The organism is Paenibacillus taihuensis (assembly GCF_003386535.1).
In the GTDB taxonomy this organism is placed as follows: Bacteria; Bacillota; Bacilli; order Paenibacillales; family Paenibacillaceae; genus Paenibacillus_Z; species Paenibacillus_Z taihuensis.
This window is the reverse complement of the sequence record NZ_QTTN01000006.1, coordinates 1-57,671: the sequence shown is the minus strand read 5'-3', so window position 1 is coordinate 57,671 and position 57,671 is coordinate 1. Positions and strand designations below refer to the sequence as shown.

Genomic DNA, 57,671 nt, shown 5'->3' with positions numbered 1-57,671 from the left:
ACCGATATTGGGTATTCTCCGTCCATGCATAGGAATCCTGATAATCCCAGTAGCGGTGACGGCTTGGAACCGTATTGGCATTCACTAGCGGCATGCCCGCCGCATCGAAGGCGGTCACGACCGTGCTGTGCTGATAGCGGTTATCGCCGCTCCAATCATAAATAATGACATCGCCAAGCGCGAGCTGGTCTGCGGAATCAACGACCGTAGCCCGGAAGCCCGATTTATGCGGAGTCGATAAATAATTTTTAAGCGCATTAGCCACTGCCCAGCTATAACTCCAATTTTCCCGGCCTCCGCTATAGCCGCGGTACCACCAGCCGGTATCCCTCCTACCAGTATAGTTCATCGGTGCGTTGCCTGCAAAGACGCACTGGGAGATGTAATTGGTACAATTTACCTCGAAATTCTCATAGGCCGGATTCGGTTCGTTCCACCAGCGGTCGGCATAAGCCGCAACCAAATCTCTCCGGTATCGGATACCAGCCCGGCTATGTTTGAAATTCGGCAAAACATCATAATTTATATAAGGTATGGATTGCGGCTTCGCAGGAGCGATCGGTTCGAGGTCCTCGTGGATATCGGACGAGCTGTACCTCGGGCGGCGCTCGAGCACAATCGGCTCGACGCGGGAGATCATATAGGCATCGCCGTCTGCCGTCAGCCACAGCCGTTCTCGGTCGCATCGCTCTTCGACATAGGTGCGGCCGTGATGATCGATCGTCCGTCTCGTGCGCAGCTCAATGAGGACGGCGACCTCGCCGAGCGAGCCTGTCGATTCGCTGACCCGGATAAGCTCGGCATTCGTTTCGCTGCGCGAAGGAAGAATGCCGCGAAGCAGCTCTTGCTCCTTAAGCCGTTCGAGCCGGCCGGTGAAGCGGACGAGATGGTCCGTGTCGCTGATGATCTCTTCGAAAGGCGGCGCATAGCGGTCGATTTCGGCTTGGTTGTACAGCTTCACATACTTGTGGACGATCGCTTTCCAGCCTTGCAAAGGCTCTTGTGTAGCGCTCCGCTTCTTGCCGCTGCCTGTGCTGCTGCTGCTTATGGGAGACCCAGCCGAGACAGCCGCTCGGCCTGGCGGCGCATGTTCAGTTATTTTTCGCATGCCTGCTTTACTTGTTCCGACTCGTACTCGCGATCGCGGCACTTGCAATCCCTCCCCGTAGAACAATGTTTTATGGCAAATGGGCGGCCTAGCGCCGCTACATCGTGTAAGGTGCTGGGCGAACGAAAATTGGTTCATTATATGAGCAAATGGTTAATTTCATGCGGAAAAGGCGGCTGGTGCATGGTTAAGATGGGCAATAATTTCTTGTCTTTAGGTGATATTTGCACTTTCTAATTGAGCAAAAAGACGCTATACTTAGGGTATCAAATGTTTTTGAAATTGTGTTTCACTCTATGAAACACGCAACAGCAACACAACACACTACTTTAACTCTCAACAAGATTGCCAAGGAGGCGCGAACGACCAATGACTAAACAAAACGAATACTCCGTCCGCGAATCGCTAGCAGTCGGCAGTAAGCAATTCGCTTACTACCGTCTCGGCGGATTGGAAGAGCAAGGCCTGGGTAAAATTTCGAAGCTGCCTTTCTCCATTAAGGTGCTGCTCGAAGCTGCAGTCCGTCAATTCGACGGCCGCGCAATTACGAAAGAACATGTGAAGCAGCTCGCAACTTGGGCTGACGGCCGCGAGGACAAAGAAATTCCTTTCATCCCGGCTCGTATCGTTCTTCAAGACTTCACAGGCGTACCGGTTGTCGTTGACCTTGCCGCAATGCGCGACACGGTTAAGAAATCCGGCGGCGACCCGAAACAAATCAACCCGCTCGTACCGGTTGACCTTGTAATCGACCACTCTGTAATGGTTGATACGTTCGGTACACCAGACGCACTCGAAACAAACACAGCGATCGAGTTCAAACGTAACGAAGAGCGCTACCGTTTTCTTCGCTGGGCACAAACAGCGTTCGAGAACTTCCGTGCTGTACCACCGGGCACAGGTATCGTTCACCAAGTTAACCTCGAGTATCTCGCTTCCGTAGCAGCTACGAAGACAACTGACGGCGAAACGGTTGTATATCCGGATTCCCTCGTTGGTACGGACTCCCATACAACAATGATCAACGGTCTTGGCGTAGTCGGCTGGGGCGTTGGCGGTATCGAGGCAGAAGCAGGTATGCTTGGCCAACCGCTTTACTTCGTTACACCTGAGGTTATCGGCTTCCGCCTGACTGGCAGCCTGTCCGAAGGCGCAACTGCAACTGACCTTGCGCTGACAGTCACGCAATTGCTTCGCAAGAAAGGCGTTGTCGGCAAGTTCGTCGAGTTCTTCGGCCCTGGCCTGTCCAACATCAGCCTTGCTGACCGTGCTACTGTTGCCAACATGGCTCCTGAGTACGGCGCGACTGTCGGCTTCTTCCCGGTCGACAGCGAAACAATCAACTTCCTTCGCCAAACAGGCCGCGAGGAAGACCAAATCGCGCTTGTTGAAGCGTACTATAAAGCACAAGGCATGTTCCGCACAGACGATACGCCAGAGCCTGTATTCTCCGACATCGTCGAGCTGGATCTGTCGACGATCGTTCCATCCCTTGCAGGTCCGAAGCGTCCGCAAGACCGCGTTGAGCTGACGAACATGAAAGAAGCGTTCAACAGCATCACTCGCACGCCGATCGACAAAGGCGGCTACGGCTTGTCCGACGAGAAAATCGCTGAGTCCGTTGAAGTGAAGCACGCGAACGGCGAAGTAACGAAGATGGGTACCGGCGCAGTTGTTATCGCGGCAATCACATCTTGTACGAACACTTCGAACCCAAGCGTTATGATCGGCGCAGCGCTTGTAGCGAAGAAAGCAGTAGAGCGCGGCCTTACGAAGCCAGCTTACGTGAAGAGCTCCCTGACACCAGGTTCCCTGGTCGTTACAGAGTACTTGAAGCGTGCGAACCTGCTTGAATCCCTTGAAGCAATCGGCTTCCACGTTGCAGGCTACGGCTGCGCAACTTGTATCGGTAACTCCGGCCCGCTTCCGGACGAAGTAAGCCAAGCGATCGCTGACAACGATATGACGGTTGCAGCCGTTCTTTCCGGTAACCGTAACTTCGAAGGCCGCGTTCACGCGCAAGTAAAAGCTAACTACCTGGCATCGCCGCCGCTCGTAGTCGCATACGCTCTTGCAGGAACAGTGAACATCGACCTGTCCTCCGAGCCAATCGGCAACGACAGCAACGGCCAGCCGGTTTACCTGAAAGACATCTGGCCAACGTCCAAGGAAATCGCAGACACAATTGCAGCAGCAATGGGTCCTGAGATGTTCCGCGACAAGTACCAGAACGTATTCACGCAGAACGAGCGTTGGAATGCAATCGACGTACCGACTGGCGAAAGCTACGAGTGGGACGACAAATCGACTTACATTCAGAACCCGCCGTTCTTCGAAGGCCTTGGTGCTGAAATCGGCGACATCGCTGATATCAAAGGTTCCAACGTACTGGCGCTTCTCGGCGATTCGGTTACAACGGACCACATCTCGCCTGCAGGCAACATCAAGACTGATTCCCCAGCGGGTAAATACTTGATCGAGCATGGCGTAGACAAAGTGGACTTCAACTCCTACGGCTCCCGTCGCGGTAACCACGAAGTCATGATGCGCGGTACATTCGCGAACATCCGTATCCGGAACCAAGTGGCTCCAGGTACGGAGGGCGGCGTAACGACTTACCTGCCGACCGGCGAAGTAGAATCGATCTACGACGCATCGATGAAATACCAAGAGAACGGCACGAACCTTGTCGTTATCGCAGGCAAAGAGTACGGTACAGGCAGCTCCCGTGACTGGGCAGCTAAGGGAACGTTCCTCCTCGGCGTGAAAGCCGTAATCGCTGAGAGCTTCGAGCGTATCCACCGTTCCAACCTCGTGGGCATGGGCGTTCTGCCGCTGCAATTCGCAGCAGGCGAAAGCTGGAAGTCGCTTGACATCACTGGCCGCGAGAAGTTCGATATCCTGGGTCTCAGCAACGATGTACAGCCTGGCCAATCCGTGAAGGTTGTTGCAACTCGCGAAGACGGCACAACATTCGAATTCTCCGCAATCGTACGTCTTGACTCGATGGTGGACGTGGACTACTACCGTAACAGCGGTATCCTCCAAACCGTTCTCCGTCAAATGATCGCAGCGAACGCAAGCAAGTAAGATTCTCATGAAACGCATCAAGCGGGTCTCCACTAGGAGGCCCGCTTTTTTTCTCCGCGAAAACGTTAGCCTTAATACCGCCGCCGTTTGCACGTTATATGTTCAAATATGCTGCTCAGGCTTCGGCTTTCGGCTTCACCTTCGCCAAGCTTCCCAGCATCCTCATAAAATTCGTGGTGTATTTATCAGCGGAGAAGTGCAGCTTCATGTGCCGCTCTGCATTCTTGCGAATCGATTTGCGCAGCGGCGCATCTCGCATGAGCGACTCCGCTTCCTTGACGGCCTGATCCAGATTACCGCGCGCGTACAGCTTGCCGGTCACATTATGGATCAGGAATCTGCGAATACCGTCAGAATCCGTGGTCAGGACAGGGCAGCGGCAGAGCATCGCTTCCGCGACGGCATAACCGAACCCTTCCAGAATAGAGGTGGAGCACAGCAGCCCTCCCGAGTCGCCGATAACGGAGAAGTAGTCTGCAATTTGCTCATGAGGGATGTTGGAGTAGGCAATGAGTCTATCTTGCAGCTGCAGCCCGTGCACCCATCTGTCGAAGTGCTCCTTCTCGGCCGGGTCGTTCAGTGTGGCATCCCCGAAAATCCACAAGTAGAGGTCCGGGAATTTGTTCAGCAGTCTCGAGCCGATGAGCAGAAACTCGCGCCAGTTCTTGTTCGCCTCGATTCGTCCCACCCACCCGATGATCGGGAATGGCTTCGGCGGATAGGCGCTGTAGCCGAATCCTTCCGTATCCAGCGGATCGTCGAAGGAGAAGTGAGGGATTTCGTTCATATACTTGGTCAGCAGTTCCTGCAGATGATTCGTCTTCGGATAGAGCAAAGCATCCGCGTTCTGTACGACCCGCTCCGAAATATCCTTCAGCACAGCGTTCGCCGTCTGTATCGTGCCGAGACCTTGAATTTCGAATACGATATGCCCTTTATAACCCGCCTTTCGAATGTTAAGCAGCATCAGTACATCGGTACAGACGATGATCGCATCATACCCTTGTCGCGTCACATGCCGCCCGATTTCCGCTTCATCATTCGATACGAAGGTCGGAATATCTTTAATGTTCTTGCGCCCTTCGCCATCGTAGTTGTAGAGCAGATGACACTCTACCCCGACTTGCGCCAGCGCCTTGCACCGAATCCGATTGAGTGTCTCCATACCGCCGCTTGGATTGTAGAATGTGAACAGTATCTTCATCCCAGACCTCTCGCCGCTTCATAATGGATTTTCAAATAATCAACAAGACTTGGTGTGCGGAAGAGCTCGTCATGAAGCCCCTCCTTAGGAGAGTACGTGCTGACGAACCGATAGCCGATATCCGTATGATCGTGCGTGTAATAATTAGACATCACCTTTGGATCCGCCTTCTCCAGCTGTTCATGCATAATGGTCAGATCCATCACGTCTTTGAACAAGAGGTCGCCAGGCACGAAGCAGTACTTCGTCTGTACCATCTGGACGGCATGGAATAAGGCAGTCACTTCGTCCACATGCGGGAACCATTTGAAGCCCGTTGATGGATGCGAAATGGTCGACAGATCTGCTGTTACCCGCATATCCGCCGATAGGTCGATAATGAAGCATGTATAGTTACTGAAGGTCTGCTCATACAGGTTCTCGATACGCTCGATCGCCTTTACGCCAGATTCCTTCAGAGGCAACAGCACGGTAATCGATGGAGAGATACCTCTGCGCATCCGGGCTTGATGTCTCGCCAGATGATACGCATACCGCCACTTGCGGTGCCTCGCGGTGTCTTGCAGCGCAGCGGATACACTGAACGTGGAATTGACGCGATAATCCATTAGCTCCACCGGAATGTACTTCATCTCACAGTGCTCGGTTAGTCGGAGCCAATAATCATAATCTTCTACAGATTCATTCCCGTAGCCGTCAATTTTCTTCGCGCAAGCTGCCTTGTACATGAAGGAAACCCCGACAATGGATGTGTCAAGCAGCTTTTCCTTCCGCTGCGATTGATATTGACGCTGGATAGCCAGCTGCTGTTCACTGTTCAGCGGCCTGCCCTCGTTATCGATCGATTGAAAGGAGCTGTACACGAGCCCAAGCTCGGATGGTCCCTTTGCCAGCGCATTCCGCAGCGTCTCCAAAAACCTTGGGTAGTACACGTTGTCGCTGGATACCCAAGTGAGATATTGAATGCCTGACATGCCGTACAGCTGCGCAAAGCCTGTATTCAGCGCCGTTGCGACGCCTTGATTGAAGGTATGCGAAACGACTCGGACGCGGTTGTCGCCTTGTATGAGCCGTCTGATTAACGGCTCCATCTCTGGCGCCCCGTCGATGACAATAATCAGCTTGAATTTCTGGAACGTCTGCCCCAGCACGGATTCCATCGCTGCCTTCAGGAAAGCCGGCTTCTGTTTATATACAGGCATAACAACTCCTAAATCGACCATACTGTCACTCCTTCCGCTGCTCCACCCTAGTACTATTGTATTGGCATGACAGGAGTTTGCCTGTGCGACTATCCCCCGAGGCGGACGCCTTTTCACTGGAAATCAATGTATGTATATGGAAAAAGAGAGCTTGGGCAGCATTATCGCTGCCTAAGCCCCCTTCTTGGGTTGGCGAACTATTCGCTAAAGCGCGGTACTTAGCGTTGTAATCGGCGTGAGTTCTTCATGCAGGACGCGATGTCCGTCAACTACGTTACCGGACTCGTCCAATCCGAACACGCTGAGTACCGTCTCGTAAAGCAAGCCGACGACATTCAGTTGAACCTCGTAGGCGATATCGCCGCCGATAAAGAACTCCCGCGTGTCGCTGCTGAGCCCCCTAGCATAAAGCCGGAGATGTAAGCAAGCGTCAGCGTCATTGTCGACTCAGGTACGACGTAGACCTCAATGAGAACAAGCGATTCCACATTTGATGTCGAGGCGTCCTCCTGGCACGAATAGCTGGACGACGCCAGTCAGCATTACGGGCGCTCCCGCAGGAACGCAGAACTTCTTCCCCGCCATCGACGTCGATCCGCTGACAGGCGTCGTCAACATCATCTACTACAGCAACCAAGTCACCGAAACCCTCCTCGACGTGTATGTAGCCAGGTCGATTAACGGCGGCGCAACGTTCACGAATACTCGGATCACGAACAACTCCTTCAACCCGAATGCGAGCAGCCCTACTCCCGTGCCTCTCATCGGAGACTACATCGACATTATGAGCCTACCTCCAGGCGGTTACATCGGTGTATGGATGGATACTTCGCCGGGTACGTTCTGTATCTTCGCCGGCTAATCCGATCAGATCATCACGTAAAAAAGTCGCCGGGCAGAACCTGCCCGGCGACTTCTTTTATAGGTAATATCTATTTCAGCATGACGCCCAGGCGGCGCGCAGCTTCAATGACAGCCGGCGCTTGCGAGCGCATAATCTCTTGCGTGAACCGGTTTGCGGGTCCGGACACGGACAGTGCTGCAACAAGCTTGCCCGTGCGCGAGAAGACCGGCGCGGCAACTGCCGCAGCTCCCTGCTCGCGTTCTTCGACGCTCGTCGCGTAGCCGAGGCTGCGCCATTCCTCCAGCTGCTCACGGTACTGCAGCCGGTCGAAGTTCGCCGGCCAGGACGGATCCTCGAGCAGCTCCTCGCGCTTCGCCGGCTCTTCGAACGCGATCAGCACCTTGCTGGAGGCGCCGACATAGAGCGGCAGCCTTACGCCAATCGGCGCGACGCGGCGGATCGCCTGCACACTCTGCACCGCTTGGATGCGAATACGCTCGTTCCCGTCGCGCAGATACAGACTGATCGTCTCGCCAAGCATGTCGCGCAGACGTTCCATCTCCGGCAGCCCGATTACAGCCGGATCGTCAGCGCCGGACATATTCGCCGACAGCTCCCAAATCCGAAGGCCAAGCCGATAACGCTCCGACGCCGGGTCGCGCGTGACGAAGCCGCGCTCCTCCAGCGTGCTCAGCATCCGGTGAACGGTGCTCTTATGCAGTCCGACATTCTCCGCCAGCTCCGTCATCGCCCATTCCTTCTTCACCGTAAAACAAAGCAATATATCAAGCGCCCGTTCGACGGCGCGCACGGTCGATTTTCCATCCTCCGCCATAGGCTCGATCCCTCTTTCCGAAAGTTTCACTCAGTGAAACTAGGTTACAGCTAGTATAGCCTAATTGAGGCCAGCGGGTAAAGGGATTGGTTATTTTTAGACTTATTTTACAGGCAGATTACAGGAACTTAACAAGTCATCGACACGCATTGACAGGCTGCGCCGCTGCGCCATAGGATAGGTATAGAGGACTAAATGAAGCGCTTACATCTGACATGACCTTTATGCTATTCCATCATACGAGGGGGTTCTATCATGAGCACATCACTATCACCATCGTTGCCTGCTGCCGGAGGCTTCACGCCCGGCTTACTCCCCCCGCTGCTTCCCGCACCGCAACCGACCGAACAGGTCGCTGCCGGTGCTCGCCGCAAGCATGCCGCGCTTGCTGTCATATCGGCGCTTGCTGCCATGCTGCTGCTGTCTGTCGTTGCTTTTCACGGGTACGTCGCTTGGGTCATTGCCCATCCGTACGTGCCCGCGCTATACTCCAATCCGCAAACGGCCAAAGGGCTCGCCTACAGCGATGTCTCCTTCCCGAGCAAGAGCGGACGCACTACCGTGCACGGCTGGTATATTCCTTCTGGCGTAACGTCAGACCGGACGGTCGTCTTCAGTCACGGCTACGGCGCGAACCGCGAAGAAACATGGGTTCCGATGTATGAGCTCGCTTCGCTGCTGCATGGCCTTCACTACAATGTGTTCATGTTCGATTACGGCTACGCTTCGTCTGGCGTTCGGACGCCTGCTACAGGCGGGCGCGAAGAGTCGAAGCAGCTGCTCTCCGCTGTCCAATATGCACGCTCCCAAGGCGCGGACGAGGTTGTCGTCTGGGGCTTCTCGATGGGCGCTGGAACGGCGCTGCAGGCCGCTCTTCAGACTGACGCGACCGACAGCATTGACGCGATGATTCTCGACAGCTTGTTCCTGCCAAGCTCGGACTCGCTCTACAATAATATTAAGCAGTACATGGACTTGCCGCGCTACCCTTCCGTGCCGCTCATTGAATGGATGCTGCCGTTCTTCACCGGTTCAACCTTCAACCAGCTGCCGGTCAAGCAGGTGCTTAGCACGCATTACACGATGCCGATCTTCATCATGCACGGCACCAAGGATGCCATCGCGCCGATTGAAACGGCCGAGAAGGTCGCTGCGAGCCAGTATAATTCACTCTCCCGCGAATGGTACGTCGAAGGCGGCATTCACGAGCTGCTGTTCCGTACGAAGCCGAAAGAGTATATCCAGCGGGCTGCTTTGTTCTTAAGCCAGGTTGACGCTGCCCGTAAGTCGTCAGAAGCTGCTTAAGCAGCTAACCAAGCATGTCTCACGGTGGCACTGTGGCAATGCTGCAATGCTGCAACGAAGGCTCTCCGCGAGGGGAGCTTTTTGCTGTCGAATACAAGCATGTTTTCTTTGGGGCCAGATAGACGCTGTGGCAACCGCTACATTTTACAGACAATCCCACAGCTACTATAGTCAGAAGAACGTAAAGAAAAGAGCTCTCCGCATGGAGAGCCCTTCCTGTTTCTTTCCCTTATTCCAGTTCAGCTATTGCTTCAGCAGCGACAGAAATTCCGAACGGAGCGCTGGGCTTGTACGGAACTCGCCGCGTACAGCCGACGTCACCGTCTTGCTGCCTGGCTTCTTCACGCCGCGTGCGCACATGCACAGATGCTCGCCTTCCACGACGACCATGACGCCGTGCGGATCCAGCACCTCATCCATAATGTCCGCAATCTGCGTTGTAATGCGCTCTTGTACCTGCAAGCGTCGCGACACCGCCTCTACGAGGCGTGCCAGCTTGCTGAGTCCCGCGATCTTGCCGCTTGGGATGTAGCCGATATGCGCCTTGCCGAAGAATGGCGCCATATGATGCTCGCACTGGCTGTAATAAACAATGTCACGTACGATAACGAGCTCCTCATGCTGCTCATCGAACGTAACGCCTAGCACATCGCGAGGGTCTACCTCGTAGCCTGCGAAGATTTCCTCGTACATCCGCGTTACGCGCGCTGGAGTTTCCAGCAGCCCCTCGCGGTCGACATCTTCACCGATCAAGCGTAGAATCTCCCGAATGTGATGCTCCACTTTTTCCCGATTATCCGAAACGAGAGAATTGACGTAATCCTTCTTACCCGCCATTGTTCACATCGTCTCCTTTCTATGAACCAGCTTGCCTGCTACCGATAGGGATAGGGAAACTATCTCCGCTTCCCAGGTCGCTGCTGCTGATTCTTCATCATTTGCTGTGCTTTCTGCATTTGAGAATTATTCAAATTGTAGCCCATTTGCTTCGCCATCTTCTTCAGCATTTCTGGATCGTTCTGCATCTTCTCGAACTGCTTGCGCAAGTAGTATACGCCGACGAAAAAGCCGCCAACAGCGCCAACTATAAGCGTAATGATCGAAATTATAGCCGTCCACATCGTTCTCTCACCTGGCCTTGTCTGAAAATGTTCATATTGCAACCTATCATATCATGTAGGACCACATGTTCGCAAACAACCTTTGAATGGTCCAACCCGTCCATCACTGACCTTAATAGAACAGTCATGAAACAGTCCTGATTCTGGTGAGCCACAGGCTGTGAAGAAAATATCAGCGGTAATTTTCAATAACTGGATATATCCAGTTATTCAAGGGCGATTGCAGTGTTCTGACCGAAATAACTGGAAATGTCCCTCTATTTCGGCCGTTTCTTCCATCATGGCTTCGATCACCCCGAAATAGATGGATATTTCCAGATATTCGCGGGCTATGCGGTGAAATCGCCGCAAATACATGGATTTCTCCATCTATTCCTAACGCGATGCCAAGGCAGACCAGACATTACCTATTCTAATTCGAGCAATCGATCCTCATAAAAAAAACAGCACAACGGACTGACTCGCCCCCCATTGTGCTGCCATACATTCAATGCTCGCTAGACTTCCAGCTTGAATCGCTGGATCTGCTCCTCATACCCCTCGCGGCGCAAAATCTCGACCTGCTTGCGGCCGATGAGATCGTAGTGCGGGAACGGCTGTCTCCGGTGGATATAAGCCGGATCCAGCCCTTGGCTGCGGCACCAGGCTTCGAGCTTCGCGACATCGCTGCAGCCGACCTTCGTGACGGTTGTGATGCCGTCCCATCGCGGTTCGTGCCAGTAATGCGTGATGAACGCGATCTCCCCGCCAGCAACCCGCTTCTTCCATATGTTCAGCTCTTCGCGTTTAATTCCGAATGCGATGGCGGTTCACTCCTCTGTGCCGGACAAGTCCTCACCGAACGGACAGCCTAGCCCAGCACCTGTTCAATAAACACCGTTGTATGCTTCGCGAGATCGATCTCGCGGCTTGCGACATTATCATTCTCCCGCGTGCTCTCGCGCTCGAGGAGACGGACGATCGGTCTGCCCGGCAAGCCGCGGTGCTGACCGACAACGATGCCGGTCTCCTTCGTCGACAGCTTCACCGATACGCCGTTCGGATAGATCGATACCGCGCGCAGGAACTGCGTCAGTATCTCATGGTCCAGAATCGTGCCGGACATCGCCATCATCCGCTCGCACGCCTCGTGCGGCAGCAGCGGACCGCCCGACTCGCCGCCGGTCTGCAGCAAGTTGTCGTACATGTTCGTCACCGCCACGATGCGGGAATACAGATGGATTTGTTCGCGATTCAAGCCGCGCGGCACGCCAGTGCCGTCTACGTGCTCATGATGCTGGAACGCTACATGCGCGATGAGCAGGCTGAACTCGCGTTTCGACTTCAGCAGCTCGAACCCCCGCCATGTATGGCGTTTCGGCTCAATATCGCCATCAGGAGGCACAAGATCAGGCTTGCCCACGTCATGCAGCAAAGCGCCGATCGCCAACTCCTTCAGCTGGATTTGATTCAGATGCATGCCGACGCCAAGCAGCGTCGACATCATGCATACGTTCATCGCATGCAGATACTCCATATTGTCGCGCGTCCGAATATCGTTCAAGTGGATGAGAACTTCCTTGTTGCGGATGACGTCATCCAGCAAGTCGTCGATAACCAGGCTGACTGAACGGGAATTGAAGTCTTTGCCCGAACGAATGGCATCCATCGTCTCGGACATCTGTTTAATAATTGCCCGTTTCGTCTCTTCCGACAGAATCTCTTCCTGCTCTTCGATATCCGGCATGCTCGCATCTTTAATATATATATTCGTGATGCCGATACGTTTGAGCGTGCTAATCATATAGACGGTCATCTGGACATTGGCTGACAGCAGCACCTGCCCGTTGACCGCGTAGATCGTCTTGCCGAGAACATCGCCAGACTCGACTGCTTCCATATCGACATATTTCATGTTGTTGACCTCTCCCCCAAGGTGGTTATATCGAAGCAGTATCGCCTGTCAGCGCGCGGTCAATCGCCTCGATGACCGCCTCATCCCGCTCGCGCCCGCGCGCCGCGCGCAGCTCGTCAAACGCCGCCGCGCCGCCGATGCGGCCTAGCGACCAAGCCGCCGTCGCCCGCAGCTCGAAGCGCGGGTCGCCGCGCAGCACGTCCGCCAGCGCAGGTACGGCGCTGGCGTCCTTGAAATTGCCCAGCGCGATGACCGCATTGCGCTGGATCGGCTTGCGGCCGCGCCATGCCGAGGAGCTGGCGCCATAGCGTTCCTTGAACTCGCGGTTCCCCATCGCGAGCAGCGGCACAAGCAGCGGTTTCACCTTCTCGTTGTCCGGCGCGAGCTCGGGCTGATGCGTTGCATGCTTGCCCTTGTTCTCCGGACAGACGACCTGGCACGTATCGCAGCCGTACAGCCGGTTGCCGATCTTGCGCATCAGCTCGTCGGTCACGACGCCCTTCGTCTGCGTCACGTAAGAGATGCACCGCTGCGAATTCAGCTGTCCCGGCCCGATGAGCGCGTCCGTCGGACACGCATCGATGCAGGCGGTGCAGCTGCCGCAGCTCTCCGTGACCGGCGCATCCGGCGGGATCGGCAGGTTCGTAATCATTTCGCCGAGGTAGACCCAGGAGCCCCACTCCGGCGTAATGATGGAACAGTTGCTGCCGATCCAGCCGATGCCGGCACGCTCCGCGACGGCGCGGTCCGACAGCGCTCCCGTATCGACCATGCTCAGGAAGCGCCCTTCCGGCACCCGCTCCAGCAGCCAAGCCTCCAGCCGCCGCAGCCGTTCCCGGAGCACCGAATGGTAGTCCTCGCCCCAAGCGGAGCGCGAAATAATGCCCCGTCTCGCGCCAGGCTCCGACTTCGGCGGGTCCTGCAGCTTCGACGGGTACGCGATCGCAATCGCAATGATCGATTGCGGATCCTCAAACAACAGCTCAGGCTCCGTCCGCTTCGCGAGGTCCGGCTCCTCGAAGCCGGATTCATAGCCTAGCTCCCGATGCCGCTCGAGCCGCTCTCGCAGCTCTGTGAACGGCGCTGCCGAAGCGACGCCGATCTTATCTATCCCAAGCTCCGCGGCAGCAGCCTTCATATCCGCTTTTAACTGATTCCAATCCATGCTGCTGTCCAAACGAGAAGCCTCCTGTTACAAATGTTCTAGATTGGCAATTGGCCAAATAATAAAATCCGCCCGTCCGAGAATACTGGAACGCGGCACCGCATGGAACGAACGGCTGTCTCTGCTCGCTTTCGCATGCCGGTTATCGCCCATTACGAAATAATGGTCCGCACTGATCGTATCCGGACCGTAATCCAGATCTTCAATCTCCGTGTCGGTGTACGGCTCGACGACAAGCTTGCCGTTGCGGTACAGCTGGCCTTGGCGGATTTCAATCGTATCCCCGGGCAAGCCGACAATCCGCTTCACCAGATATTCCTTGCGTCCTTCTGCCTCAGCCGGATCCTTCAGAATGACGACATCGCCGATCTTCGGCGGTCCGATCAGCAAAGCAAGCTTATTCACGAACAGCCATTCCGACTCATACAAGGTCGGCTCCATCGACTGTCCTTTTACCGTAGACAAGTTAAATACGAAGAGATGCATGCCAAAGACGATAAGTACGGCGATTGCTAGCGTTAGCAGCCAGCTCCGCAGCTCAGCCGCCCAAGGAGAACTAGCACGCCCGCCTTTCGCAGCACGTTCCGTACGCTCTGGCTTAACCTTCACGTTTGGTTCTTTTACGGGCGTCGTCCGTTTGGCGGGCGACGAACCTTTCCGTTTACGCGGCCCAATCGGCGCATCCTCTACAGGCTGAGGTGAATTCGTATCCAATCGCGGACCTTCCATCATCTAAATGCTACACCTCGCCTATTTGTTTGTTCCACGCTTCGAAATAGGCCAAAATTAGCTCGTCCTTAAATGGAGCATCTCCATTCTCAATTCGGCTAAGCAGCGCCTGAAGCCCCTCCATTACTTTTCGGTTAACTTCGTCCGAATAGTGATAGGCTACCTTATGCAGCTCATATTCCTCTTGATCGACGATCTGGGGTTTGCCGCCGCGCGGCACGATGACGTCAAGGTCATAATCGATATAGGTGAGCACATCGTTCTGGAAGAACAGCGGCGAAGCGACGTTGCAGTAGTAGCGGACGCCATGCTCCTCAAGCAGGCCGACTACATTGAACCACTCGCCCGGGATAAAGAAAGAAACCGCAGGAACCCGGCTGATCCACTGCTTTCCGTCTGCTTCTTGAATCGGGGTCTGGCGGTTAATGAAGACATGCATCGCTTCCGCAGCATGCTCCGGGGCGAGCAGCTCGCTCGGCACCTGCCAATTTTCGAGCCACATACGGTGAAGATGCCCGTTATTTTTGAAGCTTTTGATCACACAGGGACGGTACGTTGTCATAAGCATATTACTCCTAGAGAAGTACTTTCTTACTATAAGAAAAGCATATCTGTTCGCCAAAATCAATGACGCTTCAGATATGCTTGTCCATTTTACATATGACGAATCAAATTAGTGCAAAATATGGCCAGATTAACCGGTCACAATGCTTAATTTCTGGAACGAGCGGAAGAAATCAGTAGCCGCGTAGCCAAGCGATTCGTAGAGTGAGAGTATGGGCTCGTTGTGTTCGTCCGCTGTCACTAAAATTTTCGAGACATTACGTTGTTCGAACCGTCCGCGAAGCGAACCGATCAGCTTCTTGCCGATTCCTTGACGTTGGTAGTTCGGGTGCACCGCAAGGCGATAGTAATAGCCGCGGCCATTATCAATCGTCCCGATAATAATGCCGACGATGTCTTCACCGTCAGCAGCGACGAGCACGAGCTCGCTGTCCCAAGACAGCTGGCGGGCAAATGCTTCCATCGTTTGTTCATAGCATTGCTCCGTCAAAACAGTTTCCAGCAGTTCTGTAACAGGCCGATAATCAGCTAATTGGAAGGATCTAACGTCCATTTCTTTAAGCTCCTCTACAAATGCATTGGGAAAACGGCAGGGCTAATTTTTTAACATTCTAGAATGGATACGTTTTACTAGTATCATTTCTACAATGTTTCCGCGAAACGTTTGCTTTTGCCGTAAGGACGGCGACACCCGTTTACTCTTTAGGTAAAGTTAATAATACGACAAATTCGAGCAAATTCCTGCTTAAATCTTTAAAAAACCTTTAAAAATATAAAAAATCAGCCGTTTTCTGTTGAAAGCGCTTAAATTGAAGCGTTTTCATGCACTTACTGCCTGCATAACATCTAATATACTCATGCCAGCTTAATTTTTCTTCGATTCAAGCAAGGCAATGATTTTCAGAGAGTCGAGCTCATCCGGACTGAACCTTGACATAATCTCATCCTTCATCTCTTCCTTCTCTTGCTCCGTCATCCCCATATTTACTTTAGAAGCCATGCTTCGAAGCTCGCCAATCGAGAACTTCTTCATGATTAATTTCATCGCTTCGTCTTTATTCTTCACAACCATTGATTTTGCTGCAGAGGACTCGGCCTTTGTAGAACTACTATTCGTACTGCCGTTGCTGCTTGCTTTATCCGTATTCTGAGCCGTATCAGCTTGTTCACCAAGTAGGCTCTTCACCTGATCCTCGCCGAGATTGCTCTGGATCATCTTCTTTATCTCGGGATCCTCCAGCATCTTATTAACTTCCGGTGAATTTAATACTTGATCTGCTACTTGATCCATGACTTTATTCTCAACGAACCGGTAACCAAGCTTATATCCTCCGAAGCCAAGCAAGGCGATTATCCCCAAAATCAATATCCACTTCTTCATCGCGTATTCCTCCTTTAGTCCGCGTTCAGCTTCTGCCAAATGTTCGGATGCAGACTGAAGCGGCGGCAAAGTACCTTGGGCAGCATCTCGTATCGCTTCCCTAGCTGAAAGCCCAGAAACTTCGCAGCTGCTTCCGTGAACACGCGCGGCACCCAAAGCCATCTCCGCTCTTTGCATAGATAACGCAGCTGCGTTTTGATAAGTTGCATACCAGCCCCTCCGACAGCCGAGTAGGGCATAATCCAAGCGTTTCTTCTCATTGATATTCCGTTGTCAAAGAACCGTTTGAATTGCTGCTTCAGCGTGTAGTTATGCGAATGGACCACTTCTGCAGTCGCACAGTACCCCACCTGATATCCATTCAAGATGCTCCGGGCAGCAAAGAACATATCTTCATTGAAAATAACCGGCGCGTCAAATTTCCCAAGCTGGATAAACATATCTTTACGATACGCCGCACAGACATTCGAGCAGAAGAAGGTCCGCAAGCCGAATCTCGGAATATCTTCTTTACTCTTGACCGAGGAAACCGGCGGATAATTGTTAAAACGAACGAGCTTCTCAATTACCGTTGCATCCTCTCTCGCTAATTGGCGGCCGTATACGCATGCCAACTCGCGATTCGTCGTCAACATCTGCGCAAGCTCTTCCAAGAGCTGATCATCTGCAGGCCAAGCATCCTGTGTCATGAATACAACAATATCGCCAGTTGTATGCTCTGCGGCCCAATTGCGTGTACCGCCATGATCGAATTCTGACTGCTTGATCGAGAGCACGCGTACGCCGGCTTGTAGGGCGATCTCAGCGGTCCCGTCAGTTGAGCTGGAATCGACCACAATAATTTCACAAGGCCGCAGAGACTGGCTCTGAAGCCTTGTGAGGAGTTGTTTAAAGTTGTGACCTGCGTTATAAGTTGGAATGATGACGGACAATTGCAATTGCTGTTGTTTTGAATCAATATGCATTTTTGCTCAATAGACCTTTCGTTACAGTTTTCACGATAATCTTGAGATCGAATAGGAATGTCCAATTCTCAATATAGAAGATATCATGCACGATCCGGTCATGAATCGAAGTGTCGCCGCGCAGACCGTTCGTTTGTGCCCAACCTGTTATCCCTGGACGAATATGATGCTTCACCATATACTTCGGAATTTCCTCTTTAAATTGGTCTACGAAATACGGCCGTTCCGGTCTCGGACCTACCACGCTCATATGCCCGACCAGCACGTTGAAGAACTGAGGAAGCTCATCGAGGCTTGTCCGCCGCAGGAAGGACCCGAAGCGCGTTCTCCTTGGATCGTTTTCCACCGTCCACTGCGTATCCGCGGTCGATTGATCGAACACATGCATGGATCTGAACTTGTACATATGGAACGTTCGACGATCGAGGCCGACCCGCTCCTGTCTGAAAATAACGGGGCCGGGCGACGTCAGCTTAATGCCGATATAGATGCCAAGCAGTATTGGCGAAGTAATGAGAATAGCGGCAAGCGAGAAGGCGATATCAAATATTCGTTTCAGAATTTGATTACTCAGCTCGTCTAGCGGCACATCCCGAACGTTAATGAGCGGGATGCCGGCAAAATTATCGAAGAACGGACGTGCCGGCAGCAGGTCAAAGAAATCCGGAATGATAAGCGCTTTGACGCCTGCGCGTTCGCACTGGTCAATAATTCGCGGGTACTTCTTATGCGCCTTCAAAGGCAATGCAATAATGACTTCATCAATCGTGCGATGGCTTATGACCGCTTCCAAGTCATCCACCGTACCTAGAATCGGCTTCATATAGCCGTATTCCCGATCGTGCTCCGTTTGAAAATCATCCAAAAACCCGATTACTTCATAACCAAGCTCCGGATGCATCTTGATGCTCTCGTTAAAGCTTCGACCGACGGAGCCGGCACCTACGATGAGAATGAATCTTTTATTAAAGCCTTTGCGCCGAAGACGAAACAGGGTTTGTTTGACAGCAAACCGATAAATGGTCAAGCAAATCACGTTGATGCTTAAGAAAATGGCCAAGAATTCCCGAGAGATATGTACTTCTTTCGCAATGTAGAGCAAGCTGAGCAGTCCTAAAAAGCTAAGCCCTTGTACCTGGATAATCTTCATCGTGTCATACGAGAAGTTCTTTCTCCGCCTCGGTGCATAGAACCTGACATAGAAACCGATCAGGATCGATGCGAAAGAGAATACCGTTGCCCACAGGAGATAGGATTTAAACGGCAGCGAATATTGATGCTGGAATAGACCACTATTAAATTTCAGCCAATAGGCGAGGAGAAAAGTGAGCAGCGTGCACGACAGATCTGCTAGCACATAGATTTGCGTCAGAAAACGCTGATTCTGTCGAATCATATTAAAACCTCCTTGCTACGATACGAATTTTGACGAAACTATCAATATTGTATCAAAAGAAGGAGGCTTAACCAATCAAATATTTAATTAAATTCCAACTTATGTTTACGTTTATTTAAGCAATACACACAATCGATAGAGATTTTGCTTTATTTCGAGTCATTTATGAAATGAATTAGTGCTTCCCGCCAATGCCTAAGGTCACTGAAACCGACACGCTCCATTGCAGTATGTCGCATTACCGAGAAGGCGGGACGTGCGGCAGGACGTGGAAATTCAGCAGTTGTGCAAGGAGTGAGCTTGACTGATGTGATCTGACTTTCTTGCACCGCTGCCAGTGCAAAATCAAACCAAGAACAAGTTCCGCTATTTGAAGCGTGATATGTCCCGTACTTCTCGGTCTGAACAAGTTCAATCAGAAAGTTCGCAAGGTCCAGCGTATAAGTAGGCGAGCCAATCTGATCACTAACCACCTTCAACTCGTCTCTCTCACCGGCAAGCTTAAGAATGGTTTTCACGAAATTGTTGCCGTACTTCCCGAATACCCAAGAGGTCCTGACGATATAGTAGGCTTCTAGTAAATTTCGGACTTCCTGCTCACCTGCTAGCTTTGACTTCCCGTACACGCTTTGTGGGTTAACCGGATCATTTTCCTCGTATGGGGTATTTCCACTTCCATCAAACACATAGTCCGTGCTTATATAGCACAGCTTGGCACCTGACTTCTTGGCAGCCATCGCGATATTATGCGTACCTTCACCATTAATGCGAAAAGCCTCGTCCGGTTCGGACTCGGCTTTATCTACGGCAGTGTATGCGGCGCAATGTATAATGACATCCGGCAAAAGACTGCCTACGACATCATAGCATTGTTCCAAATCCGTGATATCCAGCTTATCGCGACCTAAACCAATGATTTGAAGGTTTGGAGAAAGAGATAACTGAACCAGCTCTTGACCGAGCTGGCCGTTCGCCCCGGTAATAACAATTTTCATCTTCGCGGTCATGAGCGATCACCTAAATAAGCACCGGATTGAACCCTGTTCAACCATTCCTGATTGTTCAAATACCACTCAATCGTCAACTTAATGCCGGATTCATAGTCATATTTCGGCATCCACCCCAGCTCGGAGCGGATCTTCTCTGCATCAATCGCATATCTGCGGTCATGTCCGAGACGATCTTCCACAAACGAAATGAGCGATTCCGGTTTGCCGAGCTCCGCCAGTATTCTTCTAACGACTTGAATATTGCTGCGTTCGTTGTTGCCTCCTACATTATATACTTCCCCAGGCTCTCCGCCATGAAGGACAAGATCAATCGCGCTACAGTGATCTTCAACATAGAGCCAATCTCTCACGTTAAGGCCATCCCCATAAACGGGCAGCGGTTTGTCTTCAAGCGCATTCTGAATCATAAGCGGGATCAGTTTCTCCGGGAATTGGTACGGCCCGTAGTTGTTGGAGCAGCGGGTTATATTCACGTTCATCCCGTACGTTTCATAATACGCGCGAACAAGCAGGTCCGCGCCGGCCTTACTTGCAGAATACGGACTGTTCGGAGCAAGCGACGTACTCTCAGAGAACAATCCCGTAGCTCCAAGAGTTCCATACACTTCATCTGTGGATACTTGAACATACTTCTTTACACCATACTGCTTAGCCAGACTAAGCAGCGTCTGCGTCCCTAATACATTGGTACGAACAAACAGATCCGGATGCAAGATGCTCCTATCTACATGCGACTCCGCTGCAAAGTTAATTACAGCATCAATCCCCTCTGCAAATAAGGCTTCCACAGCTTTATTGTCCGCAATGTCTGCTTTAACGAAGCGGTAATTGGGCAGGTTAGCTACAGTACTTAGATTGTCGAGGTTACCGGCATACGTGAGTGCATCGACATTGGTTATCGAATAGTCTGGATGCTCCCTCGCCATGTAATCAATGAAATTACTGCCGATAAACCCAGCTCCGCCAGTCACGATGATGTTCATTTCGTTTCACCCTCAAATAAGAAGTTTCTTTCAGCCTGAGAAAGAGAAGGATGCTGCCGATCTTTATCTGACAAGATTGGGTTCGTGACGGGCCAATCAATACGAAGCGTCTGATCGTCCCATGCGATTCCACGGTCATGTTCCGCTGAATAAAACTCATCCACCTTGTACTGAACCTCGCAATCGGGCACTAACGTACAAAATCCATGAGCAAACCCTTTTGGAACGAGCAGTTGTCTAAAGTTTGATGCCGAAAGAATAAATCCCTGCCATTGTCCGTAAGTCGGGGAGCCTTGACGTATATCCACGACCACATCATAGATAGCTCCACGCGTGCAGCGAACTAGTTTCGTCTGTGCTTTAGGTGCTAATTGATAATGCAGTCCTCTAAGGACCCCTTCCTCGCGTGACAACGAATGATTGTCTTGGACAAATGAATAATCAAGGCCGGCTGCTTTAAACTTATGCTCATTGTACGTTTCCGTGAAAAATCCCCGGTTATCACTGAAAACTACTGGTTCAATCAGTCTGACGCCAGGTAGAGAAGTTTCTGATACTTTAATCACCTATCGCCTCCAGCATCATAGTTTTAACTCTCCGAATTCCGATCCTAGAAATATATCCTTGGCAAACTCATTCGCACGCGCCAAAGAAGCGTGTGTTCCTGCGTCTGTCCACCAACCTTCTAGAACATCATATGTTAACTCATTCGATTTGATATAGGCATTGTTGACATCCGTAATTTCCAATTCCCCACGACCGGATGGTTTGAGCGTACGTATGATATCAAATACCCGGCTATCATACATATAAACACCGGTTACGGCATAGCTGCTTTTTGGTGATTTCGGCTTTTCATCAATAGAAACAATTTTGCCTTCCGCAAGTTCAGGCACCCCGTAACGCTGGGGATCCGGAACCTGTTGGATGAAGATTTTGGCACCTGACTGCTGCTCATGAAATGACGATACGAAAGGAACGATGCTATCCTCAAATACATTATCACCAAGAATGATGACGACTTGCTCTCCGTTCGCGAAATTCTCCGCCAATCCAAGAGCCTGAGCGATCCCCCCGGCTTCATCTTGGACCTTATAAGTGAAGCTCAGACCGTAATCATTACCGCTGCCAAGTAGGCTTACTACATCTCCCATATGCTCCTTGCCGGTTACGATAAGGATATCTGTAATGCTTGCTTGCTTTAACTTCGCTATGGCATGATAGATCATCGGATACTTTCCCACGGGGAGTAGATGCTTATTGGTTATTTTCGTGAGTGGCATAAGACGCGAGCCTGTCCCACCGGCTAGTATAATTCCTTTCAAAGCAGCCACTCCTTCCTATTGAATAAGCTCGATTTCTCTACTAATTGTGCTTCGAATGCCACTCTGCTGTCTAACTCGCTCGGCTGCATGAGTCGATAATCTCTCAAAAAGCTCCGGATCAACATATAACTTCTTAATACTTTCAGCAAGTTCCATATAATCCTCCGGTTCTACGAGAAAACCGCAATCGCTATCAACGAATTCCGGTATTGCAGCGACCGCATTAGTAACGGGTACCAATCCCGAAGACATCGCTTCATCCCTTGATACACCTTGGGTGTCCATTCGACTTGGTACTAAGAAGATTCCGTAGTCCTTGTGAAGGTCAGCAATTTCCTCTAGCCTCAAGAATCGTTCCTCAATGACCACATTTTTGTACTTTCTGACCTTTTTTACCGTCTCCTTAAACAAGTCGCCTTTACCTACGATTCTAAACTCAAGCTCCTTGAAAAAAGGCTCTTTGGCCAATACCTGTATCGCTTGGACTGCTAGATCATTCGCATAATTGTGATTCGCAAAGGGCCTGATGGTCAGAATCTTTTTCCTTAACTCTGCATCCTTTTGGCGATAATTAAATAATTGATTGTTAATATAATTATGAATGATGCTGTATTTCTCACCCGGGAGGGTGATTCCCGTATCCTCAAACGCTCCTTGAGCTAAATAATTGGAAACAAAGACGAACTGAATGTTGTACTCCGATGATTCACTGATGGCCAGTTGAAAGATCTCTCTCCAGAACCTGATACGTTTGTCCGATTGCGCTTCGGCTTGCTCCATCTCCTGCCGAGTGGAATAGTTATGCTTCCTTCTCCACCAGGACTGGATTTCTGAACCATGAACCCAAATGATAATCTTCTTCCCTCTTGCCGCATTTTTGATGCCATCCCAAATCGTTTCATTCAAAAAGTGAAGAAGAACGGTGTCATAGCCGCCGTAATGCAAAACATCGTTTACTTCCTCATAGAATCCACTCGTAATATCAATTCCATAAAATTCAGAATACCCTTTAGAGAATCGTTCGCTGCACTTAAATATATCTACAATATGCCCCATTCTTTTATACTCTACTACTCGGGTATGGATAAATGCATAGCGGTATAGATCCTCATATTCCGGGTAATCGTCAACGATTAATAATGCTTTGGATTTGCTTAAATGAGAACCGCTATCCGGCTTTATTCGATTAGCATGCCGCTCCACAACACCCATGCTTATACCCATATCCGGCAATACCATATCGTCAACGACTTCAAGTGACTCACCAGAGAAATTCATACAGTAGTTGTATTCATTAATTGAGATGGATGGTCTGGTAACGACTCCATCGTTAATTTCATCCAGATACTCTTCAATCTCTTTATCCGTAAATTGTGTCGATTGAATGAGGGATCTCCTAATATGGGGACCATTCACCACTCGATACGTCTGTCCTTCATTTACTTTATTTATCGAGCCATCAACTTTTTCAAAGAAAGTAGCCTTGCTTATGACAGGTAACTCGGAATATTCCAGTGCCTGCATGAGATCATATATATAATTCGGACCGTAATAATCATCATTCGAGAAGAAGGCCAGGTAATTGCTTTGTTCCTTAAAGCAATTCATGTTCTCCTCAGTTAACCTATTGCTAATCATTATTTCCTCGAAATAAGACTTCATGCCAGTTTCCGAGAGAATAAAGAGATTCTTATGCTCATATTTCTGACGCTTGAATTGGTTCATGATTCGCTTGATCTGCTCGTCAGTATCCGCTTTAGCAAGGATAACAACTTGTTTCGGCACTTCCGATAGTTTACCGAAAACCTTCTCTGCGATATAAGATAAACGGTGTCGATAGGTATGTTCTGCTATTATTTTTCTTAAGCCTAGAAGTCTATACTTTGAGTAATACTCCTCATTATCGAATCTCCGAAGCTCATCTTGTAGACGTTTACTATCATCCGTGCATATTACGAGATCACCTAATAAATTACGGATCGCCCTTGAATAATTGCTAACCGTCACTGTATTAGAAGCTAACAGTTCAAATACACGGCGAGCACACATGCTTTGCGATTGCTTGACCGTGTTCATATTAATATTGAACTTGTAACCCTTATAGGCTTTGCTGATTTCTCCAGCTTTCAAATTCCCTAGGATATAACGTTTATATTTTCTAGGGAATTTGTAATTGGAATCCTTGTTATAATAGTTCCGATCATAGATATCTACTTGATGCTCGGCAGCGATTATGTCGACGAAGGCTTCAAGATCCTTTGTTCGTGTCTTATATTTCTTATAGTAGGCACCAGCAAAACAGAATCTATTCTTTCTTGTAAAAGTCTCTAATGGATTATGATGCTTTGTTTGAGCGGCAAACGGTAATAAAAATACCTGATTGTGCCCTAGTTTTGATTTATATGCATCAATACAGTCTATATCTGTCGTGAATACAAAATCAACGTATTGTGCAACACCAATAAAAGTGTCAAAAAAGACAGGGTCTTCCTTGTTCCAAAATACAACCGGAATATTCGTTTTCTTGCAATAACTCAAAACCTCAATCAATTCATCACTAAAATAAGCAATCTTTGTCTTCCATAACCCATCCCCCCCGCTCCAGGCGGACTCTAAAAAAAACATGTCAGGCTGGTATTGCTGGATCTCTTGCCGCCAATTATGAGGCGAAACCTGAAATAAATTACATTCCGGTTCAAAGGACTGGTACGTGAAATCATCCATAATGCATGCAATCTTTAGTTCGCACAGATGGGATACCCGTCGGTTGAACCTCATTCTTTCTGTAGGCGTATCTTGAAACACATCATTATTCTCATTATGCTCCAGATTTATTTCCTTGAAAATCTGGGTTCGAAGTCGATAAATCTCCTCTAACTTACGTTCGATGTCACTTAAATTCATTGCACTACTCCATTTCAAAAGTCCTGCGGGATTCTTTTCCTGAACTTCCAGTAGAGAAGCGTAAGTTTTCCTAATTTCGACTTACTTAGTAATTCATACTTTTTTGAAATATTTACGTACTTAGCCTCTAAGCGATTATATTCATGCTTAAACCCCTTGTAGTTCTCCAACAATTCTTCTTCGCTAGCAAGTCGCGCTAAAATTTCATTATTTTTGCTTTGTATTATTTTTTCAAGTTCATTAATTTTGTTTTGAGATACGGGATTTCTGCTAGAATTAAGAGTATTATGATTTAAATATTCATTTAAATTCATACTCACTCACCTTTTTAAAAAGTTCTGCATTTCCAATTAGTTTGCAAAAAACTGCAAACCAATCTCTTTATGCGATATATCCTAACTTTTTCGCCAACCTTATCGCCATTTTTCTTGAAGCGATGTCTTCATTCGGTGGAAGCTTGGCGTTCTCATCGTCAAGACCAAAGCTATTGCTGCTTAAAAACTTCATTTTTTGATAAATCAATTCGCCAATTGCCGTGTTTTTTTCTTTATAGAGTTCTACTATTGATTCTTGAACTAATAACAAATCCATTAGCGTGACATATATATAGTCCGTCTCACTGAAACAGAGTTCCTCATTCTGATAAGAAACCTTGTAGTACAAATCACTGTTCTCTTTAATCCATTGTTTTTTTGTACTTTCCACTGCCTTTAATAAGGATAATGAAACTCTCTCATAATTTACATTTTTCGTTAATTTAAATTTATTCAATAAATAATTTAGAATCCCCAGTTGATGGTTTAAACTAGAATGCGTTGGTTTTGAATCTGATTCCAATGAAAAATAATCAGGAAAAAAATATGCCTCATTGTCAACACTCAATAGCTTCCCATATTGGGAGTAATCAACTAAAAAATCTGCATATGCTAAGTGATAATTTTGCAATTCCTCAAACGAAAACAAGGACTTATTATCTTCAATTGTAAGAGATATAGTTTCGTTTAATCTTGTATCAATATATGGTGATGTAATGGCATAATCTTTCTTCAACCATGTCGAAGTGTAATCGGTCAAAAAAATCCGGTCTATAGATGGTCTATATCCGAATAATTGAATAATTGCATTGTACATAAAATTATAAAAGAACCTATCTCCTGTTTTCTGATAATACCGAAGCATTTCCTTTTTTGACATATGATGAAGACTAATTCCATACGCATCCTGATCAAATGGTTCAATAGAATAAGGGAGCTTGGTAAATAAGCCTTGTGGAGTTACCCACATATTGAACCTAACATCATTATTCTCAATTGAAGTCATGTAATCTGAAAAATATGCTTTCAAACTTTCACTTGAATTAAACAAGGCCTTTTCACTAATGAGAAAAAACTGATCTGCTTTCTTCCCTGAGGCAATAGTCACAACGAATTCAAGATGAATTGATGACTGCTTCTTAGTGAGGCTAACTCCGTCTTTTTCTTCATGCAGCTTTCTTGTGATGCTTTTCTTATGATCTTTATAATTTAGGTTATTATCAGAAAAAACCATACATTTTGAAATAAATATTGAGCCCACATTAGTGGATACATATTTACTTGGGGTCGATAATTTATTCTGTCCATAACGGGGACTGAACGCCGGCTCTTTGTATCCCTCATTTAAGTCATACACTTCTGATTCACTTATATTATTTAAAACAAGGGAGAATTTTAAGACTTGGTTCTTTTCCGTATGATTAGTAACATTAAGAAAGATAAACTCATCGCCATTTTCCACTGATCGCTGAGTTATCTCAAGTTTGAAGCGCTCGCCTACATCAGAAAAAAACAATAATCGATCTACATGACAATTCAATATCTTCTTTTCGGTGAGCCCTCCAGAGATCGATTCCGAAACTTCTATAAAATATTTCAAATTTCTATGGATATCACCGGAGTAAACCTTATACCGATCTACTATTAAAGGCAATTCAATCGTCTTCATAGAACTCTTCCTTTTCAGCGAAATTCCAATATTAATTTCTTTGTAAAAAACCTTTTTGAATAAGTAGTTCGAACTTCTCAACCACTTCAGGAATATCATAAGTCGTCCGAATAAACTGCTTGCCCCGTTGACTTAAATCATTAAACTTTTCCGTATTCTCCAAGTCTTTTATAGCTTCTACGATTTCATCAACACTTCCCAAAGTAAACTCATCCGGATATATGTATTCCACTCCAGGCCATTTCAGTAGAAGACCAATAGCCCCTGAGGCCATACCCTCTCCCGGTGCCAGATGGAAGCTCTCATGTTTACTTAGCGATAGTATAAACCCAATCTCTCTTAGGTACTCCGCACTGTCTTGCCATCCAACGAACTTCACAGCACCTTTAAGCATTTTATTTTCATCTATTTTTTTATAAATTCCCTCGTAATAAGAGCGCTCCTCTTCAATCTTCCACAACCATTTTACATCCTCGGGCTTTGACCCAATTACATGCAGCTGGTACCTGTCATCGTTCTCCAACAGTTTCCCAAGTATTTCCACAGCCAAATCTAAACCCTTTTGGGAAGGTAGCGCCCCAATTATAGCAATATTATGAGAGAAACCTTCCTTTTTCTGATTATCAAAACGATCGCAGTCCACATAATTTGGAATTAGTCTGACTTTTTCACGAGGCAATTTAAATGTTTGAATAAACAACTCGTAATAGTACATACCAACAGCAATGAACGAATCAACATTATCAATGTTTACACGTTTTCCATATTGCCGCGTTGACTCGAAACCATGCATTCTTACAAATAAGAGTTGGTTGGGACGCTTATGATTCGAGTACCATTCGGCATTCCCCAATAACCATTCACAGATGATTATATCTGCCCACTTTAGTAATTCCTTACTTCTGACTTCATCGTGAATTTCATGACCTTTCCATTCATCGATTTCCACTTCATACTTTTGCTTTAAATGTGGAATTAATGGCTTAATAAATTTCAAATCATAACCATTAATCAGTATTCTTTTTTTTGTATTTTGAACAAACAAATCGTAATCACCATCAAGTATGTTAGCTGTAATTTCATTTAGTCGCTCATTTAAATTCATGACAGAAAGAATCGATTTGTTCTCTTTGAGAAAACTTCTTAACTTATTAAAATCCTCCGGTGGTATCAACCCATTCGAAAAGTTTAGAATACTTTCCAGAGCTGATCTTAGACCAACATGCAATCTTAGACTAAAATAATCTAGACCGATGTTCTTCAGAATACTTCTAGTTTCATTCCACACAAATAAATGATCATTGAGCTCCCTTGAGCCATAACTTTGAGTGGATGAAACATTAGTCACTTCATCTCGCTTAACATATTCATAAACACATTCGTCAATATATTTAATACGGTCTGTGTTTGCATAACATTTACCGAAAAAGAGTGTGTCTTCTCCCATTCGAATGGACTCACTGAAAGTAATATCATTCTCAATAAGATACTTTTTATTAAAAATCCCATCGATTGTTGTACTTTGTTTAGAAATGAGATTTTTCACGAGTTCCTGAATAGATACTGCATAATCCTTCTTGGCTAGACGATTAGAATATCTTGATTCATTGTGACTTTTAACGATTTTCAAATAACCTCTCACAATGTCATAGTTATATCTACTTGCCTCGGAGTAAAGTAGATGGCATGAATTTTCCAATAACCTATCATCCGAATCCAAAAATATAATATAATCAGCACTCGCAGCACGCACACCAATGTTTCTAGGTCTGGATGGACTACCTGAATTTTGATCCAGTTGAATAAGCTTGAAATTTGGATAGCATTCACAATAATTTCGAATAATTTCTGCAGACTTGTCTTTAGAGCAATCGTCGACAAAAATAGCTTCAATATTCTGAGTATCCATTGTTTGATTCAAAATTGAATTGATAGCTTTACTTATTTTCTTCTGAGCATTATATACCGGTATTATAATGCTGACTTTATACATTTACCTGCACACCCACTTCATTGTTATATAGTTACTCTTACAATGTTGTCTTTATTTTTCATTTTAGGTGAAAGAATATTATATGGATCACAGTTAAATACTCTAAATCCCACTTCAAATAACTCATCTACAATGCTGTCTTCATCTTGATTGAATTCAAATGCAACCAGAGACCTTATTGGCAGGACAGCAGAGAACATTGATCCCCCATTAGTAAACCGATATGGTTTTTCCGCAGGATTTTTCACCACAATCGTATATTCATCAACATATTTATATGCTAATAACAAATCTACTAGATAATTATTTCCATAATAGTAATCCTGGCTCATAAAGGCCACATACTCTGAATCAATAAAATCTATAAATCGTTTGTTGTAGTTGTTAATCATATGAATATCTATTATTTGTATTGTGCTGCTTCCATACTTAGATAACCATTCCGCAGTCTCAAGCGGACTATTTTCTTGATTAATAATTAACAACTTCTTATTTCCGTAATTTTGATTCTCAAATACATCAATCGATTGAATTAACTCTTGCTCATTATTCACGAACATGACTACATAAACCTTATTCTGTTGTTTTTCAACCGTTATCCCAATCTTATTAAATACATCAATCAGTCTATCTTCGTATGTGTGGTTTCTCAATACAAACCTTAATGCTCTCAAACGTTGTTTTTCATAATCAGAGATAACCGCTTGTTTTAGGACATCTCGGCCCTGAACTTCGGTATCACTGTTTAGCAAGTATAGTAAGTCACCAAAATGTTTGTCCAAACCAGCAGAGTAATTACTAATAACTAACGTGTTTGATGCCATTAACTCAAATACCCTGCGAGCAAACATTGTTGTTGATTGTGTTTCAGTATTAATATTAATGGAAAATTTCGAGCCCTTGTATGCCTTGTCTAGTTGCGTATACGGCAACCTTGGTCGGACAAACGTACTAAATTCTTCTGGGAATTTATGATTCACATCGTCATTTTGGGACTGTCTGTTATAGATCACCAACTTATTTTCACTTACTTCATTTATCAATCTAAACATCTTATCCATAACTTCACATCGACTCGGATGCTGTCTATAATAACTCCCCGCAAAAATGAACTCATCTGTGCGATTGCATGTTTCGATTGGATTAAACTGTCGCGGTTGAACAGCAAACATTAATGAATATACGTCTTTATGCTGATGTTCACTTTTATAGCGATCCACACACTCTTCCGCAGTTGTGAATATATAGTCAAACTTTTTGGCAGTATCTACGAAATTATGTACTCGATCATCATAATGCGACGGATCTTCCTTGTTCCAAAATACTGTTTTAATTCCATTATCCTTGCAGTACTGAATGATTTGTAACAATTCATTTCTATTCTCAGTTTTAAAATTGACACTACTGTATACTTTGCCTTTCCACTCACGCTTATCTGAATCCTTGCCACTCCATGCTGACTCACAAAAAAATACGTCCGGCTTGTTTAACTGCATCATCTGCAGCCAATTATCCGGACTTAAATAGATGGCTTGACACTCATGTCGCAAACTTTCATAAGTAAATTCGTCGACGACCATTGCTACTCTTACTTCTCTGGCAGTCTTGATCTGCCTTTCATCCGAAATCATGGTTTCACTCGTTTTGGTACCACCAATAAAATTATAAACAATCGGCTCAAGTTTAATAGAAGACAAGACAAATCTTCCATTCCCTTGAATACGAAGAGCTATTCTAATATCCTGTTCGTTATGAATTGGAATTTCCAAGTTAGAATTAAGCGAAACAGAATAGACGTTTTTTTTCTCTTGATTAAGATAGGTAATTACAACGAGTCGAATATCACAATCACCGTTCACTTCTCCAGTAAAATGAACGTTAAGCTTCTTATATATGAATAAACTTTTTAGAACTGATTTCTTCGGCGTTAAATTGAAACTATTATTTAGTTCCAAGTAAGACAAATAACAATGATCAACGTTGTCTTCTATAACAACCTCACTGTCATTCAATTTAACGTGAGCAGGAGCGAACCAATCCGCTTGGTTATATTTGATATCCTTTAGCTCTACCTCACTTCTAAGCCTCAGCTCTTTTTGCTTCAACTCGTGGAGCCTTGCGTTGATGCGATTATTATCCAATGGAATCCCTCTTTTGCTTTAGCCTTTTTGCGAATTTCCACAGTTTAACTGCCACTTTGCCAGGCAGCGTATTTCTCAAGCGCATATACCTAGCTTCAATTAATTGATAGTGCTGCTTTAGAGAGATCAGTTCGAGCAATGCTTTTCTCTCTGCATCTATGTGCTGTAACAATTGCATTTGAATATCTTTCTTCTCATTTTCATACATGAGGCTAGTATTAATAAGTCTAAATTGAAGTGCTCCGACACTGGTTTTCAAATCTGCGGTATTCTTGAGCATGACTTGCTTCTCTGTCTCATAACTGTGGGTTAATTCTTGAGTTTCATTTTTCAAATCAACGAGAGTCTTAGTTAGTTTATCAATATCAATATCTAAATCTTTCTTTTCTTGTTCTAAATGACTGTACCTCAATTGCAAGTTTTCGAAATCATTCTGAATTCGATTTATTTGAATTAAACACTCTGATTTCTCTTGCTCTTTAACTTTAACTTTTTCCTTTTCTGCATTTAACCATTTATTTAAATTCCATTTATCAAGAATTGCATGATTATACTCAGGGACAATGTTCGCTCTAAACGTACTCATTGTTTCAACCTGCTCCGCCTGATCTTTGCACTTTAAATAGATATGATTGAAGTGGTGCTTATCAACTAATTCATATTGCAGTTGATTTAAAACCAGATGAACATCGCTAAAATTCTCGTTAATTTCTATCCAGATTACGGGAGATGATTCAGTCAGCAATCTTGACATGCCGTTCAGCACATCTAACTCCGAGCCTTCCACATCGATTTTCACAAAATCTGGGGCGTCTAATTTTATCTCGTCAATGGAAACAACCTTTACCGCCCCTTCAGAATTTTCTACTAACCTGCACTCACCCATATTGTTCGTATTCCGAGTTAGATCTGCTTTTTTTGCAGCACTACCTGCAGCTGCTTGAAAGACTTCAACGTTTTGAAGATTATTATTTTTAATATTAAGTTCCAGTAAAGCTACATTTTCAGCAGCCGGCTCAAATGCATAGATTTTTTTAGCATGATAATGTTTATGAAAATAAATAGTATGATTGCCGATATTCGAACCAATGTCATATACAACCGGGTTTTCTGGCACATAACGAGAGAATTTGCGTAATTCATTAATTTCATAATACTGTTTGGAATTGTTTAATACTGTTGAAATATACTCATTATCATGCCCTATTATTATGGAACCATCTTCTAGTTCAATTCTTGGATTACTCATTACTTTCAAAGTCACTTCACCTCTTGCAACGTATTGCCTTGTCCAGATAATACCAGGTCCACAAGTTCACTTGAGTTAAACCTCGATGCGTTTCCGTAGTTAATTACTTTCAGACCTGACCTTTCTTGTTGCTTCACAATATTTTTTGTATCGAGCAAAATCGGCGTTCTCATTTTTTGGGCTAATATCTTATGATCTAATGTTTTAAACTCCGAATGATCCGTTAGTACAAGAATTAAATCTGCTCCTTGTACCGCTTCATCTATCTCAACGAAATCATTATGCTCTACATGTGGATCATAGATTGCGAGTCTATACCCCTCTGCTTTTAACAACTCTATTACTTTCAATGCTGGCGATTCTCTCATATCGTCTACATCACCTTTATAGGTTACACCAAATACAGCGATTAGTTGATTATTCATATTAACAAACATATTGCGAATTAATTGGACGACAAACTGAGGCATACTGTCGTTTGTTTCTCTTGCCATTTTAATAATATTTGCATTCTCTGGTGATTTCTCATAAATAAAGTAAGGATCAACAGCCAAACAATGACCACCAACGCCTGGACCAGGACTATGAATATTAACCCGAGGATGTTTATTCGCCATCTGAATAACATCTAATACATTAATGTCCAAATCGTAGCAAATCCTGGATAACTCATTAGCTAATGCAATGTTTACATCTCTGTATGTATTTTCCATACATTTAGACATCTCTGCTGTCTTAGCCTCTGTTTTAATAATCTCACCTTTAACGAACAGAGAGTACACTTTAGCTGCAGCTTCTGTGCACCTTTCAGTCACTCCGCCAACAATGCGGTTATTATAAATGAGCTCCTTCAAGATCTGCCCAGGCAATACTCTTTCAGGGCAATGAGCTAAATAAATATCTTGACCAATTATGAAGCCTTCACCCTCGAATAGCGGCTTAATATAATCATCCATAGAACGTGGAGCAATAGTGGACTCTACAATTACAGTGGTACCATCTTTAAGATATGGAATAATAGATCGACAAGCAGCTAATACATACGAAAGATCGCAGCTCATATATTGATCATCGTTATTAGGTGTCGGTACGGCTACGATATACACATCAGCAGATTCGGGCCGAAGCGCCGCTTTGAAATTGCCATTCCCCACTGCAGACATCATTAATTCTGCTAAACCAGGCTCTTCAATATGTATATCACCTCTATTCAACACCTCTACCACTTCAGGTTTTACATCAACACCTACTACTTGGCAGCCATAACTAGAAAACATTGCAGCTGTTGGCAACCCGATATAACCTAGACCAATTACACAGATTTTCATCTTGACACACCTCTGTTGTTTATTTTCACTTCTGATTGATCAGTTCGTTTAAAAAGGAATCATACTTTTCTACTCTATTTTCCCATTGATTCTCTATCATAAAAGTATAGTTAATCGAAAAGTCAGACTTTATCCTACTCATTGCATTTACTAACTCCTCGAATTGGTTAAAATCACGATAAAACCCTAAATTATCACATTCAAATTTATCCAATTCCGGCCAATATGTGCTTATAACCGGTTTATTTAATGATAAGTATTCATACATTTTGACAGGATCGACTGTTTTTGTTAGTTCATTTACACTGAATGGTAAAAGCATAATATCACCATAGTGGATATAGTCTATGATTCGACTATGCTCTACAACTCCTACCAGAATCATATTAGGCAATAGGTTCAATTCGACATCAACCGGACCCACAAAATATAACGTATAGTGAGGGTACTTTGCTGCAAACTTATACAAAGTGTCCCAATCTAACCAGTGACTTATCGTTCCAATATAGATCAAATTTGGCCCTTGTAAGGTCAATGATTCAGGAGCTTGACTCAACGTCGTCTTGTCCACAGCATTATGAATCGTATTTATAGTGAGTTCTTTGTTGGGAGATCTATCGTAAATTTCACTTTTCAATTTTCGTGAACTAGTAATTACACCATCGACGAATCCAAGCATTCTTCTTTCCTCTATGAACATCCTCTCTCTCAAATGCCCATTATAGAAATATGGCATATTGTCCATGCATTCATAAATAATGGAGCAATTGGATGCTAATCGTTTGGGAATATACTGAAGCTGCAAAGGGTTCGTTAAAACAATTATATCGTATTGATATACAGATAACTTTTTTTGGAAATACCATATATTAAACCGTTCTATCCATCTGTTTTTTAATGCAAATGGAAGTACATAGGTATCCCTTATCCTCAGACGTCCTTCTGCATGTTTTTGAACTCTCGTCTTTCCAATCGGATTAATTGAAAAATAATCAACCTCATGTCCTTGTACAGATAAATATTGAGCAATAAAATGTGGCCTCTGCTTGATCCATTTCCAATTTACTGTTGAGAAATACAAAATCCTCAATTTCTACCCTCCTCTCACCCTCCCCGTTACATTATTGACTATTTCTGAATTGTTCTACTATTTCTTTTGCAGGACCTATTTTCTTTACATTGCCCTTCTCTAACCAGAGGACACGCTGACATATTGCTTCTACTTGCCCAAGTGAGTGAGAAACAAATAATACAGTCGTCCCATTCTCTGTCATTGTATTAATTTTCTTTTCCGATTTCTCTTTAAACTTAAAGTCTCCAACTGCTAAAACTTCATCAACAATAAGAATCTCAGGCTTCACGATTGTTGCGATTGAAAACCCAAGCCGTGCTTTCATTCCTGATGAGTAGTTCTTCAATGGTGTATGAATAAACTTATCTAACTCAGAAAAATCTACAATCTCATCCAACTTCTCCTTAATAAACTTCTTCGAAAACCCTAGGAGCAATCCATTCAAATAGATGTTTTCAATACCTGTTAATTCACCGTTAAAGCCGGCTCCAAGTTCAATTAACGGAGCCATGCTTCCATGTCGCTCAACCGAACCTAATGTAGGCTTTTGAATACCTGCTATAACCTTTAATAAGGTACTTTTCCCGGCTCCATTCATGCCTATTACACCAAATACTTCGCCCTTCTCCACAGAGAAGCTTACATTTTGCAGCGCAAAGAAGTCCTCATAGCGCATTTCCTTACGAATCTTCTTGATCAAATAGTTTTTAAACGAATCCACCTTTTCGACCGCAAGTCTATACTGCATTGTAACTTCAGAAACCTGGATAGCTATATTGCTCATATTCTCAAATCCTCATCCTATAAATGATAAATGAACTTGTCTTGCGTTTTATAGAATAGACCTAATCCGACTAACCCTACCACAATCATGTATCCAATTAAGATTAAATGCTCGCTTAGTGCTGGTATACTCCCTGTAATCACAATATCCCTAAACATATCAAGTACTAGATACAATGGATTCAAGTTAAGGATAAATTGGTATTTTCTTGGAATAATGGAAGCAGGGTAAAAAATAGGTGTCATATACATAACTACTAAAAGCACGATAGAGTAAAAATGCTTCACATCTTTAAAAAAAACGGTGATTGAAGATAGAATCAACCCTACTCCCGCAGATATTACCAGCAAGTAAATCATCGGAACAATGAACATTAAATTCAACCATCGAAAAGGCACATCGGTAACAGCTATCAGTGTAACAACAGTCACCAAAGAAATGAGAGTCGTTACAAACGAAGAGCTAACACGTGCTAATGGAAAGAAATACTTGGGCACGTAAACCTTTCGCACCAATTGACTGTTAGCGTATATAGAATCCATCGCGAAGCTCGTAGATTCCGCAAAGAATTGATACAATATTCTCCCAGTCAAGACATATAACGGATAATTCGGGGTGTTCGTCTTAAATAACTCCATGAATACTATACTCATTACAATCATCATCAACAACGGATTTAGCATACTCCAGAGTATACCAAGTATTGAATTTCTATATTTCAGCTTTATGTCATGTTTCACTAACTCAAAGAACAGATCTTTATACCTTGTTAAATTCTGAATATATACTTTCATATGCGGCTCCTTCATAACATTCATTTCCTGTTGACTACTCATAATCGACAGATGTGAGTGTTTATGGTACATATATTATAGTTTTAGACTCTATTTATGTTCGAGGTGTTCCTTTGAAGAACTTTACAATTCTCATCTCCACTTATAATGGAGAAAGTTACATAGCAGAACAGCTTGAGAGCATTTTAAGTCAGACATACTCTAATTTGTCCATAATAATCAGAGATGATGGTTCTACCGATAATACGATGAGCATTCTTAAAAGCTATCATTCACGCTACCCAAGCAAAATTTCACTTTATACCGGTGGAAACTTAGGTGTCATCCGAAGTTTTCTATTTCTCCTAAAGCTTGCTGATGCAAGTTCTGATTACTATTGTTTCTGTGATCAAGATGACGTTTGGCTGCCACATAAAGTTGCGTCTGCTCTTACACATCTGGAATCCAATACTCCCGGTGTCCCTGCTATGCATTTCACTGCGACGCAAATGACAACTTCATCTCTTGACCCTATTAAAGTATGGCCGAAGAGCATTTCGAAGCCACCTTCTTTTTTCAACGCACTCATTCAAAACATTGCAGTAGGCGCAACCGTGACACTCAATAAGGAAGCAAGAAATTTATTATGCATGAAGCAGCCCAGTACCGAGTATATCTTGATGCATGACTGGTGGGCGTATTTGTGCATTTCTGCATTTGGCAACGTCCACTTCGACACAAATCCATCTATCCTATACCGCCAGCACTCAAACAATGTTGTAGGTGGAGAACTTTCATTTTGGGACAAAATGAAAAGAAAGTGGAGAAGTTACCAGAAGCATAAAGGAACCCGATTACTGTTTAAGCAAGCTCTAGAATTTCAACGACTATATGGTGAAGAAATCAACCATGAGAAGTCGCGTCAATTAACTCTATTTCTCTCTGAGCGCCGAACTATAATTCAACGCCTTCAGTATTTGGCGCAATCCAAACTGTATCGTCAATCTTTAATTGAACAAATGCTCTTTAAGCTCTTGATCCTAATTGGTTATATTTGAAGGTTACTTACACTGAAAAAGTCTGCGCGTTACCAATACTTTTAGGATTCATTAATCTTTTAAGTTTATTTATCGCGTTGTAATAAATTACCTCCGCTTCTTTTGACGTCCTTACCCCTTACTCCATCAAAATCCTCATACAACCCTCATTACAAACTATCCCCTATGATGGACTATTGAGCTTGCTGGTCTTTATACTGACTAATGAATATTATCTAGTCAACGATTGTCTCCTTAATCGACAATAGACAACCTTTCTTACAGCATGGCTCTCGTTGCAGGCAAAAACCTCGTTCCAAGACCTACAGCCGGTATTATTGCTTTACGTATTTTCACAATTACAAGCCCCTCTTTCAAAACATCTAAAACGATTAAAACAAACCAGAAAATATTAAAATTATATCAAATACCAGCTTCAAAAGAAGTTATTTCTATCCAATTAGTAAAAATAAGTGCATTCTGTGACATTTTTGAGAAAATTTAATAATCTTCTAGGTCTTGCTGAGCAACTTTGCTATACTTTCAACGTTATATTAAAATAGACCCATCATTCTTTCGCTTTATACACAATTCGACAAAGACAACGAGAATCCTGTCTAATTGTCTATTTTTTACCCAATTTCCTCTGAACTGTAAAAAAATCGCAAGGAGATTGCTATGAATCTTTCAAAAAAAGCGCTTCAAGTTCAAGCATCAGACGTCTCGCTCATCAAGTGGTTAGGTCTAACGGTTATCGCCATCTTCTTGTTCGCATTCCCTTACTGCCAAGGCTTATTTAACGGGTACAAAGTTCATTATGAAGGGCCACTTCTAGAGGCCGAACTTCTCGTCTTTGCCCTTCTATTGTTCAGCTGCATTTATTTGTTCAAGGTATGGACGCCGAATAGCTGGAAAGCGATCCTCGCAGCATGCATATGGTTGCTTCCAATAACTTATCTCATTTCATCCTTGCATCCAGCTTCAGAACATATGGCGCAATTTATGACGTACATCAATTTCATGTTAGCTTCATTGTTTGTACTGTCTCTCTACCTAACCGACTCTGCTAAAGCTCGCACTTACCTTCTATACAGCTTGTTATTATCCGGGTATGGAGTCGTGTTATATGGATTAGCAAATATGATGGGACAAGTTTACTTTCCTGATGCGCTCTGGTATCAACAAGAAGTATATCGCGTCACTTCTGTCTTCCAATATCCGAATGCCTATGCGGCGTACTTATCATCACTCTTTCTCGTATGTATTTATTTGATTACTGAATTTCGTAATTGGTATTGGCGGTTTGCTAACGGACTAATGCTCGTCCCGATCTGGATTTCATTCATGTTAACGTTGTCGCGTGGCGCCCTGGTCATCGTTCCGCTGCTTATTCTGATCATTTTACCTTTTCTAAAGCTAAAGAATCAGATTCTATATTTAAATTACATTGCGATATCGATTGTTTTCAGTTTTGCAATATTGGGTAAGATTTCTGTGTTGTTGGATAAAATTGGGCGCGCAATCTTGCCGGATTCATCTCACGCTGAGCCTCGCCTGCTTTCCCCGTGGGCCGATTTGCCTTTGTCGGGCTGGACGTGGCTGGTACTAGCCAGTGTGATATGTTCGGCTGCAATCTCTATTGTACATAGATATGTTGAACCACTTTTGGAGCGGAAGTTAAGCTCATTTTCTATGACTAAATGGTCTTATACTGTCATTCCTCTTGCACTTATAATTGTCACTATTGCAGGTTCCGTCTTAGTTTTGGGGAGCAGCGCCGTCAGACAACTGCTGCCGGGGGAAATTTCCAATCGGATAGAAACCATCAACTTTAATCAGCACAGTGTGCTTGAAAGAAAAACATTTTATGCTGACGCACTTAAACTCTCTGCAGATTATCCAGTTTTCGGTGCCGGCGGAGGCGCTTGGGCTGCTCTGTACGAGAAGTATCAGAACAACCCTTATGTCAGCAAACAGGCACATAGCTACTATTTCAGTACACTTGTTGAAACCGGTTGGGTTGGATTGCTTGTTTTGCTTGGCCTATTAACGCTTATGTTTTTCATTTACATTCGCCATTTCTTTAGGGATCGAAGCGTTCGAAAAGATCATCTTAGCTTCTTTATATTTGCCGTGTCATTGTTAATTCATAGCATCATTGACTTTGATATGAGCTATGTTTATTTGTCCGCTCTCGTGTTCATTTCTCTTGGGGCAATGGTGGCTGCTTACAATACCACATTCCAAAAAGTTGGATGGGCAGAGTTTGCAAATAAAGCATGGCGGTATGTCTACCCGACAGCAATCGCTTTATTGGCTATTGTGCTGCTTACTTGGTCGTTCCGCGAATATAAAGCAAATAACTTGTACCAGCAGGCTCTGATGCTCGCTGCTGATAAGAACAACAAGCTTAAAGATTATTTGCCTGAACTTGATTCAGCAATAAGCGCGTCTCCTAATCATCCTGACTATATGCTCAGAAAAGTAGATTGGATGAGTCAAGCTTATGCGCAAACAAATGATGAACAGTACAAAAAAGTCATCGAGAGCTTGCTTAAGCAACTGAAGAACACCGAACCTAACAATCGCGATGTAATCCTAGCTGAATATCAATTTACTAAAGCGATTCAGAAGAATGTTCCTGAAGCAATCGGATTCCTGGAAGAAGGGATTACAAAATTCCAATGGGATATTCATTACTATGAAGCTCTTATTATGGAGTACTTCACAGCTGGCCAGAGCGGAATCCAAGTCAATGGAATGAGCACTGAACAAGAGTGGAACAAAGCATTGGAGCTCTACAATCAGGTTCTCAAAAGGAAAGAAGCATTAACAGCACTGCCGAAGGAGCAATTGCAAGGCAGAGCATTTGATTTAACGCCTATGATCCGTTTCGCTGTTGGCCAAATCTACTATTCCTATCATGATTACGGTGAAGCGGTGAGCTTACTAAGGCCTCTTGCACAAGGGAAATTAAACGAGCCTTTTGTAAAAATTTCGACACCACTTTATTTGGATTCTTTGGATGCTATTGGCAAAAGTGACAAAAAAGTTTATAATCAACTAATCGATGCAGACCCGTCCCAAAAAGAGACACTATCTGCCTTGAAAACTAGCAGATCAGCCAAAAGCTGACACCGTTTTCCTTAAAAGTTTCCAACTTTACAAAATTTGACCTTTTTTTTGACGAAAATATCATATATAATGAGAGACTGAGAACTACCTCTTTCATAAATTTCCTTGAAAGGAGGTGAAAACAACATGAAAAAGCTAATCATGAACAAAACTGCTGCAGTTCTCGTTTTTGCAATGATGATTTCTGTTCTGACGCCAATTATCGCTTTTGCTGCACAATTCAATAATGTATCAGTAAGTGGTAACACGGTAACAGGTGATGTGTACTTGACACAAGATGAGTACAACGCACTTGCGGATCAAAGCAGAATCTCGGTTAACGTGTACGATGCTGCTGGAAATGTAGTTACAAATGTGTACGCTACATATACGAATGATGGACTTTTCCACTTCACTTATACTTTGGATCGCACTGGTTACTTGGGTTACGATAACGTAACTACCGGTACTTACACTTATAGTGGTGGTAACAACAACATCATCTTCGTTCCAACAACACCTGATGTCGTTAACACTGACGGAACTGTAAACCGTGATGCTCTGATTGCTTTGTTCGGGGCTAATGCTGATGCTACAGTTACTTCCAAATCGGAAGTAGTTTCGCTCCCTGCTGATGCCCTGCTGAAAGGTAAGTCCTTGACCATTAAATTGGAAGACGGTACTTCCTATACGCTGCCAATCGCTGCGCTTAAACTTGAAGACCTTGCTAAATCCCTCGGGGTTGAGCTTAAAGATCTGACAATCCGCGTAGAATTGAAGAAAGTAACTGGCGATACTGCAACTAAAATTGCAGGCGCTGCTACTGCAGTCGGCGGTGAACAAGTTGCTCCAGCAGTCGACTTCAAAGTCGTAGCTGTTGCAGGTTCTAAAGAACAAACAATCGAGAACTTCGGACAGTACGTATCTCGTACGATTCCGGTAACTGCATCCGACGCTGCTGGCCTTACAGGCGTATTGTACAACCCAGTAACAGGTACTTTCACATTCGTGCCAAGCACCTTCGCTACTGTGGATGGCAAAACTCTTGCAACGCTGAAGCGTAACGGTAACAGCATCTACACTGTAATCAAAACGAAAGCTGCATCCTTCGCGGATCTGGCTGGACATTGGGCACAGAAAGATGTTGAAGCTCTTGCAGGTAAATTGATCGTTGAAGGAACGGGCGCTAACAAGTTCGAACCTAAACGTGACATTACACGCGCTGAGTTTGCAGCACTGGTGGTTCGCGCATTGGGTCTTGAAGTTGGCGGTACTTCCGACAAGTTCAAGGATGTCGCTTCTGACAAATGGTTCGCTAGTACGGTCGCTTCGGCGGTTAAGGCTGGTCTGATCACTGGTTATGAAGATGGTACATTCAAACCAAACGCAAACATCACTCGTAAAGAGATGGCTGCAATCGTGGTTCGCGCCATGAAACTTGCTGGTAAAGATGTCGCGATTTCGGATGCTGACGTATCCAAAGCGCTGGCAAGCTTCACTGATGCAAGCAGCCTGGGCTGGGCGAAAGACGAAGTTGCAGTTGCAATCAACGCTGGTGTCGTTAAAGGTCAAACTTCCACGAAAGTGGTAGGTGACGCTAACGCTAACCGTGCTGAAGCAGCTACAATGATCGCTCGTTTCCTCGGTAAAGTTGGATTCATTAACTAATTCAACTTAAAAAACGACCCTTCGGGGTCGTTTTTTTATATCATTTTGATCATACCGTAGACTTCCATGTTCCTTCTTGCTTGAAAAACTGATAGTAAGAGGATACTCCGTTATCGTAGAGCTCATAAAAGCCAAATCTATCGGTTTGAATGAGATTCAGAATATAAGTTGAAAGTTCTTTCAATTCATCCAGAGATTGCGGTTCCTTCGATAGATTTACGATATATAATCGTTCAAGTGTCGACTGCAGCTGTTGTCGTTCTGTGAGTGCTGAGGCTCCATCCACAACGTAGACAAGCTTAGCGCCGAATTCTCTGGCCGCAAGCGCTACATTGCAGACTTGAGAGGGCGCCGCATCTGTCTCTCTCTCCGTGTCGCAGTGAATGATGACATCGGGCTGATACCGCTTCACGACCTGACGGCAATGCTCCAGATCGCCTGCATCCATCCCGCCCCGGCTAAATCCGAGTACCGCAATGCCAGGCACATTCGTTCCATACACCAGCGTATGGCCAAGCTCCCCTTCAGTTGTACCTGTTGCAATAACGCGCAACGCTCTTTCCTTAGCTGTCATGATGCTCACCCTGCTTCCCATGATGTTACTCTATGTATATTCCGCAGGAGCCCATTTTGGTTCAAATCTGGGTGATTTTGTATGGGAATGGACAGATTGGTTCATGCTAGTAGAGGTTCTGAGGGCTGACAGCAGCAGGCGGGACTTTACAAACATTAATGTTGATTTATGCTCCCAGAAGGAGCATAATGGAAAATGAAAAAACGATACATATTATAGGAGGTTTTCTGAACAATGGCACACCAATTGCCCGCTTTGCCTTACGCAAACAATGCGCTTGAGCCTCATATCGATGAGACAACGATGATGATTCACCACGACCGTCATCATAACACTTACGTTACGAACCTGAACGCTGCACTGGAGTCCGCTCCTGAGCTGCAAGAGAAGTCGGTTGAGGCTCTGATCGCTGACCTGAACAGCGTTCCTGAAGCAATCCGCACAGCTGTCCGCAACAACGGCGGCGGCCACGCGAACCACTCCCTGTTCTGGGAAACAATCGGACCAAACGCTGGCGGCGAACCTACTGGCGCATTGGCTGATGCAATCGCTAGCGAGCTGGGCGGCCTTGATCAATTCAAAGCTGACTTCGCGAAAGCAGCAACAACTCGTTTCGGCAGCGGCTGGGCGTTCCTTGCACTTAGCAAAGACGGCAAGCTGAAAGTATACAGCCTTCCGAACCAAGACAGCCCGATCATGGAAGGCGAAACTCCGCTTCTTGGTCTGGACGTATGGGAGCACGCTTACTACCTGAAATACCAAAACAAACGCCCTGACTACATTGCAGCGTTCTGGAACGTTGTAAACTGGGCTGAAGTTGGCAAACGTTACGACGCTGCGAAGTAATTCGTTCGCTTCTACTGAAGACCTCTGCGCTACTGCGCGGAGGTCTTTTTGTGTATTTTTTTAAACTTATGTCTAAATACCTAACATCCTTCCCTAGAACTTTAACTTTTCTTCAACAAACTCCGACTTTTATCCTATATTCATGTTATAATTCCTTCCATGATATCCAAGAAGAGAGAGAAGGGGTACCTCATGTTCGATTGGTTGGGATTTCGCAAAGGACTGCCGCTGTGGTGGTCGTACAAGCTCAATGCTGCGATGAAAGAGGATGTGGAGGATATTTTCGAAGGCATCGCAGAAACAAGAATGGATATTCTTCAGACATGGGCAGGCGAATATTGGGATCACCTTGACCGTTTGCTTCGTCAAATGTCCCTCAATCAGCCCATTGATGCCGCTATAACCTCAAACGCAACCTCCTCTTGGGAGGGATTGTTTGCCGGAACCCGGGCACGGGCTTCCGATTTCTCCGAGCTCTTCCTGCTTGACGAGAATCACCGCGTTCTATTCTCGACTGAGCCGCGTCATGTCGGAGAGGATTACGGACATGGGAGCGCGCTGGCACCTGGATTAGCGTATTCGCAAGATCAATCGGCCGGCGGCCGTAAATGTTTGTTCGGACCTTATGCCGATCCCCGGACGCTTACAATCGGACCGAGCACGTCTTCTTTTCATGATCAAATGACGCTTCTGTTTATTTCCCCGATTGTCCGTGACGGCAGATGGGAGGGCGCTTTGTGCGGACGGGTACCGAACGATGTTATCGGCGATCTCATTCAACGGGAATCCGGCCATGTCTATTCCGATTCCGGTGACAATTACTTGTTTATGGCTCGCCCCGCGCTGGCCACGCACATCGTGCCGGGCACCGCTTTATCCCGCAGCCGCTTCGAAGACCGAACTTTCACGCACGGCGACAATTTGAAGGACGGCGTATCCACGGAATTCGGCACCGTTTCCGTTAAGGATCACACTGAGCTTGAGCTTGTCTTTACCGATCCCGCTACCGGTCAGCTTCATCCGGGCGTCGCGAACACCATTCGAAACGGCTCCAATCTGTTCGTAGAGTTTCCCGGCTATTCGGATTACAGGCACATTCCCGTCATTGGCAAAGGCGTCACCTTCCAGCTGCCGCACAGTCCCGATCTTTGGGGGATGATGTGTGAAGGAGACTTGGAGGAAGTGTACCGCATCCGCGGCATTCGGTATACGCAGTCCAAGCTGATGATGGGATGGTTGGCCTGTCTCGGCATTCTTGGGGCTATATTCGCTTATTATCTCTTCACGATCGTCACGCCCGTACTCAGTTCGTTTATCATCGGCGGCTTCATCTTCTTGCTTGGCCTCGCCATGATGCGCGCCCTGGATCATAAAGGGAACAAAGTGACGGTTCATCAAATGCGCAGATTAAATCAATTTATCCGCATCAACGCCGAAGGCAAGGGCGACCTCACCCAGCGCCTGGATACGAGTTCTTTCCCGAACAACGAAACGCGCGAGCTTGCCAAATGGATTAACAATATGATCGATTCCATAGAAGGCATTATGCTTCAGGTGAAGCTTGCTTCCAGCGACGTGTTAACCAACCAGCGCGCACTGCTCGAGACGACAGGAGCTACTGCGGGTACGACCGAGCGGGTGAGCAGCCGGGTTAGCGATATGATCCTCAGCATTCGAAGCCAATTAAGGGATATCGATATCGCCAAGGATGTCGCTGGCGAGATGCGCGAGACGCTGCACATGCTGGAGGAGAAGGCATCTGCCAATATCGGTGTCGCGCAGGACGAGCTTGTACGGATCGGCGATAAAATGGGGCAAATTGCAGCGCATGTTTCGGAAACAAACCGGTCTGTCGAAGCATTTATGGAAACGACCAATGAAATTCGCGGCGTGCTCCGTGTCATTGAGGAAATATCATCGCAGACGCATCTGCTGGCGCTTAACGCCTCGATTGAAGCTGCACAGGTGGGCGAGCAAGGCAGAGGCTTTGCCGTTGTGGCGGCTGAAATCCGCAAACTGGCCGACCATACCAAGCAGTCGACCGAACAGGTGCACGGCATTGTCCACCACATCTATGTCAACGCCCAACAAGCTGCAAAGACGATGGCCGAAGGCACGAAAGTAGTAACGGAAGGAACCGTACTCGTTGCAGCAGCCTCCGAGCTCTTAAGCAGCAGTCAAGATCATGACACCTTAAAATCACGAATCATCGACGAGGTCGTCGTCATCATGGAGAAAATTGCGGAGGTGAGCAAGCAGAACCGGATCATCTCGACCGAGGTGGAGAGCAATGTGCAGGATTTGCTCGGCGACTTCGTAAACGTTCGCCACACCTCCAATCATGTAGAAGCCATTACGGCCTTCCTTCAACAGCTTGTCGGCCAGTTCCAGCTTAGCGATGCGCGCAAGCGCTAATAAAGAGAGGACCTCGCGCATGGAAGAGCGCCGAGGTCCTCTTTTTGGTAATCGGATTGCTACTTGCCGCCCAAGGCGTTCAACAGCTCCTGATTGAACTTCTCGCGTTCGTCGTAGAAGAGGCCATGCCCGCTCTGCTCGAAAGGCACGAGCTTGGAGCCTTGGATGCCCTTGTTCATTTGCTCCGCAAGCGCATATGGCGCGATGGCATCGAGCTTACCGTGAAGGATGGTCGTCGGGAGCTGGACGTTGGCCAGGTCCCCGCGCAGGTCTTCATCGCGCAGCGACTCGAGTCCTTTAATCGTTCCATAGGAAGAGGCGTCGAAGCCGAGCCCGTTGAACCACGTACGGAACGGATCGCTTATCGGCTTCGCGAAGAAGGTCATGCCGAAATCGGCGACCGTCTTCGGACGGTCCGTGTATAGTCCGGCGATGCTTTTATTGATTTGCTCCACAGGCGTCCCATAGGGGAAGTCCGGACGTTGTGTAAACACCGGCGCTGCCGCCGCTGCGAGCACGATCCCGCACAGTCGTCTTCCGTAGTGCCGGGCGGCGTAACGGATCGCGAGGGCCCCGCCCATTGAGAAGCCTACCAGCGTCGCATGCAGCAAGCCGAGCGTATCCGCCACGACAGCAATATCGTCGGACATCCGGTCATAGTCGTAGCCGCTCCACGGCGCATCAGACTTGCCGTAGCCGCGCAGATCAATGCCGATGCAGCGAAAGCCATACTTCGGCAGCACATTGTACTGATATTCGAACATTCTATGGTTGACCGGCCAGCCATGGACAAATATAACTGGTCGCCCTGCTCCGATATCCTCGACATACAGCTTTACGTCCTTCTCTACTTCCACATAGCGTCCCATTCATCAACCACCTTTCGCCCATTTTATATGTATACAGAGCAGCCGGGAGATAGTATTGAAGTTTCGAAAAAGGGCACCGGATAGGCTATAGCCGCATACACTACACCGAGACATTTACCTATCCTTGTTTGTTGAAAAGGAGTAACGAACCATGACGAGTTATACGTATATTCCTGGAGCTCCTGCAGGTAACGTCAATCCATATCGAGATTGCGGCTGCGGCGGCCCTCGCATGTTCCCAGGCTTGCCAGGCGGCGGCATGGGCATGCCGGGTATGCCAGGCGGTCCCGGAGGATTCCCTGGCGGTCCTGGTGGATTCCCTGGCGGTCCTGGTGGATTCCCAGGCGGTCCTGGCGGTCCTGGTGGATTCCCAGGCGGTCCCGGAGGATTCCCTGGTGGCCCCGGTGGTCCTGGCGGATTCCCAGGCGGACCTGGCGGTGGCCCCGGCGGTCCTGGTGGACCTGGTGGTCCCGGCGGTCCTGGCGGATTCCCGCCTCCACCTCCTCCGTTCCCCGGTCCCGGCGGTCCTGGCGGATTCCCGCCTCCACCATTCCCAGGTCCCGGCCCATTCCCAGGCCCGTTCCCATTGCCGATCCCAATTCCGATCCCGTTCCCACCTGGCCCTGGACCATTCCCGCCTGGACCGTTCCCTGGCTTCGTAACGGTGTTCATTAACGGCGGACGCTTCTTCCCGTGGATTACGAACTCGTACCGCGTACGCCACTTCCCGGGCATGAACGTCGCGCAGGCACTTGCTTCGACTGGCGTCGTCCGCATCAACAATAACGGACGCATCATTTCCGTTAACGGCGTCGTCGTTGCGGGCAGCACGGATACCATTCTCCGCCTGAACGGCCGCCGCATTCCAGAGTCGCTGATCTTCATCCCTATTCAATCCGGCGACACCGTTGGACTCGAGCTTGTCGTCGGCCCAATCGGCACGCCGCGCAACGACGAAAACAGCTTCCAGCCTTACCCGGAAGTCATTGAAAACAACTTCGAAGCGCTGCAGCGTTTGGAAGAAGCGGAACAGCAGCAAGGCTAACTCGCTCCACTTCTATATAAAGCAATCGCCCGCAATCCAAGTCGGATTGCGGGCGATTGTCTATTCCATTAAGCTGCGTACCCTCTTCTCGAACTCCTGCATCGAGAACGGCTTCGTGATGAAGTGATCCGCACCGAGTGCCAAGCTTTCCCTCGCCGTTCCAGCCAGATCCTGCCCGGTCGCGAACATGATCTTCGTTCGTGCTGGCCGCGTGCCCTCATCATTCATTCGCTTCAGCACCTGCAATCCGCTCATCACCGGCATGATGCAATCGAGGATGCACAGATCCGCGCTCTCGGTCATCAGCATGTGGTATGCCGTCTCGCCATCCGGCGCCTCCAGCGTTTGATAGCCGGCGCTGTGCAAATTGTCGACCATAATCATCCGAAGCACGCGGTCATCTTCTGCGACGATAACCTTCCTTACCGACCGTGAACCTGTGGTTGACTGATCGGTACGGAGCTTGCTTGAGATCTTGTACATCCGATTACGTCCGAGATGCTTCGCTTTATACAGTGCATAGTCCGCCCGTTGAATCAACTGCTCCACGGTAAGTCCTGGCCTCCACTGCGAGATGCCAGCTGAGAACGTGATGGAGTGGCTCCGTTCCTCGGTCGTTACAATCGGCGAATGCTGCACCTTCTGCAGGATCGAGCCAATGGCCTTGTAGGCATCCGAGTCGTTCGTATTCGGCAAAATCACGACGAACTCCTCGCCGCCCCAGCGCGCCACGATGTCGGAGCTGCGCAGACTTTCGCGCAGCAGCTGACCAAAGTGCTGAAGCACAAGATCGCCGATTTGGTGCCCGTACGTATCGTTTACCATTTTAAAATGATCCACATCAATGAGCGCAATTGAAAGGCTCGCCGGCTTCCGGTTCATCCGGTTTAGCTCCACTTCAATCTGGATGTCGAAGAATCGGCGGTTGTATAAGCCCGTGAGCGGATCGCGGAACGCAAGCAATTCATATTCACGGTTGCGCTGCAGCAGACGCCGAATGCGGGCACTTAGCTCTTCATAATCGAATGGCTTGATGACATAATCGTCGGCGCCCATATCGAAGCAGCGAACCTTATCCTCTGTTTCATTGCAGCCTGAGAGCACGATCATCGGCACGACCCGAATCGCCTGGTCGTTCTTGATCATTTGTAATATTTCATAGCCGCTCTGCGGGTACATCATCAGATCGAGTGTAATCAGCTGATAGTTGCCGCCTCGCAGCAATCTCATCGCTTCCTGCACATTCGAAGCCGTATCAACCATATAGCCTTCGAGCTCAAGCCGCTCCGTTAGATAAGCGCGAAGTCCGGCATCGTCATCAATAACGAGGATCCTGCTCGACCCAGGCAGCTCCAAATGTCCCACTTGTCCGTCGATGACCACAGGAGCCGGCGCCGGCGCCGGCTCCTGCTCTGAGGATGCGACAGCAATCGCACTAGCGTCAATTTCTATTTCCAGCACGCCGAGCACCGGCAGCGTTTCAAGCGAACTGCTCCGATATAGCTGCATTACGAAGGCGTCATCGTACTCCTCCGGCACCGCTGCCAGCGAGGCTTGTCTCGCCCAATGCCAGCTCGAAAGTATTTGCTGCGCAAGCTCGCCGATCTGTTTGAACCCAATGGTCGGCGCGCTTCCTTTGATCGAATGCACGATACGATATATTTCTGCGGCTCTGCCGTACGAAATGTCCATGTCTGCAACTGCGCACAATTGCTGCAGCTGTTGAAGCTTACTGAACAGCTCTTCTACATACAGCCTCTTGCTGTGCCTCATAAGACGGTCCTGCGACGACGGCCCTGTCTCGTTTCTGCCTGGCTGAATCATCGATTGTTCCCCTCGCTTGACTGCTAATTCTCGGTGTAAATGCCCACGTGATAGACAATGATTTACAAGTATTCTACCAGTTCGGGTAAATAAAAAAAACCAGCTGATGCAGCTTCAGCCGGTTTATCCAACAATTTAATATTTTGTTTCATTTTTGTTCACGACTTCGCAAACGAATGAGCTAATGGACTTGGATGACAAAAGGTACAATCAGCAGCTGGCCATGCCGCTTGAACTGCCCCCAAATTTTATACAAGCCCGGCTCCGGGAACGTTGCGTGGAACTGTGCGGTTGGCCCCTTGGCACGCTCGTCCATTGCATGCACATGCACATAGCGCTCAGCGTCTGCATCCATGATGACCACATGCCCAATTGCGCCTAGATAGGGCTGCAAATCGGTGACAGGCTTATCATTCATGGCATCGCGAAACGTGAAGGTCAGCATACTGCTTGCTCCTGCTTTCGGCTCGCTGCCTAGAGACAAGCTCACTTCCATCCCGCCGGCTGCACGGGTCAGCTCCTTGTCGGCGGTCAGCACCGGTTCAGTCTTGGGCTCGTCTCCCGCGCCTCGCGCAACGACTACCCAGTTGCTCTGCGTCTGCTGCTTGCCCTCTGCTGGCTTGAAATCTGCAACGAGCTTGTATGCGCCCGCCGTTTTGAAATTCACCTTCGCCTCGAACACGCCTGCCATCTTCGTTTGGACCGGGTGGATATGCATGAACTTCGACAGCCTCTTGCTGACGATGATGAGATGCAGCTTCTTCTCATGATTGACTTCAAGCGACTGATCCGGTTGTCCAGTTGTGTCTGTAATGGCAATGCGCAGCAATGTCGGTTTGCCGGCTTGCGGCATTCCGCTTGGCCATGTGAAGCGTGCCGCGTCGGTCTTGTTCCAGCCTTTAGCGGCTGGTTCCGGTTCCATTTCCGTGCTCATCTCGCTGTCGTGGTCGTGATGAATATCAGATGCCATAGCCTCCATCGCTGCCGTGCTTTGTGCCGGCATGACGGACGCCGAAGCGCCTCTTTGGCAGCCTGTACTGCTTATCAGCAGCAGAAGCGCCGCCGTAAGGGCTAACGCCGCTTTTGCTTTGTTCATGTTCCGTTGTCCTCGCCTTCTTCTTGAATAACGATGCCTGATGCCTCTTACTTGTTTTTCCAACTTGGCCCGAAATATTCAGTTTCTCTTGCCGAGCCACTCTTCTCGCACACCACGCTACTACAAAAAATGTCGCGAAAAGGGGTTGACTTATGAGCTTATTTATAATAATTTTAATTTAGGAGTTATTATTAATTATCTTCTCAAGTAAACAAACAAGCTAGCCCGAAGGGAGCGGTTCGACCATGGAAGATATCGTAATTGTAGGTACAGGTCCAGCCGGTCTGACGGCAGCTATCTATCTCGCACGTGCCGGCTACAGTCCGCTCGTGTTGGAAGGTCCGCAGCCAGGCGGTCAATTGACGACAACGACTGAGGTGGAGAACTTTCCGGGTTTCCCGGAAGGCGTGCTCGGTACAGATCTGATGGCGAATATGCGTCAGCAAGCAGAGCGGTTCGGTGCTCGTTTTAGGGCGGGCTGGGTACAATCGGCCGATCTATCGAAGCGTCCATTCAAGCTGACCATCGAGAATGGCAGTGAAATCTTTACACAATCGATGATTATTTCCACTGGCGCCTCGGCAAAATATATGGGTATCCCCGGTGAACGCGACAACATCGGGCGCGGGGTAAGCACATGTGCAACCTGTGACGGATTTTTCTTTCGCGGGAAGAAGATTATCGTTGTCGGCGGCGGCGACTCTGCGATGGAGGAAGCTGGCTTCCTGACGCGTTTTGCATCTGAGGTAAGGCTCGTGCATCGCCGCGAGGAGCTTCGCGCTTCGAAGATTATGCAGGATCGGGCGCGTGCCAATGACAAAATCAAATGGAGTCTGGGCGTCACACCGCTTGCAGTTGAATCAGGCGAGCAAGGCTTGCAGGGACTTCGCGTCCGCGACAATGCAACCGGCGAGGAAACGCTGCTCGAAGCGGACGGCGTATTCATCGCCATCGGCCATACGCCGAACACCGGCTTTCTCGGCGGCCAAGTGACAACCGATGAGCTCGGCTACATTCAGGTTCAGCCAGGTACTTCGCTCACGAACATCCCTGGCGTCTATGCTTGCGGCGACGTGCAGGATCATCGTTATCGCCAAGCGATTACCGCTGCCGGAAGCGGCTGCATGGCGGCGCTGGACTGCGAGCATGAGCTCGAAGCGTTCAAAGCAGGGCAATTGGGCGAGACAGTCGAAGTTTAAACTGAAGCTATAAAGTTTAATTTAAAACTATATAAAATTTGGTAAATGAGGGAGTTCATTCACATGACAACGAAACTGCAAACGATTTTGAACAATCAAATTGCAACTTGGAGCGTACTCTATGTCAAGCTGCACAATTTTCACTGGTATGTGAAGGGCAATCAGTTCTTCACGCTGCATGTGAAGTTCCAGGAGCTGTATGAGGAAGCAACGCTGCACGTCGACGAAATCGCAGAGCGTCTGCTCGCGATCGGCGGCCAGCCGGTAGCAACGATGGCGGAGTACATCGAGCTCTCGACGGTTAAAGAAGCGACTGGCAAAGAGTCCGCAGTCGAAATGGTGGACGCTCTGATCGCGGACTTCAGCGCAGTAGTTGCCGAGCTGAAGGAAGGCATGGCAGAAGCGGCTTCCAGCGGCGACGAAACGTCCGGCGACATGCTGCTCGCGATCCACAGCACGCTCGAGAAGCACATTTGGATGCTGAAGGCGTTCAATGGTCGCTAAGCATTAGAGAGACGAGAAACAGAAAAACGCAGCTCCACTGGGAGCTGCGTTTTTCTGTTTTTTTGTTTTGGCGTATCCAAAATCCCACCAATGGTAGATACCTACAGTACTCTCCTTCGCTCAAATCCTCGATTTCACGGCAATGTAGATACCTGCAGTACTCTCTTTCGCTCATTCCCCTCAACTTCACGCCAATGTAGATACTTACAGTACTCTCTTCCGCTCATTCCCTCGCATGCCGCCGATGTCTTGCGCCACCTCGCCATTTAAGCGCTCCGGCCGCCCCAACAAGTCAAACAAAAAAAGCCGCCCTGCTTCCACAAGGCGGCTCCCATCCCATCCATCTATTTCTTCTTATTCGCCGCGATCTGCTCGGCGAGCTCGTTCAAGAAAGTCCAGCGGTCCATCAGGTGCTCCAGCTTCGCTTCCAGCTCCTGCTGTTCCTTCAGCAGGTCCTGCAGCGTAGCAGAGTCACTGCTCGACACTTCCATCTTCGTCTGCAAAGCTGCAAGCGAAGCTTCGGCCTTCTCGATGTCAGCATCGATCGTTTCGAATTCTTTCTGCTCTTTGTAGCTCATTTTGGTCGGTCCAACCGGCTCCTTCACCGGCTCGGCCGCATCTCTCGCAGCTCCAGCACCGCCAGCAGATTCGGCTCCTTTGCCGACGCTCTTCCCGGCAGCAGCTGCGGCAGACGTATCCTGCGAGCGCACGCCGTGCGCTTCCGCATACTCCTGATACTCCGTGAAGTTGCCGACATGCTGCTCGATCGCGCCGTCGCCTTCAAAGGCAAAGATCCGATCGACCGTACGATCCAAGAAGTACCGGTCATGGGATACCGTGAACACGACGCCTGGGAAGTCGTCCAGATAATCTTCAAGCACCGTCAGCGTCGTAATGTCGAGATCGTTCGTCGGCTCGTCGAGCAGCAGCACGTTCGGCGCTTCCATCAGCACGCGCAGCAGCTGCAGCCTGCGCTTCTCGCCGCCGGACAGCTTCGCGATCGGCGTCCATTGCTGCGCCGGCGGGAACAAGAACCGCTCCAGCATTTGGGCTGCTGTCACCGTCGTGCCGTCGCCGGTCGTTACCCGCTCGGCACTTTCCTTAATAAAATCAATGACGCGCATCGTCTCATCCATCTCTTCGCGCTCCTGCGAGAACACGCCGAGCTTCACCGTCGGCCCGAGGCGAACCTCGCCCGCATCCGGCTCAAGCTTGCCGGAGATGAGCTTCAGCAGCGTCGACTTGCCAAGCCCGTTGCGGCCGACGATGCCGACGCGATCCTCCGGCACCGCGATGTAATTGAAATCGCGAATTACTGTCCGCCCTTCGAACGACTTGGTCAAGCCTTCGATTTCAACGATCTTCTTGCCGAGGCGCGTCGACGCCACGGACACCTCCAGCTTGCCGACCGCCTTCTCCGGCGCAGCCGCACTCAAGGCTTCAAAACGCTGAATCCGCGCCTGCTGCTTCGTCGTACGCGCCTTCGCGCCGCGGCGCATCCACGCAAGCTCACCCCGCAGCAGGTTCTGACGCTTCGCTTCCGAAGCCGATTCCCGCTCCTCGCGGTCCAGCTTCAGCTCGAGAAACCTGCTGTAATTCGCCGTGTAAAAATGCGCCCGACCGCGATCGAGCTCCAATGTCCGGTTGCTGACACGGTCAAGGAAATACCGGTCATGCGTAATCATCAGCAAAGCGCCTTTGCGCTTCTGTAGCATGCCTTCGAGCCATGCGACCGACTCGTTGTCGATATGGTTCGTCGGCTCATCCAGCAGCAATACATCTGCCGGCTGGATAAGCGCTGCCGCCATCGCTACCCGCTTGCGCTGGCCGCCTGACAGGATACCGAGCTTCGCATCAAAGCTCGTGATGCCGAGCTTCGACAGCGCGATTTTCGCTTCGCTCTCAATGCCCCATGCATCCAGCTCAGCCATCCGCGCATTCGCACGGACAAGCTTCTCCTGCAGCTCCGCGTCGCCAGGCTTCAGCTCAAGCGCCTGCATCGCCGCTTCGTAAGCGCGGATCGCAGCCATCTGCGGCGAGTCGCCGCCGAGCACATGCGCAAGCACGGTCTGCTCCGGATCAAATTGCGGATCCTGCGATAGCATGCGCACCGTCACGCCTCCGGCAACAAGAATAGAGCCCGTATCAGGGGGCTCTAGACCTGCAACGACTTTCAGAAACGTCGACTTACCGGTGCCGTTAACGCCGATAATGCCGATTTTGTCGCCCATCTCAACGCCGAACGACACATCTTGGAACAAAACTTTCTCGCCGTAATTCTTCGAAATATGATCAACCGTTAATACGTGCATCGCTATTCATCCGCCTAACGTTAGTAGATCGCAAACCATACAAACCTGTTGCCCTCTACCCACTTTAAACGATTGACTAAGCTTCGATCAAATCTTTCTTTGCAAAATCAGCAGCAGCAGCCTCAGCCTTCAGCGCAATCGCCGCCATTGTCTGCACCGCTTCAACCGGATACGCGCCCGAAGCCGTCTCGCCGGAGAGCATGACAGCGTCTGTGCCGTCCCATACCGCATTCGCCACATCGCACGCTTCCGCACGCGTAGGACGCGGGTTATTTTGCATGGAATCGAGCATTTGCGTAGCTGTAATAACGAATTTGCCAGCGCGGTTGCAAGATGCAATCATGCGCTTCTGCGCCACTGGTACGTCTTCGATCGGAATCTCAACGCCAAGATCGCCGCGTGCGACCATAATGCCGTCGGATGCTTCGATAATCGCTTCGAGCTCGTCGAGCCCCTCTTGGTTCTCGATTTTCGAGTGCACCTGAATATGGCTTGCGCCTTTCTCCGCCAGCATGCTCTTCACTTGGAGCACGTCCTCCGCACGGCGGACGAACGACATCGCAATGATATCCACGCCAGTTTCCACGCCAAAAGCAATATGCAGCTTATCCTTCTCCGTTACGCCTGGCAGACTTGTGCGAATGCCCGGCAAGTTAACGCCTTTTCGCGACTTGATGATGCCGCCGTTCAGAATGACGCACACCACTTCCGTACCTTCGATGCGCACAACCTCAAGCTCAATGAGGCCGTCGTCGATCATAATGCGCGAACCCACCTTCACGTCCTTCGCCAGATCATACGATACCGAGATACGCGATGCGTTGCCGACGATTTGCTCCGTTGTCAGCGTCAGAAACTCACCGCTTTGCAGCATATAAGATGACTCTTGAAGGAGTCCTGTACGAATTTCCGGTCCTTTAATATCAAGCAGAATCGATACAGAGACGTTAAGCTTACGCGCAGCTTCGCGTACAGCCAAGATACGTCCACGATGATCATCCAGTTCTCCGTGCGCCAAGTTGAGGCGAGCGATGTTCATGCCGGCCTTCAGCATGCCTTCCAGTTTCTCAGGGGACATACACGCAGGCCCCATTGTGCAAACGATCGCGGTTTTTTTCATGTCGCTCACTCCTTGTTCCAATTTCAATCTTTCTTTTATTTTAAAAGATCGATTGCACAAGTGCGATGTACTATAGTACAGTGATTGTAAAATAGTACGGTAATCGACAAAAAGCGAGGTTGTCCATGTTCCACATCTTCGACATTAAGCAGGAGCGCGGCGTGCTTCAAGAGGAGCGGCGGATGCTGGGCATCGATAGCTTCACGCTTGTCTGGATTCGTTTTGGCCAGACGAACTATACGTATTCCGGCCAGAACGTGAGCTGCCGCAAGAACGAGCTGCTGCTCATTCCTGCAGGCGTTCCGGCCGCGGAGCTGCGCGGATCGGGGGCCGTTCGCGAGAGCGTCACAGTCCGCTTCAGCCCGGCCGATACTGCAGCGACGCTGCTGCTGCCCATCCTCGCAAGGCGCGCGCCGCTGCGCTGGGTCACGCATATGCCGGAGCTGCTGATGGAAAAGCTGCTTAGCATCGTGGAGCAGTGGACCGCGCGCGACCGTTACTTCTCCGTCATGTGCAGCGCGCTGCTGACGGAGCTGATCGTGACGATCAGCCGCGAATACGACGAGGGCGAGAAGGTGCCGTCCTCCATTCAGCATATCGAGCGGATGAAGCAGTACGTCGAGAACCATTACCGAAGCAAAATCACCAAAAACGAGCTCGGCTCCTGCATCGGCGTCAGCCCTAACTACGCCGCGACGCTGTTTCGCAAAGTTACCGGCCTGACAATCAGCGACTACGTGCATCGGAAGCGGATGAAGACCGCCCATTACATGCTCCGGCACTCCCAGCTGACGGTGCAGGACATTTCAGAGCATCTCGGGTACAGCGACCCCTCTTATTTCAATCGGATTTTCAAAAAGGTCGTCGGGCGGCTGCCGTCGGACGTTATCGTGGAGCGGTCGCAGCTGGAGTAAGGCGGCGATTAGCCGCCTCGCTCCCGTGATCGCCATCCCGCACGGTCTTCGCTGCACACTGCTCCCTCACACTATCCCGCGTTCTCCTTGCCTGCTCCCGTCATCACCACTCCCACAAGCTTTCCATGTCACTCCCGCCATCACACCATCTCTCACGCTCCATGCCCGCTCCAGCCATCACCATCCGCACGCACTCCATGCCCGCTGCCCGCACCTATGTGGGAGAAATCCACTCAAAAACCTTAATTCCGTCCAATTACCGCTCCTATATTGGATAAATCCACTCTACAACCCCAAATTGAGCCCATTTTGGCCTTTTCCTGAGAAAATGAATGGATTTTTCCAACATAGCTCTTCAGAAGTCACTAAATGCAGCAAAATGATTGGATTTTTCCAACATAGCCGCTCCAATCAAAAAAGAGACCGCCGCAGCGCAATGTCATTAAGTTAAGGTGTTGAACCAAATATCTATGCAAAGGAGCAGGTTATCGAAAGATAGCCTGCTCCTTTTTTGCGTGAAAAAGAGTAAAAGAACTTGACAAGCAGTTGAAAATGTGTGGCGAAGCCCCTTGAAAAAACGAGGAGGTTTCGCCCATGAATACGTACGCGAATTCACTAAAACAAAAGCTGACATCCCTTATTCAAGAAATGTCAGCCGCACCAGCACTGTATGTCAAAAACCCCGAAAAAGACTTTACGCGAAAGAAAAAGTTACCCTTTGAAACGGTTATGCAGCTCCTGATCTCAATGGGCGGAAACAGCCTATACAAGGAGCTCTTGGAGGCG

The 57,671-nt window shown here is 47.7% G+C and carries 47 protein-coding genes and 3 pseudogenes (1 of these 50 running past the window's edge); 14 read left to right on the top strand and 36 right to left on the bottom strand.

Features of this window, described 5'->3' with window-relative positions:
• Window positions 1–1,150, bottom strand: partial view of an amidase domain-containing protein gene (locus A8990_RS06925; RefSeq protein WP_245995874.1) — the 5' portion only. It extends 26 nt beyond the left edge of the window; the window shows 1,150 of its 1,176 coding nt (coding positions 1–1,150); it begins with the start codon at window positions 1,148–1,150; the stop codon falls past the left edge of the window.
• A gap of 327 nt (window positions 1,151–1,477) precedes the next feature.
• Between A8990_RS06925 and acnA the strand changes: the two genes are divergently transcribed.
• Entirely contained in the window at window positions 1,478–4,198 is a 2,721-nt protein-coding gene (gene acnA, locus A8990_RS06920; protein ID WP_116188288.1) for an aconitate hydratase AcnA, read from the top strand.
• Window positions 4,199–4,313: 115 nt separating this feature from the next.
• On the opposite strand, the gene A8990_RS06915 is transcribed toward acnA, so the two are convergent.
• Complete coding sequence (locus A8990_RS06915; protein WP_116188287.1) at window positions 4,314–5,402, bottom strand: glycosyltransferase family 4 protein; 1,089 nt, start codon at window positions 5,400–5,402, stop codon at window positions 4,314–4,316.
• On the bottom strand, window positions 5,399–6,625 hold the full coding sequence (locus A8990_RS06910; protein WP_116188286.1) for a glycosyltransferase family 2 protein: 1,227 nt from the start codon (window positions 6,623–6,625) through the stop codon (window positions 5,399–5,401). The genes A8990_RS06915 and A8990_RS06910 overlap by 4 nt, the downstream gene beginning before the upstream one ends.
• A 225-nt stretch (window positions 6,626–6,850) precedes the next feature.
• Between A8990_RS06910 and A8990_RS31445 the strand changes: the two genes are divergently transcribed.
• Together A8990_RS31445 and A8990_RS06905 are read left to right on the top strand one after the other, a co-directional pair.
• The gene (locus A8990_RS31445) at window positions 6,851–7,027 is read left to right on the top strand and encodes a hypothetical protein (RefSeq protein ID WP_181909440.1); all 177 of its coding nucleotides are present in this window, start codon (window positions 6,851–6,853) and stop codon (window positions 7,025–7,027) included.
• Window positions 7,028–7,097: 70 nt separating this feature from the next.
• Window positions 7,098–7,466 (top strand): hypothetical protein, encoded by a 369-nt coding sequence (locus tag A8990_RS06905; RefSeq protein WP_116188285.1) that lies wholly within the window; start codon window positions 7,098–7,100, stop codon window positions 7,464–7,466.
• A 70-nt stretch (window positions 7,467–7,536) separates the two neighbouring features.
• On the opposite strand, the gene A8990_RS06900 is transcribed toward A8990_RS06905, so the two are convergent.
• Window positions 7,537–8,283 (bottom strand): IclR family transcriptional regulator, encoded by a 747-nt coding sequence (locus A8990_RS06900; protein WP_116188284.1) that lies wholly within the window; start codon window positions 8,281–8,283, stop codon window positions 7,537–7,539.
• 255 nt (window positions 8,284–8,538) lie between these two features.
• Here A8990_RS06900 and A8990_RS06895 point away from each other — a divergent pair, with 255 nt between their 5' ends.
• Complete coding sequence (locus A8990_RS06895) at window positions 8,539–9,588, top strand: alpha/beta hydrolase (RefSeq protein ID WP_116188283.1); 1,050 nt, start codon at window positions 8,539–8,541, stop codon at window positions 9,586–9,588.
• A 243-nt stretch (window positions 9,589–9,831) separates the two neighbouring features.
• On the opposite strand, the gene folE is transcribed toward A8990_RS06895, so the two are convergent.
• The 25 genes from folE to A8990_RS06770 form a co-directional block, all read right to left on the bottom strand.
• Window positions 9,832–10,425, bottom strand: coding sequence for a GTP cyclohydrolase I FolE (folE, locus tag A8990_RS06890; RefSeq protein WP_116188282.1), 594 nt, complete (start codon window positions 10,423–10,425; stop codon window positions 9,832–9,834).
• Between the two features lie 59 nt (window positions 10,426–10,484).
• A complete protein-coding gene (locus A8990_RS06885; protein WP_116188281.1) occupies window positions 10,485–10,709 on the bottom strand; it encodes a YneF family protein in 225 nt (74 codons plus the stop codon).
• A 497-nt stretch (window positions 10,710–11,206) separates the two neighbouring features.
• Window positions 11,207–11,512 carry a hypothetical protein gene (locus tag A8990_RS31985; protein ID WP_116188412.1) on the bottom strand — a complete coding sequence of 102 codons (306 nt, stop codon included), beginning with the start codon at window positions 11,510–11,512 and terminating at the stop codon, window positions 11,207–11,209.
• A 47-nt stretch (window positions 11,513–11,559) separates the two neighbouring features.
• Window positions 11,560–12,603, bottom strand: coding sequence for an HD-GYP domain-containing protein (locus A8990_RS06875; protein ID WP_116188280.1), 1,044 nt, complete (start codon window positions 12,601–12,603; stop codon window positions 11,560–11,562).
• A 25-nt stretch (window positions 12,604–12,628) separates the two neighbouring features.
• Window positions 12,629–13,768, bottom strand: coding sequence for a tRNA epoxyqueuosine(34) reductase QueG (gene queG / locus A8990_RS06870; protein WP_116188411.1), 1,140 nt, complete (start codon window positions 13,766–13,768; stop codon window positions 12,629–12,631).
• A 27-nt stretch (window positions 13,769–13,795) separates the two neighbouring features.
• The gene (gene lepB / locus A8990_RS06865; protein ID WP_245995873.1) at window positions 13,796–14,500 is read right to left on the bottom strand and encodes a signal peptidase I; all 705 of its coding nucleotides are present in this window, start codon (window positions 14,498–14,500) and stop codon (window positions 13,796–13,798) included.
• Window positions 14,501–14,507: 7 nt separating this feature from the next.
• Complete coding sequence (locus A8990_RS06860; protein WP_116188279.1) at window positions 14,508–15,059, bottom strand: DUF402 domain-containing protein; 552 nt, start codon at window positions 15,057–15,059, stop codon at window positions 14,508–14,510.
• Window positions 15,060–15,191: 132 nt separating this feature from the next.
• A complete protein-coding gene (locus tag A8990_RS06855; RefSeq protein ID WP_116188278.1) occupies window positions 15,192–15,614 on the bottom strand; it encodes a GNAT family N-acetyltransferase in 423 nt (140 codons plus the stop codon).
• Window positions 15,615–15,926: 312 nt separating this feature from the next.
• Window positions 15,927–16,442, bottom strand: coding sequence for a hypothetical protein (locus A8990_RS06850; RefSeq protein WP_116188277.1), 516 nt, complete (start codon window positions 16,440–16,442; stop codon window positions 15,927–15,929).
• 14 nt (window positions 16,443–16,456) lie between these two features.
• Window positions 16,457–17,407, bottom strand: a complete 951-nt coding sequence (locus A8990_RS06845; RefSeq protein WP_245995872.1) for a glycosyltransferase family 2 protein — start codon at window positions 17,405–17,407, stop codon at window positions 16,457–16,459.
• Window positions 17,397–18,803 (bottom strand): undecaprenyl-phosphate glucose phosphotransferase, encoded by a 1,407-nt coding sequence (locus tag A8990_RS06840; RefSeq protein ID WP_116188276.1) that lies wholly within the window; start codon window positions 18,801–18,803, stop codon window positions 17,397–17,399. The genes A8990_RS06845 and A8990_RS06840 overlap by 11 nt, the downstream gene beginning before the upstream one ends.
• A gap of 149 nt (window positions 18,804–18,952) precedes the next feature.
• Window positions 18,953–19,798: a dTDP-4-dehydrorhamnose reductase gene (rfbD, locus tag A8990_RS06835; protein ID WP_116188408.1), complete on the bottom strand. Its 846-nt coding sequence runs from the start codon at window positions 19,796–19,798 to the stop codon at window positions 18,953–18,955.
• A gap of 8 nt (window positions 19,799–19,806) precedes the next feature.
• Window positions 19,807–20,796: a dTDP-glucose 4,6-dehydratase gene (gene rfbB / locus A8990_RS06830; protein ID WP_116188275.1), complete on the bottom strand. Its 990-nt coding sequence runs from the start codon at window positions 20,794–20,796 to the stop codon at window positions 19,807–19,809.
• The gene (gene rfbC / locus A8990_RS06825; RefSeq protein WP_116188407.1) at window positions 20,793–21,359 is read right to left on the bottom strand and encodes a dTDP-4-dehydrorhamnose 3,5-epimerase; all 567 of its coding nucleotides are present in this window, start codon (window positions 21,357–21,359) and stop codon (window positions 20,793–20,795) included. The genes rfbB and rfbC overlap by 4 nt, the downstream gene beginning before the upstream one ends.
• Window positions 21,360–21,377: 18 nt before the next feature.
• Entirely contained in the window at window positions 21,378–22,121 is a 744-nt protein-coding gene (locus A8990_RS06820; RefSeq protein WP_116188274.1) for a sugar phosphate nucleotidyltransferase, read from the bottom strand.
• A gap of 15 nt (window positions 22,122–22,136) precedes the next feature.
• Entirely contained in the window at window positions 22,137–25,025 is a 2,889-nt protein-coding gene (locus A8990_RS06815) for a glycosyltransferase (RefSeq protein ID WP_116188273.1), read from the bottom strand.
• Between the two features lie 14 nt (window positions 25,026–25,039).
• The gene (locus A8990_RS06810) at window positions 25,040–25,339 is read right to left on the bottom strand and encodes a hypothetical protein (RefSeq protein ID WP_116188272.1); all 300 of its coding nucleotides are present in this window, start codon (window positions 25,337–25,339) and stop codon (window positions 25,040–25,042) included.
• Between the two features lie 67 nt (window positions 25,340–25,406).
• The gene (locus A8990_RS06805; protein WP_116188271.1) at window positions 25,407–27,008 is read right to left on the bottom strand and encodes a hypothetical protein; all 1,602 of its coding nucleotides are present in this window, start codon (window positions 27,006–27,008) and stop codon (window positions 25,407–25,409) included.
• A 31-nt stretch (window positions 27,009–27,039) separates the two neighbouring features.
• Window positions 27,040–29,001, bottom strand: a complete 1,962-nt coding sequence (locus A8990_RS06800; RefSeq protein WP_116188270.1) for a glycosyltransferase — start codon at window positions 28,999–29,001, stop codon at window positions 27,040–27,042.
• A gap of 23 nt (window positions 29,002–29,024) precedes the next feature.
• Window positions 29,025–31,142, bottom strand: coding sequence for a glycosyltransferase family protein (locus A8990_RS06795; RefSeq protein ID WP_116188269.1), 2,118 nt, complete (start codon window positions 31,140–31,142; stop codon window positions 29,025–29,027).
• Entirely contained in the window at window positions 31,135–32,391 is a 1,257-nt protein-coding gene (locus A8990_RS06790; RefSeq protein ID WP_245995885.1) for an FkbM family methyltransferase, read from the bottom strand. Before A8990_RS06790 ends, A8990_RS06795 begins: the two co-directional genes overlap by 8 nt.
• 11 nt (window positions 32,392–32,402) lie before the next feature.
• Window positions 32,403–33,719, bottom strand: coding sequence for a nucleotide sugar dehydrogenase (locus tag A8990_RS06785; protein WP_116188267.1), 1,317 nt, complete (start codon window positions 33,717–33,719; stop codon window positions 32,403–32,405).
• Between the two features lie 25 nt (window positions 33,720–33,744).
• Window positions 33,745–34,809, bottom strand: coding sequence for a glycosyltransferase (locus A8990_RS06780; RefSeq protein WP_116188266.1), 1,065 nt, complete (start codon window positions 34,807–34,809; stop codon window positions 33,745–33,747).
• A 31-nt stretch (window positions 34,810–34,840) separates the two neighbouring features.
• The gene (locus A8990_RS06775) at window positions 34,841–35,575 is read right to left on the bottom strand and encodes an ABC transporter ATP-binding protein (protein ID WP_116188265.1); all 735 of its coding nucleotides are present in this window, start codon (window positions 35,573–35,575) and stop codon (window positions 34,841–34,843) included.
• Between the two features lie 17 nt (window positions 35,576–35,592).
• Window positions 35,593–36,369: an ABC transporter permease gene (locus A8990_RS06770; protein WP_116188406.1), complete on the bottom strand. Its 777-nt coding sequence runs from the start codon at window positions 36,367–36,369 to the stop codon at window positions 35,593–35,595.
• 113 nt (window positions 36,370–36,482) lie between these two features.
• Between A8990_RS06770 and A8990_RS06765 the strand changes: the two genes are divergently transcribed.
• On the top strand, window positions 36,483–37,406 hold the full coding sequence (locus tag A8990_RS06765) for a glycosyltransferase family 2 protein (protein ID WP_116188264.1): 924 nt from the start codon (window positions 36,483–36,485) through the stop codon (window positions 37,404–37,406).
• A gap of 264 nt (window positions 37,407–37,670) precedes the next feature.
• On the opposite strand, the pseudogene A8990_RS32695 reads toward A8990_RS06765, so the two are convergent.
• A pseudogene (locus tag A8990_RS32695) lies at window positions 37,671–37,796 on the bottom strand (UTP--glucose-1-phosphate uridylyltransferase); the annotation flags it as partial.
• A 267-nt stretch (window positions 37,797–38,063) separates the two neighbouring features.
• Here A8990_RS32695 and A8990_RS06760 point away from each other — a divergent pair.
• Window positions 38,064–40,520: an O-antigen ligase family protein gene (locus A8990_RS06760; RefSeq protein ID WP_116188263.1), complete on the top strand. Its 2,457-nt coding sequence runs from the start codon at window positions 38,064–38,066 to the stop codon at window positions 40,518–40,520.
• Between the two features lie 126 nt (window positions 40,521–40,646).
• Window positions 40,647–42,167, top strand: coding sequence for an S-layer homology domain-containing protein (locus tag A8990_RS06755; RefSeq protein ID WP_116188262.1), 1,521 nt, complete (start codon window positions 40,647–40,649; stop codon window positions 42,165–42,167).
• Window positions 42,168–42,216: 49 nt separating this feature from the next.
• Here the strand turns inward: A8990_RS06755 and A8990_RS06750 are convergent, their stop codons facing one another.
• Window positions 42,217–42,741 carry a sugar nucleotide-binding protein gene (locus tag A8990_RS06750; RefSeq protein WP_181909438.1) on the bottom strand — a complete coding sequence of 175 codons (525 nt, stop codon included), beginning with the start codon at window positions 42,739–42,741 and terminating at the stop codon, window positions 42,217–42,219.
• A gap of 234 nt (window positions 42,742–42,975) precedes the next feature.
• Here A8990_RS06750 and A8990_RS06745 point away from each other — a divergent pair, with 234 nt between their 5' ends.
• On the top strand, window positions 42,976–43,587 hold the full coding sequence (locus A8990_RS06745) for a superoxide dismutase (protein WP_116188260.1): 612 nt from the start codon (window positions 42,976–42,978) through the stop codon (window positions 43,585–43,587).
• A 192-nt stretch (window positions 43,588–43,779) separates the two neighbouring features.
• Window positions 43,780–46,002: a methyl-accepting chemotaxis protein gene (locus A8990_RS06740; protein WP_116188259.1), complete on the top strand. Its 2,223-nt coding sequence runs from the start codon at window positions 43,780–43,782 to the stop codon at window positions 46,000–46,002.
• A gap of 59 nt (window positions 46,003–46,061) precedes the next feature.
• Here the strand turns inward: A8990_RS06740 and A8990_RS06735 are convergent, their stop codons facing one another.
• On the bottom strand, window positions 46,062–46,871 hold the full coding sequence (locus A8990_RS06735; RefSeq protein ID WP_116188258.1) for an alpha/beta fold hydrolase: 810 nt from the start codon (window positions 46,869–46,871) through the stop codon (window positions 46,062–46,064).
• A gap of 151 nt (window positions 46,872–47,022) precedes the next feature.
• Between A8990_RS06735 and A8990_RS31435 the strand changes: the two genes are divergently transcribed.
• Window positions 47,023–47,916: a hypothetical protein gene (locus A8990_RS31435; protein ID WP_181909437.1), complete on the top strand. Its 894-nt coding sequence runs from the start codon at window positions 47,023–47,025 to the stop codon at window positions 47,914–47,916.
• 60 nt (window positions 47,917–47,976) lie between these two features.
• Here the strand turns inward: A8990_RS31435 and A8990_RS06725 are convergent, their stop codons facing one another.
• Both A8990_RS06725 and A8990_RS06720 read right to left on the bottom strand, forming a co-directional pair.
• Window positions 47,977–49,740, bottom strand: a complete 1,764-nt coding sequence (locus tag A8990_RS06725) for a diguanylate cyclase (protein ID WP_116188257.1) — start codon at window positions 49,738–49,740, stop codon at window positions 47,977–47,979.
• Window positions 49,741–49,921: 181 nt separating this feature from the next.
• On the bottom strand, window positions 49,922–50,836 hold the full coding sequence (locus A8990_RS06720) for a hypothetical protein (protein WP_116188256.1): 915 nt from the start codon (window positions 50,834–50,836) through the stop codon (window positions 49,922–49,924).
• Between the two features lie 245 nt (window positions 50,837–51,081).
• Here A8990_RS06720 and trxB point away from each other — a divergent pair, with 245 nt between their 5' ends.
• Window positions 51,082–52,035, top strand: a complete 954-nt coding sequence (gene trxB, locus A8990_RS06715) for a thioredoxin-disulfide reductase (RefSeq protein WP_116188255.1) — start codon at window positions 51,082–51,084, stop codon at window positions 52,033–52,035.
• A 63-nt stretch (window positions 52,036–52,098) separates the two neighbouring features.
• The gene (locus A8990_RS06710; protein ID WP_116188254.1) at window positions 52,099–52,539 is read left to right on the top strand and encodes a Dps family protein; all 441 of its coding nucleotides are present in this window, start codon (window positions 52,099–52,101) and stop codon (window positions 52,537–52,539) included.
• Between the two features lie 344 nt (window positions 52,540–52,883).
• Here the strand turns inward: A8990_RS06710 and A8990_RS06705 are convergent, their stop codons facing one another.
• Both A8990_RS06705 and pyk read right to left on the bottom strand, forming a co-directional pair.
• Window positions 52,884–54,851: an ABC-F family ATP-binding cassette domain-containing protein gene (locus A8990_RS06705; RefSeq protein WP_116188253.1), complete on the bottom strand. Its 1,968-nt coding sequence runs from the start codon at window positions 54,849–54,851 to the stop codon at window positions 52,884–52,886.
• A 118-nt stretch (window positions 54,852–54,969) separates the two neighbouring features.
• Window positions 54,970–55,971: pseudogene (gene pyk, locus A8990_RS06700) on the bottom strand (pyruvate kinase); the annotation flags it as partial.
• A 125-nt stretch (window positions 55,972–56,096) separates the two neighbouring features.
• Here pyk and A8990_RS06695 point away from each other — a divergent pair.
• Entirely contained in the window at window positions 56,097–56,885 is a 789-nt protein-coding gene (locus A8990_RS06695; RefSeq protein ID WP_116188251.1) for a helix-turn-helix transcriptional regulator, read from the top strand.
• A gap of 594 nt (window positions 56,886–57,479) precedes the next feature.
• Window positions 57,480–57,671: pseudogene (locus tag A8990_RS06690) on the top strand (IS4 family transposase); the annotation flags it as partial.

Excerpts from the sequence above, each read along its gene's own strand:
- A8990_RS06705 (WP_116188253.1), bottom strand. The coding sequence starts at position 54,851 with ATGCACGTATTAACGGTTGATCATATTTCGAAGAATTACGGCGAGAAA.
- A8990_RS06740 (WP_116188259.1), top strand. The coding sequence starts at position 43,780 with ATGTTCGATTGGTTGGGATTTCGCAAAGGACTGCCGCTGTGGTGGTCG.
- A8990_RS06805 (WP_116188271.1), bottom strand. The coding sequence starts at position 27,008 with ATGAAGACGATTGAATTGCCTTTAATAGTAGATCGGTATAAGGTTTAC.
- A8990_RS31445 (WP_181909440.1), top strand. The coding sequence starts at position 6,851 with ATGCAGGACGCGATGTCCGTCAACTACGTTACCGGACTCGTCCAATCC.
- A8990_RS06790 (WP_245995885.1), bottom strand. The coding sequence starts at position 32,391 with ATGAGTAATCCAAGAATTGAACTAGAAGATGGTTCCATAATAATAGGG.
- A8990_RS06710 (WP_116188254.1), top strand. The coding sequence starts at position 52,099 with ATGACAACGAAACTGCAAACGATTTTGAACAATCAAATTGCAACTTGG.
- A8990_RS06855 (WP_116188278.1), bottom strand. The coding sequence starts at position 15,614 with ATGGACGTTAGATCCTTCCAATTAGCTGATTATCGGCCTGTTACAGAA.
- queG (WP_116188411.1), bottom strand. The coding sequence starts at position 13,768 with ATGGATTGGAATCAGTTAAAAGCGGATATGAAGGCTGCTGCCGCGGAG.
- A8990_RS06695 (WP_116188251.1), top strand. The coding sequence starts at position 56,097 with ATGTTCCACATCTTCGACATTAAGCAGGAGCGCGGCGTGCTTCAAGAG.
- rfbD (WP_116188408.1), bottom strand. The coding sequence starts at position 19,798 with ATGAAAATTGTTATTACCGGGGCGAACGGCCAGCTCGGTCAAGAGCTG.
- A8990_RS06910 (WP_116188286.1), bottom strand. The coding sequence starts at position 6,625 with ATGGTCGATTTAGGAGTTGTTATGCCTGTATATAAACAGAAGCCGGCT.
- A8990_RS06725 (WP_116188257.1), bottom strand. The coding sequence starts at position 49,740 with ATGATTCAGCCAGGCAGAAACGAGACAGGGCCGTCGTCGCAGGACCGT.
- lepB (WP_245995873.1), bottom strand. The coding sequence starts at position 14,500 with ATGATGGAAGGTCCGCGATTGGATACGAATTCACCTCAGCCTGTAGAG.
- A8990_RS06770 (WP_116188406.1), bottom strand. The coding sequence starts at position 36,369 with ATGAAAGTATATATTCAGAATTTAACAAGGTATAAAGATCTGTTCTTT.
- A8990_RS06845 (WP_245995872.1), bottom strand. The coding sequence starts at position 17,407 with ATGCATATTGATTCAAAACAACAGCAATTGCAATTGTCCGTCATCATT.
- A8990_RS06895 (WP_116188283.1), top strand. The coding sequence starts at position 8,539 with ATGAGCACATCACTATCACCATCGTTGCCTGCTGCCGGAGGCTTCACG.
- A8990_RS06850 (WP_116188277.1), bottom strand. The coding sequence starts at position 16,442 with ATGAAGAAGTGGATATTGATTTTGGGGATAATCGCCTTGCTTGGCTTC.
- A8990_RS06900 (WP_116188284.1), bottom strand. The coding sequence starts at position 8,283 with ATGGCGGAGGATGGAAAATCGACCGTGCGCGCCGTCGAACGGGCGCTT.
- folE (WP_116188282.1), bottom strand. The coding sequence starts at position 10,425 with ATGGCGGGTAAGAAGGATTACGTCAATTCTCTCGTTTCGGATAATCGG.
- A8990_RS06775 (WP_116188265.1), bottom strand. The coding sequence starts at position 35,575 with ATGAGCAATATAGCTATCCAGGTTTCTGAAGTTACAATGCAGTATAGA.
- acnA (WP_116188288.1), top strand. The coding sequence starts at position 1,478 with ATGACTAAACAAAACGAATACTCCGTCCGCGAATCGCTAGCAGTCGGC.
- A8990_RS06860 (WP_116188279.1), bottom strand. The coding sequence starts at position 15,059 with ATGACAACGTACCGTCCCTGTGTGATCAAAAGCTTCAAAAATAACGGG.
- A8990_RS06785 (WP_116188267.1), bottom strand. The coding sequence starts at position 33,719 with ATGAAAATCTGTGTAATTGGTCTAGGTTATATCGGGTTGCCAACAGCT.
- A8990_RS06840 (WP_116188276.1), bottom strand. The coding sequence starts at position 18,803 with ATGATTCGACAGAATCAGCGTTTTCTGACGCAAATCTATGTGCTAGCA.
- A8990_RS06905 (WP_116188285.1), top strand. The coding sequence starts at position 7,098 with ATGTCGAGGCGTCCTCCTGGCACGAATAGCTGGACGACGCCAGTCAGC.
- A8990_RS06745 (WP_116188260.1), top strand. The coding sequence starts at position 42,976 with ATGGCACACCAATTGCCCGCTTTGCCTTACGCAAACAATGCGCTTGAG.
- A8990_RS06735 (WP_116188258.1), bottom strand. The coding sequence starts at position 46,871 with ATGGGACGCTATGTGGAAGTAGAGAAGGACGTAAAGCTGTATGTCGAG.
- A8990_RS06875 (WP_116188280.1), bottom strand. The coding sequence starts at position 12,603 with ATGAAATATGTCGATATGGAAGCAGTCGAGTCTGGCGATGTTCTCGGC.
- A8990_RS06915 (WP_116188287.1), bottom strand. The coding sequence starts at position 5,402 with ATGAAGATACTGTTCACATTCTACAATCCAAGCGGCGGTATGGAGACA.
- A8990_RS06815 (WP_116188273.1), bottom strand. The coding sequence starts at position 25,025 with ATGAATTTAAGTGACATCGAACGTAAGTTAGAGGAGATTTATCGACTT.
- A8990_RS31435 (WP_181909437.1), top strand. The coding sequence starts at position 47,023 with ATGACGAGTTATACGTATATTCCTGGAGCTCCTGCAGGTAACGTCAAT.
- A8990_RS06755 (WP_116188262.1), top strand. The coding sequence starts at position 40,647 with ATGAAAAAGCTAATCATGAACAAAACTGCTGCAGTTCTCGTTTTTGCA.
- A8990_RS06885 (WP_116188281.1), bottom strand. The coding sequence starts at position 10,709 with ATGTGGACGGCTATAATTTCGATCATTACGCTTATAGTTGGCGCTGTT.
- A8990_RS06720 (WP_116188256.1), bottom strand. The coding sequence starts at position 50,836 with ATGAACAAAGCAAAAGCGGCGTTAGCCCTTACGGCGGCGCTTCTGCTG.
- trxB (WP_116188255.1), top strand. The coding sequence starts at position 51,082 with ATGGAAGATATCGTAATTGTAGGTACAGGTCCAGCCGGTCTGACGGCA.
- rfbB (WP_116188275.1), bottom strand. The coding sequence starts at position 20,796 with ATGAACATCATCGTGACTGGCGGAGCTGGGTTTATCGGCAGTAATTTC.
- A8990_RS06750 (WP_181909438.1), bottom strand. The coding sequence starts at position 42,741 with ATGACAGCTAAGGAAAGAGCGTTGCGCGTTATTGCAACAGGTACAACT.
- A8990_RS06760 (WP_116188263.1), top strand. The coding sequence starts at position 38,064 with ATGAATCTTTCAAAAAAAGCGCTTCAAGTTCAAGCATCAGACGTCTCG.
- A8990_RS06800 (WP_116188270.1), bottom strand. The coding sequence starts at position 29,001 with ATGTATAAAGTCAGCATTATAATACCGGTATATAATGCTCAGAAGAAA.
- A8990_RS06810 (WP_116188272.1), bottom strand. The coding sequence starts at position 25,339 with ATGAATTTAAATGAATATTTAAATCATAATACTCTTAATTCTAGCAGA.